Here is a 57,671-nt window from a genome sequence, read left to right as displayed (position 1 = left end):
AGATGGCCGTCGCGGGCATCGACGCAGCCGCCTGGCTCGAGCAGATCACCGCCAAACATGACGCCGCTGTCGGGCACATAGACGACGACATCGCCCATCGTGTGGCCGCGCCCCAGATGCATCACCCGGACCTCGCGGCCGGATAGCCGCAGCGACAGGGACGAGGCAAATGTCAGGCTCGGGTCCACCGGCAGGCCTGAAGCGTAAGCGGCGCGAAGCGGGCCCTGCGGTTCCTGCTGCCGAGCCACCTGCTCGCAATCGAGATCCTGACGACCACGCTCCTCGATCAGGCGCCGGGTCAGGTCGGACGATATGATTTCGCCCGGAACAAAGGCCGATGCGCCAAGCCGGCGGCGCGCGTGGTAATGGGTCAGCACCACATGCTTGACCGGCTTGTCGGAAAGACGATCCAGCGCTTCAAGCACGGGCGCGGCCTCATCCTTGTTGGCCGGGGCATCGACAAGGACAAGACAGTCTTCCGCGCGGATGACGCCGAGGGTCGGACGGCCGGGCCGGGCCAGGGCAAAGCAGCCTCTGCCCACCTCTGCGATGGCGACGGTGTCCGCCTCGGTGCCGCTGCTGGTCTTGCTCATGGGTATTCACCTTCTGCTTGGCGGATCCATCGCCTGCAGCGCCCTCTGGCACGGCCCCTGCCCGCAGCAGCGACCGGATCCTCTCCTCACTTCCGCACGATCCATGCGGATCGCCCCGATTCGCAAACAAATGCAGAGAAATCATGGCGCAGAGACAGTTTTATCAACAAGTTGCTGAGTTATCCGGCTTTGCGCGAGGCCTGTAGCCGGGTCAAACTGATGCCCGACCTGCGGCAAAGACCGATTGCTGCACGCGCGAAGGCGTTCAATATTATGCCCGCGCGGCCTTGAAATCACGGAGCCCGGATGTCCCCGCCGAAGTTGCCACACTCTGCCGACGAAAACCCTGCCCTGCCGGTGGACAGCGAGCCGTTGCGGCTGGAAACATTCCTGCCCTATCGCCTCAGCATCCTGTCCGAAGTGGTCAGCCGGGCCTTGTCGCGGATCTATTCCGACCGGTTCGGGATTGCAATCCCGGAATGGCGGGTGGTGGCAACCATCGGCCAGTATGGCAAGGTCACAGCACGGGATGTCGGGGCGCACAGCCACATGCACAAGACCAAGGTGAGCCGAGCGGTGGCAGCGCTCGAGGCACTTGGCTATGTCGCTCGCACCCCCAACCCCGACGACATGCGCGAGAGCTTTCTCGAACTGACGCCGAGGGGCGAGGCAATGTACCGGGAACTGGTGCCGCAGGCGCGGGCTTTCTCCGACGCCCTGCTGGCAACACTGCCTGCGGGATCCCTGGCCGATCTCGACGAGCTTCTGTCGCGGCTGCAGGAGGCAGCAAGGCATCTGGGCGACAACGAGACAGCCCATGGAGCTGGAGTGTCGACACCCGATTAACCGCGTTCCCGGCCTTCGATTGCAATTGAGACCGAGCAGTTGAATAGTGGGATCGGGATGGCGCACGACCGCCCCGGCGGCTTTCGTGCGGACAAAGGGATCAAGCCATGACGGCAGTCGGAAACGCGGCCCTGAGCGGGCTGCGTCTGCTTGTGCTCTGGGGAACCGTCTGCCTTGCAGCCGGTGCTGCCGAGGCGCGCACGGCTGCCTGCGACGGGCTGGAGCGCCAGCTCGCCCGCGCACAGGGCGCGTCCCAGACCTCCGGCGGGTCCAAGTGGGACGAGGCTGCCCGGCAGCAGGCGACCGCAATCAGCGCAGCCGAGCGGGATGCCTCCTATTTCCGCTGCTCGGCCCAGCCCGGTAGCCCAAAATGCGCCGGTCTTCTCGACAAGATCGGCCGCATGAAAACCAATCTGGCCAAGATCGAACGTCAGCGTACCAAGAGCAATCCGGCCGCTGCGCGCAGTTCAAAGGATGTTGTCCGGCTGCAGGCTGCACTGGTGCGAAATCGCTGCAACGAGGCGCCGGCCCGGGTGGAAAAGGCGCGCGGCGGCGATGCCCTGGAAGCCCAGAAGCCGAGCGGGTTGCTCAACCGGATCTTCGGCGGCAGTGAGCCCGATGACCGTCCGGTCCGGATCACGACGCCGCAGCCGACGCAGCAGCTTGCCGCGACCTCCCGGGCGAGCGAGACCATTGGCGAGCGGCGCTCGCGGGCCCAGGTGACCGCCATCGACACCAATGTCGCCAGGCTCCGGGTCCCGACCGGCGGCACCTTCCGTACCCTGTGCGTCCGGACCTGCGACGGGTATTTTTTCCCGATCAGTTTCTCGACCAGCAGCGACAAGTTTCCCCAGGACGCACAGATCTGCGCCTCGATGTGTCCAGCCGCACAGACGGACCTGTTCATCTATCCCAATCCCGGCGGTGAACCGGAGAACATGATGTCGCTGGCCGGCATCGCCTACAAGGACCTGCCCAACGCCTTCCGCCACCGCAAGGAATACGTGGAGGGTTGCAGTTGCCAGGCGAGGCCAGCGGGCACGGGCGCGGCCGGACTGCAGGTTCCCGGGGCGACGAACATGTCGCTGATTCCCATGGCCGGAACCGTTCTGCCCGCGCGCGCGCGCTATGGGACAGGCGCCGAGGACGATCCGCGCACCGGAAGCCTGCGTGCGTCGATCAGTCCCGTTCCGGCTGATGCTATCCCGGAGGATGCCGACCCTGATACCCGGCAAAATCTGCTGGAAGGATTTGATGCAACGGCCCTTGTCAGCGTCGATGCTCCGGCGGGCAGCACCACCTTGAGCACCCTGGATACGCTGCCGGCACCTGAACTCGAAGTGCGCGGCGCAGCGCCTGCAGAAACAGCTTCGGCAGAGGAGCCGGCACAGGAAGCGTCAGCGCCCGCGCCGGCAGCCCCGCGCGGTCCTGTCAGGCAAGTCGGGCCAAAATTCTATCCCGACCGATAAGCGGCAGCAGCGCGTTCATGTCCGGGCCATGGTCATGGCCGGTCAGCGCCTGGCGCAGCGGCATGAACAGGCCCTTGCCCTTGCGGCCCGTTGCCCCTTTCAGCGCCTCGGTCCAGGCCTTCCAGGTCATCGGCGTCACCTCGCCCTCCGGCAGCAGTGCACGGGCGCTGGTGATGTAATCCCGGTCTTCCCCGGCGATCACCGGCGTGATTTCGCCGGCCACAACGCGCCACCAGAGCGCGGCATCGGCAACCTTGACACAGTTGTCGCGCACGGCGAGCCAGAAGGCTTCGCCGCCGCCGATGCCAAGGGCGGTCAGCCGGCCGGTCACATCCGCGAAGGCCAGGGCATGGACGAGATGGGCGTTGAGCGTTTCGAGTTCGGCCGGATCAAACTTGGCCGAGGATTTGGAAATGCCGGCAAGATCCAGCTTGTCCGCCAGCGCATCAAGGGAGGCGACAGCCTCAACGGCCTGTGACGTGCCCGTGAGGACGGCAAGCGACGCCAGCGCCATGGGCTCGAGCCCGGCCTCGCGCAGGGAGGATACCGACAAGGCCCCCTTCCGCTTTGACAGGCCCTCGCCATCGGCGGTGGTCAGGAGATTGTGGTGAGCCAGCACCGGCGGCTCGGCGCCCAGCGCCCGGAACAGGGCGATCTGCACGGCGGAGTTGGCCACATGATCCTCGCCGCGGATGACGTGGGTGATGGCCAGATCCGCATCGTCGACCACGGAGGTGAAGGTGTAGAGGCAAGTGCCATCCTCACGCACCAGCACCGGATCGGACAGGGAGGCGAGGTCGATGGCCTGCGGTCCCCGGCAGAGGTCATCCCAGGTGACGTCGGTGCGCCGGGGCGCCAGAGGATCACCTTCATGGTTGGGCAGCAGGAACCGCCAGTGCGGCCTGCGGCCTTCCGCTTCCAGCCGGGCGCGGTCCTCCGGAGTGAGCTTAAGCGCCGCGCGGTCATAGACAGGCGGGCGGCCGAGCGCACGGGCCCGGGTGCGGCGGCGTTCCAGCTCGTCGGCGGTCTCGTAGCAGGGATACAGCACGCCTGCCGCCTTCAAGGTCTCTGCCGCAGAAGCATAAAGCGCCCCGCGGTCCGACTGGCGATAGACGGCATCCGGCCTGAGGCCAAGCCAGTCGAGATCGGCGGCGATCGCCTGCGCATATTCCTCGCGCGAGCGCTCCAGATCCGTGTCGTCGAAACGCAGGATGAACCGCCCCCCGTTCCGGCACGCGAAGAGCCAGTTGAGAAGGGCGGTGCGGGTGTTGCCGATGTGAATGAGGCCCGTCGGCGAGGGCGCAAAGCGGACTGTGACGGTCATGGCCATGAGGTATCCCGGCTGCGGGATCGGGACAAGGGATAAGATGGGCCTCAGCGCCGCTTCAGGATCCGCGATGCGGCGGTCAGCGCTCCGATCATGGCAAGGCAGTAGAGGCCCATGCCGAGGATTTGCAGGTCGAAGGGTACGCTCAGGTCAATGAGCCAGCCGGTGAGGCCGGGGCCAAGGGCGGAGGCAAAGACCATCACGGCAAAGACCACCGAGCGGATCGCGCCCAGATGTGCTGTCCCGTACAGCTCCGGCCACAGCGCACCGGTGAAGGTGGCGACGAAGCCATTGGAGAGGCCAAGCAGCGCCATGAAGGCGAAAACACCGGCAGGCTGGTGCACCAGCGCCAGCACCAGACATCCGGCAGTGAGCGGCACCAGCATGAAGGGCATCAGGGCGCGGGCGGAAAACCGGTCGATCAGGCCGCCGAGCACCAGCGAGGACAGCACGGCGGTGGCAGACATGACCATGAAGGCCAGCGCGAACAGTTCCTTCGGCCAGCCGCGCAGCTCGGTGAGATAGACCTGGTGGAACAGGATGGCCGTTGCGATGAACGGCGGGGCAAGGACACCGGCGCTGACCACGTAGAACAGCGGGTCGCGCAGCACTTCCGCCCGGCTCCAGTTGCGCGGCGCGGTTCCCGCGCGCGCCAGATCCTGCGCCTGCGGCACGCGCTCCTTCCTCAGGAGCAGCAGCACCAATGGCAGCACGGCAAGCACCATCACCGCAGCGGCGAGCCCCCAGGTCTGGCGCCAGCCGATCAGCGCCGAAAGCGTGACGAAGGTGATCGGCAGCAGCGCCTCCGAGACGGGATAGCCGAGCCCGACCACGGCCACCGCCCTGCCCCGCTGCGCGTCGAACCAGCGCCCTGTCGCCGTCATGGCCGTGTTCGACATCATGCCCTGCCCGAACAGGCGCAGGCCATAGAGCGCAAAGGCCAAAACGGCCACATGCGGCGTCAGCGCCATGAGAAGACAGAAGCCGCCGAGGGCCAGCATCACACCGGCCGCCACCTGGGGCACGGTAAAACGGTCCAGCGTCCGGCCAAGGGTGGGCAGGGTGAGGGCCGATCCGAGGGTGGCGAGCATGTAGAGCGAGCCGAGCTCGCCATGGCTCAGCCCGAAGGTCTGCCGCAGGTCACCGGCGGACAGGGAGATGAAAAAGGTCTGGCCGAAGCCGGAAAAGGCGGTGAGCACAAAGGCTGCACCGAGCCAGCGGGCATTGCGGCCCAAAAAGGAGAGGAAGGACATCACTCACTCCGGGAGGGAGCCCGAGCCTGCACTCCCCTCACAAGAGGCGTCAAGGGCAACTGGCCCGGTTAGCGGTCGCGGAAGCGGTTGGTGATGGGGTAGCGGCGGTCGCGGCCGAAGTTGCGGCGGGTGATCTTGACTCCGGGAGGGGCCTGGCGGCGCTTGTACTCGGCGATGTAAAGCAGGTGCTCGACGCGCTGGATGGTGGCGCGGTCGTAGCCCTTGGCCTCGATCTCGGCCACGGACAGCTCGTTCTCGACAAGGCCCTCAAGGATGGCATCGAGCACGTCATAGGGCGGCAGGCTGTCCTGGTCGGTCTGATTCTCGCGCAGCTCCGCCGAGGGCGCCTTGGTGATGACACCCGCTGGCACGACCTCGCCGGTCGGCCCCTTCAAGCCATCAGGGCAGTTCAGGTTGCGCCAGGCGGCCAGACGGTAGACCTCGGTCTTGTAGAGATCCTTGATCGGGTTGTAGCCGCCGTTCATGTCGCCGTAGAGCGTGGCGTAGCCGACCGACATTTCCGACTTGTTGCCGGTGGTCAGGACCATGGCGCCGAACTTGTTCGAGACCGCCATGAGGATGACGCCACGGCTGCGCGACTGCAGGTTCTCTTCCGTGATGTCCGGGGCGCGGCCGGCAAAGAGCGGGGCGAGAACCTCGGTGAAGCCGGTCATCGGGGCCTCGATCGGCACGATGTCGTAGCGCAGGCCGAGCGCGTCGGCGCTGGCTTTCGCATCGCGCAGGCTGTCGCTCGAGGTGTAGCGATAGGGCATCATGATGCCATGCACCCGGTCAGCGCCCAGCGCATCGACGGCCATGGCGGCGCAGACGGCCGAATCGATGCCGCCGGACAAGCCGAGCACGACGCCGGGGAACCGGTTCTTGTCGACATAGTCGCACAGGCCCTGGACACAGGCGAGCCAGTTGGCTTCCTCGCGGGCCGGCAGCGGATGGACGGGACCGGAAACGCAGCGCAAGCTGCCCTCCCCGTCGCGCTCCCAGTCGGTGACGGAGATCAGGCTTGCGAACTGCGGCAGCTGGAAGGCGAGGCTGCGGTCGGCGTTGAGGGCAAAGGAAGCGCCGTCGAAGACCAACTCGTCCTGGCCGCCGACCTGGTTGCAATAGACCAGCGGCAGGCCGCTCTCGACCACGCGGGCAACCATGACCTGCAGCCGCTCTTCCGCCTTGCCGGCCCAGTAGGGCGAGGCATTGGGGATCAGCAGGATCTCGGCGCCGGTTTCGGTCAGGCACTCGATGACCTCGTCGGTCCAGGCGTCCTCGCAGATCGGCAGGCCGAGGCGCAGGCCGCGGAACTCGACCGGGCCAGGCAGCGGCCCCGGGGTGAAGACGCGCTTCTCGTCAAAGACGCCGTAATTGGGCAGGTCGACCTTGTGCCGGACAGCGGCGATACGCCCGCCATCGAGCAGGGCGACGGAATTGTGCACGCCCTCCCCGTCGGACCAGGGCAGGCCGACGAGAACGGCCGGTCCGCCGTCGGCGGTGTCCTTCGCCAGATCCTCGGCCGCCTCGCGGCAGGCGCGGACGAAGGCGGGCTTCAGCACCAGATCCTCGGTCGGGTAGCCGGCGAGGAACAGCTCTGACAGAAGCAGGAGATGCGCCCCGCCGGCGGCCGCCTCAGCACGCGCGGCGCGGACGAGGGCAGCGTTGCCCTTGATGTCGCCCACGACGGGGTTGAGCTGGGCAGTGGCAAGGCGGAGGCGGGAGGCGGAGGCAAGGGAGGCGTCGGTCATGGGCAAAGCAGTAGCGCACCGCGCAGAAGCTGGCAATCGGCGCTGTCAGCTTCAAAGAAAGGCGAGGCCCGGCTGCTGATCGACCTCGCTCTGGCGTTGCGCTGCAGCCGGTTTCACGGTGTGCTTCTGGGCCTTGGTCGGGGCCTTGATCGGGGTGGGATCCGATGGCTCGGAGTGACGTGACAGGTCGATCACCTCACGACCACGGATGTCGAGCGGGCGGGTGCCTGGAAGCCGCAGGGAACCTCGCGACCGGCCATGCTGGTCCTGATACACAAGCGCGGTCTCTATCCGGTTGTACAGGACGGCAGGGGCAACGGGCTTGGCGACAAAACCGTGAATGCCGATCCGGATTGCCTCGAGGATCACCGGTTTGCGGGCATGCGCTGTGACGATCACAACCGGCGTGGTCGCCAGGGACTTGTCCTTGTCGGCGCGGATCAGATTCAGGAAATCAACCCCGGAGACCGGGGTCATGAGCCAATCGCAGAGCACAAGGTCCGGCCGCCGGTCGATGACGATCTCCAGACCATCCGCCCCGTCAGCCGCGTCATAGATCCGCCGGGCCCCGAATCCGGCCAGGATCGAGCGCAGGATCTGACGCATGTGCATGTTGTCGTCGACGATCAGGAACGACAGGTTGCTGATGTCCAGCCGAGTTCGCATCTCACCCTCCCACGGGCTTGCTGCGCTGTCCTTAGGCGATCTTCCGTTAAGGCAAGATTACGTTTTCCCCTGTTGGAAATACCAATCGCAGAAAAGACCGGTTTCACGGGGTATCTAGGTGTTTTCCACAATATAACGCTGCGTCTCCAGTGCGCTGCCGCACCGCAAACAAATAGGGCGAGCCTGGTGGCTCGCCCTCGTTATTCAACCATGCCGGCGATGTGTCAGCCGTTGACGACCATCTTGTCGGTGCGGCCTTCGCGTTCCTTCTTCAGGTTCTCGGCGACGAGGAAGGCCAGTTCGATGGCCTGGTCGGCATTGAGGCGCGGGTCGCAGTGGGTGTGGTAGCGGTCACCGAGCTGCTCGGCGGTGAGCGCGTGGGCGCCGCCGGTGCATTCGGTGACATTGCGGCCAGTCATCTCGACATGGATGCCGCCGGCATGGGTGCCTTCCGCGCGGTGCACGGCGAAGAAGGCTTCCACTTCCTTGAGGATCCGGTCGAACGGACGGGTCTTGTAGCCGCCAGCGGTGATGGTGTTGCCATGCATCGGGTCGCAGGACCACACGACGGTGCGGCCTTCGCGCTCGACGGCGCGAATGAGCTGCGGCAGATGCTCGAACACCTTGTCGGCGCCGAAGCGGCAGATCAGCGTCAGACGGCCGGCCTCATTGTCCGGGTTCAGCGTGTCGATCAGCTTCAGCAGACCGTCAGCGGTCAGCGAGGGGCCGCACTTCAGGCCGATCGGGTTCTTGATGCCGCGGAAGAATTCCACATGGGCATGGTCCGGCTGACGTGTGCGGTCGCCGATCCACAGCATGTGGCCGGAGGTGGCGTACCAGTCGCCAGACGTGGAATCGATGCGGGTGAAGGCCTGCTCGTAGCCGAGCAGCAGCGCCTCGTGGCTGGTGAAGAAATCCGTCGAGCGCAGCTGCGGCACACTGTCCGGCGAGACGCCGCAGGCGCGCATGAAGGACAGGGATTCGGAAATCCGATCCGCCAGTTCCTGATAGCGGTGCGACTGCGGGCTGTCCTTGACGAAGCCCAGCATCCAGCGATGCACCTGGTCGAGGTTGGCAAAGCCACCCTGGGCGAAGGCGCGCAGAAGGTTCAGCGTCGCAGCCGACTGGCGGTAGGCCATCGACAGGCGGTTCGGATCCGGGATGCGGCTTTCCGGCGTGAAGGCGATATCGTTGATGATGTCACCGCGGTAGCTCGGCAGCTCGACATCGCCCTGCTTCTCGATGTTGGACGAGCGGGGCTTGGCGAACTGGCCGGCGATGCGGCCGACCTTCACCACCGGCTGGGCGGCGGCATAGGTCAGGACAACCGACATCTGCAGGAAGACGCGGAAGAAGTCACGAATGTGATCCGGGTGATGTTCTGCAAAGCTCTCGGCGCAATCTCCACCCTGGAGGAGGAAAGCACGGCCCGCCGCAACATCCGCAAGCTGGCGCTTCAGTGCGCGCGCCTCGCCTGCAAAAACAAGCGGCGGATAGGTCGACAGGCGCTTCTCGACATCAGCGAGCGCCTGAGCATCGGGATAATCCGGCACCTGCTGGATCGGTTTTGATCTCCAGCTGTCCGGGGTCCACTTCTCCGCCATCACACATTCTCCAACTACCGTCCGGGCTTGTGCCTATTCCGTCTTTCGTCCGGCCCAGATACCTTCCCTTGATAACATTGTTTCGCCCACCCTACATGAAGTGGAGGAAACGTGCGGCTTATACACCGGTCCGGGTAGCAAGACCACAGGTAAGGCCGCTTCCTGGCCTCGCAAGAAGCCGGGCTGAAGAGTTAACCGCCAGCGCCCCTGCCGCGCAAGCCACGAGTTGTCCGATGCCAGCCTCTCCGCCGTCCAGCCCGCACAACACGCTGGAACATGACCACAGCCGGGACGCCATCGCACGGCGGCTGACCGAAGGCCCCAAGGTCAGCTATCTGCGCGACTGGATTTATGGCGGCATCGACGGCGCCGTTACCACCTTTGCCATTGTCGCAGGCGCGATTGGCGCGGGGTTGCCGGCCTCCGTCGTCCTCATCCTGGGCTTTGCCAACCTTTTAGCCGACGGCTTTTCGATGGCAGCTGCCAACTATGCCGGCAGCAAGGCTGAGGGCGAAGACTATCAGCGCCTGCGGCAGGTCGAGGAGCGCCACATCCAGCTTGCGCCCGAAGGCGAGCAGGAAGAAATCCGCCAGATCTTCGCCGCCAAGGGCTATGCGGGGGCGGAGCTTGAACAGTTGGTCAGCCTGATCACGTCACGGCGCGAGGTTTGGATCGAGACCATGCTGGCCGGCGAATACGGCATCAGCGATGGGCACCGACAGCCGATGGCCGCAGCGTTGGCCACTTTCACCGCCTTCGTGCTGTGTGGACTGGTTCCGCTGCTGCCGTTTCTGGTTGGTTCGTTTGGCTATCCGATTGCAAACCCGGGGCTTGTGACAACCGGGCTGACGGCGCTCACGTTTTTTGGCATCGGCTCACTCAAGTCACGCTGGTCGACGCGCGGCTGGCTCAGTTCAGGCAACGAGACCCTCGCCATCGGCATCTCCGCCGCGGGGATCGCCTGGGCCGTCGGGGCCCTGCTGCACGGGGTGTTCGGCATCGGCTAGGAACCGCCCGACGAAACACGGAGCCACAGAAAGGGCTCAGAGCTCCTGTCCACTCAACGGGTCCGGATGCAAGGCCGGTTGCTGTTTCTGCTGGGCTCGCCGCAGACCGCGAGGAGCCAGGATCAAACTGCCTCATTTTCGAGACAAGATGCACTTAATAATTGCGTTTAGGCCAATCTCTGTATTCTGAAGTTGAGCGCCTTAACGGTAAATTTGCCAATCTTCCGTATGGGAAATTAACGGCAGGGGATTATCCTCTGCCTACGTATCCGGCGTGCGGCAAAACCGTTGAACGTTTCTGCCCACGACCCCACGAGGGAGTTCAACGGTGCCCCGACGGGACACGAAAGAGAAAGCCGCTGTCAAGGCGCGGCACCGCTGGACCCTGACGCGGCAGGTTTACTTGCTTGCGGCTGTTCTCATTGCCCTTGCGACCCTGTCTCTTGTCTTTGTCGGGCATATTGCTTCACGTGCGGCAGACGAACAGGCACAGCGCAACGAATTGCGGTTGCTGGAAAATGCCCTCACCGATCGCAGCCAGCTGATTGCCCGTGACCAGTTCACGCTGGCGCGCTGGGACCGGTCGGTCGAAAATATTTCTCTTCGCTTCAACTCCGGCTTTGTCCGCTACGAGTTTTTCGACTCGCTCTGGTATGATTTTGGCCACGAACAGGCCTTCCTGGTTGACCCGGCCGGCATCCTGCTCGCTGAATCCCGGCTTGGCGACGCGAGCTTCCGGCGAAAGCCCCTGGCAGCGACCTCGCCCTTGATGCAGATCGCAAAGGCAACCGCGCAGAAACACGCGGCAAACGGCGCAGCGCTTGACGCGCCCGGCACGTTGACGGCGACGCGGGTGGACGAGAGCGCCGTTTACCAGTTTGCCGAACTTGACGGCGTCGTCACACTGCTTGTGGCCATGCCGATCGTGCCGGATGATCACGATGTCCAGTTGCCGGCCGGTCCCCCGGTCGTGGTGGTTTCGGGCAAGGCACTCGACGAGGCCTTTGTCGCAGATCTGAATGCCCAGTTGTCCTTTGTCGACATCCGGTTCGTGCGCGAGACATCGATAGACCTTGGGCTGACGCGCCTGCCCGTGACGACACTGGACGGCACGCAGCTTGGCAGTTTCCAATGGGTGAGCGAGACCCCGGGGCAGCACGTGTGGCAGATGATCGTGCCGGCTATCGTCTTGCTCGGCGGCCTTATTGCGGTGTCGGCGCTGCTGATCGCCTGGAAGATCAGCGGGCTGACACAGGCGCTGGAGGAACGGGAACGGGAAGCCAGCCACCTTGCCCAGCACGACATCCTGACCGGGCTGGCCAACCGGCTGCAGATCACCGCCGCCCTTGATCTGGCCGTCGAAGGATTGCCGGCGAGGCCCTTTGCCCTGATCAGCTGTGATCTCGACCGGTTCAAGGCCATCAATGACAGTTTCGGCCATGGAGCGGGCGACGAAGTGTTGCGTGAGGTCGCGCGGCGACTGGAGGATGCGGTCGGCTCGCATGGGCTGGTTGGCCGGCTCGGCGGCGACGAGTTCATCATCCTCGTCACGGCATTCTGCGATCGCAAGAAGCTGACGCGCCTGGCACAGCAGATCCTGTTAACCGTTCCGGCCCCCGTCCCCCTCAGCGAGACAACGACCGCCCATTTCGGGCTGTCACTCGGGATTGCCATCGCGCAGATCAGCGTTGCCGACAGCGAAGTGCTGCTGGCAGCTGCGGATACCGCGCTTTATGCGGCAAAGGCGCGGAAGGTTGGCTCATTTGTCTTTGCCGGTGATGCGGACACGGAGGCGCTGAAGGCGGCAGCCGATCGCGGACGCGCCCCGGTGGCGGCATCGAGCTCAGAGTTTGGCACCGAAGGGCGCGGTCGCCCGCGTCCAGACCAATCCTCCAATGTTGCCTGACGGGCGGCGGCGCCGCCTCGTCCTGGCGCTTGCCGCACTCGCAGCCGTCGCAGCCTGCCCACAGCCCCTCAATGCCAGACCGGCACGCCGGATCCTCGTCCTGGGGGCCGGCATTGCCGGACTTGCCGCCGCCCGCCGGATTGCCGATGCAGGGCACCACGTCACCGTTGTGGAGGCCCGCACGCGCATCGGCGGACGGATCGACACCACGCGCAGCGCCGGATTTGTCATCGAGCGCGGGGCGGGCTGGATCCATGGCCTGACCGATAACCCGCTTGCGGCCCTTGCCAAACGAGCCGGGCTGACATTGCGCCGCACGTCCTACGCAAGGCCCCTGGCGCTCGATGCCAGCGGCGGAACGATTGCGCCTGAGCGGCTTGCGGCGGCCGAAGACCAGATGACAGCCTTGCTGGAGCGGATCGATGCCCGCACAGACAGCCCTGCCGGGGTGTCCCTGGCAAAGGCGATAATGCAAGCGCAACACGGGAAAGCGGTGCCAGCTGTTGTTTCATCTCTTCTGAGGCTTGAGATCACCGGAGATCTCGGCGCAGATCTTGAGGACCTCGACGCAGGCAGTTTTGATGAGGATGCAGCTTTTGGCGGCGGCGATCACTGGATCACCGAAGGATATGACCGGATCCCGGCGCTTCTGGCCAAAGGGCTCGACATCCGGCTCGGGGAACCGGTTGTAGAAGTCGCGGAACGTGGAGACGGACTGGATGTGATCACCGCCGCAGGCCTCTACAGCGCAGACCAGGTGGTCGTTGCACTACCCCTCGGGGTCCTGAAGGCAGGCGACGTCATGTTGCCGGGGGCAAGCCTCGGGCCACGGCGGCAGGCGATGGAGCGGATCGGGCTGGGCACCTTGTTCAAGCTGGCGGTGCCCTTGGCCGGTGGCCTGCCGGATGTGGATGTCATCCTGCCGGCTGATCCTGCGCTTGCGCCCTGGACAGGGCTCTATCCCCTGCGCCAGGCGCCGGCGCCCGCCATGATGCTGATCGCCGGTGGGCGTGGCGCAAGGGCGCTCGAACAGATGCCCGTCGATGCGGCACTGGCGGCGGCCTCCGCCCTGCTCTCCCGGCTGCGCCTGCCCGCCATCGACCGCAGCAAGGCATGGCACGTGGCCTCGAATTGGAGCACTGATCCTTTCACGCAAGGGTCGTACTCGCATCCCCTGCCCGGCGGCAGCGCGAAGGACTATGCCGCCCTCGCGCAGCCCTATGGCAAACGACTGTTTTTCGCCGGGGAACATTGCCTGTTCGCCCACCACGCAACTGTTCACGGCGCGATGATGAGCGGTGCGGCGGCGGCCCGGGCGCTTCTGGCTGCCTGAGCCGTCAATCCCTTGTCCAAGATCAGCCGCGCAGGCGTTCGGTCGGCTCGCGCATGGTCACAAGCTCCTCGGCGGCGGTCGGATGAACGGCGATTGTCCGGTCAAAGTCGGCCTTGGTCGCGCCCATTTCCAGCGTAATGCCGAGAACCTGGGCCAGCTCGCCGGCATCAGGCCCGAGAATATGCACGCCGAGCACCTTGTCGCTGTCGGCATCGACGATCAGCTTCATGTGCATCTTCTCGTCGCGGCCGCTCAGCGTGTGTTTCATCGGGCGGAAGCTGGTCTTGTAGATGTCCAGGTTCGGCGTGCGCTTCAGCGCCCCGGCCTGCGACAGGCCAACGGTGCCAAGCTCCGGCTGCGAGAACACCGCCGTCGCGATCAGGCTGTGGTCGACGGTCCAGGGCTTGTTGCCAAACACCGTGTCAGCGAAGGCATGGCCCTCGCGGATGGCAACCGGGGTCAGGTTGGCCCGGTCGGTGACATCGCCGACGGCATAGATCGAGGGAACACTGGTGCAGGAGGCAGCGTCGACGCGGATCGCGCCGCCGTCCGTCACCTCGACACCTGCCTTCTCCAGGCCGAGACCAGCAATGTTAGGGCGGCGGCCGATGGCGAACAGGATCTGGTCGGCAGCCAGCGTCTCGCCCTTACGGGTGGTACCAATGACCGAACCATCTGCCGCCTTCTCGATGGCAACAAAGGTGTCATGGGTGAGGATGCGGATGCCCTTCTTTTCCATCTCCTCATGCAAGGCCTTGCGCATGTCGTCATCAAAGCCACGCAGGATTTCCTCGCCGCGATAGATCAGCGTGGTTTCTGCGCCGAGACCATTGAAGATGCCGGCAAACTCGACCGCAATATATCCACCGCCAGCCACAACGACGCGTTTCGGCATTTCGGCCAGGTGAAAAGCTTCATTCGAAGTGATGACATGCTCGCCGCCGGGCAGATCCGGGTCGACATTCGGTGTGGCACCGGTGGCAATAAGGATGTAGCGGGCGGAAATGATCCGGTCGCTGGCGGTAAGGCGCACCGTGTGCGGCCCCTCCAGCACGGCGCGGCTGTCGAACAGTTCGACACCGGTGCGCTCCAGATTGCGCCGGTAGATGCCCTCGAGCCGGGCGATTTCCTTGTCCTTGCCGGCGATCAGGCGGGACCAGTCGAAACTGCGCTCGCCAACGTGCCAGCCAAAGCCCTCGGCGTCCTCGAACTCTTCGGAGAAGCGGGAGGCATAGACGAACAGCTTCTTGGGCACGCAGCCGCGAATGACACAGGTGCCGCCGTAGCGGTATTCCTCGGCGATGGCGACGCGCGCACCATGGGTGGCCGCGATGCGTGCTGCCCGCACGCCGCCCGATCCACCGCCGATGACAAAGAGATCATAATCGAAATCGCTCATGTCCGTGTCCTGCCGTTGTTTCACCTGATGTCGTCCGGATACCGTCCGCCTTCAACCCCTCCAAACACAAACGGCCCCGAAGTTCGGGGCCGTTCGGAGGAAAGGGGTTGTCTTACTGCTTGACCACGCCGCGCTTTTCCAGCTCGGTGCGAACAGCGCGAACCATCTCGATGGAGATCTCGTCCTGCCACTGCTGCGCCGCACCGATGGACAGCGCCGTCAACTGCGGCCCAAGCTCGGTCAGCTTCTTGCCGATCGGGCTTTCGTAGAAGTCACCGATCTGGGTCAGCTCTTCTTCGCTCAAGCGGCGGGCCCAGACCTCGTAGACAACCTTGTTCAGATCCGGACGACGATCCGCCAGATTAAGCGCCACTTCGCTGGTGACTTCCTCGATCACCGGCGTCACGGACGGATCGGACTGGATGAAGATGGTCTTGGTCTGCTCGGCCAGGATCGGCAGGATCTCGTCGAAGCTCTGCAGTGCGCCAGCGGCCAGAACGGCACGGCGGGCGGCGGCAAGATGAGCATCGCTCAGTTCCTGGGCGCTGGCCATCGGCATGGTCAGACCGCCGGCGACAATCGCAGCCGCCAGCATCGGCAGGGCCTTGAGGGTGGGGATCAGTTTCATCGTCAAACTCCAGTGCTCAAAAGTAACCGGGTCGCAGGGGGCACCTGCCCGGGGCTCGCTCAGAGCCCTCAGGCGGCCGTCACCGTGCGGACACCATCAGGACCGGCAACATAGGCTTTGCCTGCCAGTCCAATGAAGAAGCCATGCTCCACGACACCCGGTATGGCAACCAGATCAGTTGCCAGTTTGTCCGGATCGGGGATCGCGCCAAGGGCAGCGTCGAGGATGTAGTGACCGCCATCTGTGACAAAAGGATGGTCAGAGCCTCCCCGCATCGCCAAGGTGACCGGCAGGTTGTGGCGGGAGAGAACCGCTTCAATTGCCTTGCGTGTCGCACCGAGGCCGAAGGGAACGACTTCGATCGGCAGCGGAAACTTGCCCAGAACGGGAACCAGCTTGGTGTGGTCGGCAATGACAACCAGCGTACCGGACGCCGCCGCCACGATCTTTTCCCGCAGATGCGCGCCGCCGCCGCCCTTGATCAGGCGCAGTTGCGGATCGATCTCGTCGGCACCGTCGATGGTGAGATCCAGCACCGGGATCTCGTCCAGGGTGGAGAGCGGAATTGCCAGCTCGCGCGCAAGGGTGGCGGTGCGTTCTGACGTCGGCACGCCGGTCACTTCGAGGCCGTCGGCAACAGCGCGGCTAAGGGCCCGAACGAAATGTTCCGCAGTCGATCCGGTGCCGATGCCGATCTTCATTCCGGAGCGGACCTCCTGCAGGGCAGCTTCCGCCGCCAGACGCTTCCAGTCGTCGCTCATGGTCACCTCTTGTTCGCAGGTCCCGGTCGTGTACCGCCGTGTCGGCGCTGCTTAGCACGCACGACCGAACAGGGCAAAGACGATCTGGCGCCGGCCTGATTTGCCTAAAGGATATGCAATCAGGGGCTGTCTCTTAACTCTCCCTAAAGGACAAGGACCCAGAATGTAAATTACAGTATTCCTCGATCCGGATCCTTAACCATGGCCTCCCTTCTCAAGCGAATTCGGAAGTCACGCGACGTTGCCGTTGCAGCACAGAATGCCACAGAAGAGTCAGGCCGCGTAATGCAGACGCCGGACAGCGCCGAAAACGCCGATCAGCAACGGATCGAAGCCGAACATACTTTTGATGCAATCGAGTCTGACCTGAATGCCGCTGCGACAGCGATCGGCAAGCAGGCGGAAGACCTCAAGCATCAGATTTCAGAACAGTTTTCAGTTCTGGAAGGGATCCGCCGCGATGGGGCGGACCTGCGCGACCAGGCGACGATTGCCACCCAGAATGCGGGCGAGCTTGCCGCCTCCATCGGTGAACTGGCTGCCGCGTCCGGCCGGATCAGCAGCCAGGTTCAACGCTCGACCCAACTGTCGGAAAACGCCCGCACCGTGGCAGATGAGGCAAATTCTGGTGTTCTCGACCTCAAGTCAGCCATCGGAGACATCGCCAATGTCGTCCGCCTGATCTCCGATGTCGCCAAGCAGACAAACCTGCTGGCCCTCAACGCCACCATCGAGGCAGCGCGGGCCGGGGAAGCCGGCAAGGGCTTTGCGGTCGTCGCCAGCGAGGTCAAGGCCCTGTCGGTGGAGACGCAGAAGGCGACGGACGTCATCGTGTCGAATATCGACAGGTTGCAGGCCTCAGCCGAAGCCAGCATTACCTCGGTCAGCCGCATCATCGACATGATCGGCGAATTGCGACCGACCTTTGCCGATGTGGAACAAGCAGTGAGCGAACAGCTCGGCGCCACACACCAGATCAATGAACGCGCCGAAGAGACTGCCCGCTTCGTGCAGCAGGTGGCCAGCCGGATCGGCGACATCGAAGCTGCGACGGCACAGGCCGAGGACAGTGGCAGCCAGGCCATGGATGCCGCGGCAAAGATGGCGCAGGCCGCCGCCGGGCTCGGGCCGCGCTTCACCATGATGGTGCGCCAGAGCTCCATTGGTGACCGGCGTGTCGAGGACCGCCTGCCGGCCCGCATCAGCGGCCGGTTGCTCATTCGCGGCGAAGTCCATCGCATCGAGACCCGCGATATCTCGCATGCCGGCGCACTGCTCAAACCGGAAGGCCTTGAAAAGGTTCCCTTCCCGGCTGAAGCACGCCTCGTGCTGGACGGGCTCGGGGAAATGGAACTGCAGATCGTCAACCGCTCGGACAATGGCCTGCATTGCAGGTTCCTCAAGATGGACGCGGCCACCAGCGACGCGCTCGACAAGCGCATCGTACGGCTGCAGGGCGAGTATTCTGCCGCCGTGCAGCGGGCAAAAGAGGGCGCTCAGCGGATCAGCACTGCCATCCAGAACCTGCTCGACACCCGCAAGCTGACACTGAACGACCTGTTCGACACGACCTACAAGCTGATTGCCGGCACCAACCCGCAGCAGTTCGAAACACGCGCGCTGGCGCGGCTGGAAGAAATACTGCCCGGCATCCTGGAGCCGTTGCTGAGCAGCGAGCCATCCATGGCCTTTTGCGCGGCCGTTGACCGCAACGGCTATCTGCCGGTGCACAACAAAGTCTATTCCAAGCCGCAAAAGCCAGGTGATCCTGTTTGGAACGCCGCCAACTGCCGCAACCGCCGCATCTTCGACGACCGGGCCGGCTTGAGCGCGGCACGCAACTCCCGCCCTGTGCTGATCCAGACTTATGCCCGCGACATGGGCAACGGGAATGTCGTCTGGATGCAGGAGGTGGATGTGCCGATCACCGTGGCCGGCCGGCACTGGGGCGGCCTGCGCACGGCTTACCGGCTCTGACGCCTCCATCACAGATGAGCCGATTGTCGGGGTTGCGCCCCGGCAGCGGCTCACCTATTGCTCACAAGGCGCGATCCAGGAGGAGAGAGCCGTGACAGTGCTTGTCTTTGACCTTGACGGCACCCTTGTTGATACTGCCGGCGACCTTGTCGGCGCGTTGAATGCAACGCTGCAACTGCACGGCCATCAGCCTGTCCCGGAGGCCATTGCACGCCCGCATGCCGGCTTCGGCGCCCTGCCCCTGCTGCGGCTTGGGCTGGAACACAATGGCATCGCCCCGGACGACGCCCTGCTGACGCCGATGCGGACGCTGTTCCTGGATCACTATGCCAACAACATCGCCGAGGTCAGCCGCCCCTATCCGGGCGCTGTCGACGCGCTTGAAACGCTCCGTTCCGGCGGCTGGCGTCTGGCAATCTGCACCAACAAGGCTGAAGCCCTTGCCCGGTTGCTGCTCGATGAACTGCGCCTGACGCCCCTGTTCGGCTCGATCATCGGCGGCGACACCTATGCCCAGCCGAAACCGGATGCGCGCCCGGTGCTCGGGGCGATCAGGCGTGCTGGCGGCGAGCCTGTTGGCTCCGTGATGATCGGCGACACGGCGACGGATATCGCCGCTGCCCGTTCAGCCTCCCTCCCCGTCATTGCGGTCGACTTCGGCTATGCCAATGTACCCGTCCGGGATCTGGGACCTGACCGGGTCATCTCGCATTTTTCCGAGCTGCCCGATACCGTCGCAGCGCTCTGCCGGGGCACGGAGCAGGCGACGGCCTGACCGCATGCAAACACGCGCCCTGCAAGACTGGGCAGACCAGTGCAAACCCCGGTGTGTGCATAGCCACCAAAAATATTGCCCTTGGCTGTTGCATGGCCCGGCGGTTTCCTCTAATTAGCCGCCACCGGCCCAAGCGGCGCGGGCGATTAGCTCAGCGGGAGAGCGTTCCGTTCACACCGGAAAGGTCGCAGGTTCAATCCCTGCATCGCCCACCATTCCCTTCAAAGACTTAGCGACGTTCTGCGGACTTGCGGCCGGTTCAAGTTGACCTGGTGCTGTGCTTTTCGTATGCGCTTCCCGACGATCGGGCAACAAGCCCCATCAATGAGCAACTGCGTTCGGGTCGCCTCGCAGAAAATATGCTTAATTGAAGCGGTCCGTAGTGATGCGTAGACCATGTCATCCAATCGCCAGGACTGCTATTTTTTACAATGATATACCCTGATGAAATGACAGCAACATTCGCATTTTTCCTAATGAACTTGTCACGAGATTAACTCACACCTCCTGCTTTTCAAGCAACTAAAGGATTTTTATTTACAATTCTGACGTGTCACACATCTGCTTAACCCCATATTCACACCGAAGACAGAGGATACCCTTACGGTATTAACCACGAGGGCATCATGAGCGCATATTCCTACGACGTCACGGCAAGGCTGCGCTTCGCGCGCATTGATAAAGACACGCAGGAAACCTTGCGCCAGTTGTGGCCAATTGTCGAAAAGGCGCTCCCGGTTGTGCTTGACGGCTTCTACGCACATGTCAAGGCAGACCCAACCATGGCCCGGCTGATCGGGACGCGGGACAGCCAGTTGAAGACAGCGCAGGCCACCCATTGGGCGCGCCTGTTCTCGGGGAACTTCGACCAGCAATACGTCGAGAGCATTGGCCGGATCGGCCGCGCGCATGTGCGCATTGGCCTGGAGCCCAAATGGTACATTGCCGGCTACCAGTATGTGCTCAACGAACTGGTCGGCCTGGTCCTCAAGCGCAACCGCTTTTCCACCGCCCGGGCCAACCGCCAGCTTGTCGCCCTCAACAAGGCCGTGATGATGGACCTCGACTTTGCGATCTCGACCTATCAGGAGGTCTTGATGGAGCAGCGGGAGGAGCAGTCGCGGCAGATCGGCTCGGCCATCGAAGCATTCCGGACCAAGGTTGATGCCTCGATGAAAACCGTTGATGCGCAGGCCGAGCAGGTAACACGACAAGCCGCAGGCCTGTCGAGCCAGTCGACCTCAGCAATGAATGAGGCCAATTCGGCAAGCGAAGTTTCCCAGAACACGACCGGCAACATCCAGACCATCGCAGCTGCCACGGAGGAACTGGCAAGCTCGATCGCAGAAATCTCCCGCCAGATTTCCGGCGCATCTGACGTCGCCAGGCGGGCGAATGGCGAGGCAAACCGGACGTCGGCCGAAGTTGGCAAACTGTCTGAGTCTGCCCAGCGCATTGGCGACGTGATCAGCCTCATTCAGGCTGTTGCAGAACAGACCAATCTGCTTGCGCTCAATGCCACCATTGAGGCGGCGCGCGCCGGTGAAGCAGGCCGCGGCTTTGCCGTTGTCGCTGCCGAGGTGAAGGAACTGGCGAACCAGACCTCAAAGGCAACGGAAGAAATCTCATCTCAGATCAACGCAATCCAGAACGCGACCCAGAATGCGGTCAAGTCGATCAACACGATCTCAGACACAGTCAAGCAGGTCGACAACATGACAGCATCGCTTGCAGCGGCCGTCGAGGAACAGGGCGCAGCCACGCGAGAAATATCTTCCAACATCCAGAGCGCAGCCAACGGTGCCGAACGGCTGTCAGGCAACGTGGAGCGGGTGAGCGGAACAATCAATGACACCGAGATGGCGGCCCGCAGGTTCCAGCAATCTGCCGAAGACCTGAAGAGGTGTTCGTCCCAAATTTCTGAAGACGTGCGAACGTTCTTCAACGACCTGCAGGCTGTATCCAGCGCCTCGACCGTCGCCGGCGCTGCAGAGGGTCGTGGACGCACCGCCTGACACGGCAATGAACCAGTGCCGGACAGGCATTTCTTGCTAAGATCAGTTTGACTGATTCCTTGCACCAGCCTGTCCGGAGCCCGCATGAACGTGAAGTCGGCCGCAGCCGGTACCCTCGACACCTTGCGCAAGGCCCTGGCGCTGCAGCAGGCCGGCGAGATCGAGAAGGCCCAGCGCCTGTACAAGACGGTCCTGAAGAAGAACCCGGCCTCGGCCGATGCCAACAACCTTCTCGGTGTGACCTATCGCCAGCTCGGTTTTCCGAAGCGCGCGGTCGAATTCATCCGCAAGGCCATCGCCCTCGCCCCTGACCGGGGGCCGTATTATGCAAATCTCGCGCGCGCCCTGTCAGACCTGCCCGAGACCACGCCGGACGAAATCCTGGTCGTCGCGGACAAGGCGCTGAGCTTCTCTCCCAATCTCCCCGAAGCGCGCAACCTGCGCGCCATTTCGCTGACCAAGCTCGGGCGGGAAGAGGAAGCCGAAGCCCAGTTGCTGCAACTGATCCAGGACCAGCCAACTTACGCCGATGCCTATCGCAACTACGGTGTCATCCTGCGCGACCGGAAAGATCACAGCAAGGCGCTTGAGTTCTTCAAGATGGCCGTCCAGCTGGATCCAGGCAACTCGGAAGCCTGGGTCCAGCGCGCAAGGGCGCGGTTCGAGCTGGAGCAATTCGCGGAAACCGAACCGGAATTGCTGGCTGCACACAAGCTGTTCCCCGAGAACAGCGACATCAGCCACGAACTGGCGCGGCTGTATTTCAAGACCGGCGATGCATACCTCGGCCTGCCCTATGCAGAGGCAGCGGTGGCGGCGCAGCCCAACAACCCGGGGCGGCTTGTCACGCTCGGCGTCATCTATCAGGCCATGCGACGCTCGAAGGAGGCCATCGACGCACTGGCCAAGGCACGCGCCAACTGGTCCGAGGACATTCCGACCGCCGAGTGGAACATGTCGCTGGCCTATCTCGGCCTTGGCAATCTGGAACTGGGCTGGAAACTGGCGAAAGCCCGGTTCCGCACCGGCCTGACATCAACCCTGTGCCGCAATTTCGAACAGCCGGAGTGGGATGGCTCGGATCTCACCGGCAAGACCATCATGCTGTGGAATGACCAGGGCGTTGGCGACGCTATAAGAAGCGGCACGATGGTGCCGGAGATCATCGCGCGGGCCGGACATGTCATCATCGAACTGAGCCAGAAGCTGCTGGGCCCTTTCGAGATCAGCTTCCCGGAGGCGACCGTGCGGCTGGCGACCTTCGAGGCCATCACCCTCAACGCGACGCAGCATGACTATGACTGCCAGATATGCCTGTCGGACCTGACACATTTCCTGCGCCCGACCTTCGAGGACTTCAAGAAGGCGCAGCATCCCGTCTACCGGATCAATCTCGAACGGGCGCGAGAGTTCCATGAGCGCATTCCCGGTGCGCGGGAAAAGCCGGTTGTCGGGGTCTCCTGGCGCTCACGCAACCTCGCCCCGGCCCGGGCCAAGAGCTATCTTTCGGCCCCCGAGTTTGCGCCGATCGTCGAGACTCCCGGCATCGTCTTCATCAATCTTCAGTATATTTCCATCGAGCGGGAGCTGGACTTCCTGATCAAGGGACGCGGCGCGAATTTCCTGCCCTTCGAGGATGTCGACAAGTTCAACAATCTCGTGGATGCAGCGGCGCTGGCAGGCTGCTGCGACCTGATCATCTCCGCCAACACCAGCGTTGCAGACCTCGCCGGCAGCCACGCCGTGCCATGCTGGTCATTCGGCCAAGATCAACCGCACTTCCTGTTCGGACGCGAGACGACGCCCTGGTACCAGGATTTCAGCTACACCGTGGTGCCGCAGGGTGAACCGGTCGTGACCGTGGTACCCAGCCTGGTGCAGCGGCTGGAGACCTGGCGGGATACGCAGTGGGATCCGGCAGCGCGTTACGCAAGACTGGGCTTTTGACCATGGCCCCTACGCGCCCGACCATGCCGGCGAGCCGCGTCTTTGCGGTGATACCGGCGCGCGGAGGATCAAAGGGCCTTCCAGGCAAGAATGTCGCCCTGCTCGCCGGCAAGCCGCTCTACCGGCACAGCATCGATGCGGCGCTGGCGGCCGGGATCACGGACATCCATGTCACCACCGACATGGATGAAATCCTTCAGAGCCCGATGCCCGACGGGGTCACGCTGCATCACCGGCCCGATCAGCTTGCCCGCGACGACACACCAATGGCCGCCGTGCTGCTGGACCTGCTGCCGGCGGCCGGGCTGACCGAAGGGACCCTGGTGCTGCTGCAGCCGACATCACCCTTGCGCCGGCCGGAAACGATACGGCACGGTCTTGAGCTGTTTGCCCGGTCCGGCGCCTCGATGGTGATGAGCGTGTCACCGGCCGAGCGCAGCGTGCTCAAGTGGGGCCTGCTCGATGGCCAGCGCTTTGTGCCGCTGGTCAAACCGGACTACTGCTTTGCCAACCGGCAGAGCCTGCCCGAGGTCGTGCGGCCGAACGGAGCGCTTTATGTCTTTGATGCCGGGCGCTTCCTGGCGGCAGGCGATTATGGCGTGGAGGCCATCCATGTGCTTCCCATTGCCGAAGACGAGGCGCAAGATATCGATACGGCTGCCGATCTTGCCCGCTGCAGCGCCATCCTGAGCAACAACGGAAACACCGACGCATGACCGGCATGAAGATTGCCCACCGGGAGATCGGCCCTCAGCATCCCCCGCTCGTCATCGCCGAAATCGGCATCAATCACGGCGGCAGCCTGGATGTGGCGAAGGCGATGGTTCAGGCAGCTGCGCGGAGCGGCTGCGAGATGGTGAAGCACCAGACTCACTTTGTCGAAGACGAGATGACGGAAGAGGCCAAGAGCATCTTCCCGCCCAATGCCGATGTGTCGATATTTGAGGTGATGCGCCGCTGCGCCCTGCCGCCAGAAGCGGAGAAGGACCTGAAGGCCTATACCGAAAGCCTCGGGGTCATCTACATCTCGACGCCATTCTCCCGTGCCGCCGCCGACTTTCTTGCCTCCATCGATGTGCCGGCCTTCAAGATCGGCAGCGGCGAATGCGATCACCTGCCGCTGATCCGGCACATTGCCCGCTTCGGCAAGCCGATCATCATGAGCACGGGCATGCAGACGCTGGAGAGCATCCGGCCCTCGGTCGACATTCTGGACAAGGCGGCCGTAGACTATGCCCTGCTGGAATGCACCAACCTCTATCCCTCGCCGCCCGAGATCGTATCGCTGAAAGGCGTGAAGGATCTGATGGCCGCCTTCCCGCGCGCCGTCGTCGGTTTTTCCGATCACAGTATCGGCCCGGAAATGGCGCTGGCTTCCGTTGCGCTCGGGGCCTCGATCCTGGAACGCCATTTCACCGACACGCGCTATCGCAAGGGCCCCGACATCTCCTGCTCGATGGACCCGGCGGAGCTGCGTTTTCTTATCGACCGGTCGCGCGAGATCCATATCGCGCTGTATAACGAGAAGCAGCGCACGGCGCCGGAGGAGGATGTCTACCGCTTCGCCCGGGGCTCGGTGGTTGCCGACCGCGACCTTGCCAAAGGCCATGTGATCACCGAAGCTGACATCTGGGCACGGCGTCCTGGCAATGGCGAGATTCCGGTGAGCAGGTTCGACGAGGTTGTCGGGCGGACGCTCAAGATTGCCCGCAAGCGCAACGAACAACTGCGCTGGTGCGATCTCGACACCTGATGCAAGGGAGATCCGCATGGGCCGCAAGCTGATGTTCCTGACCGGAACCCGCGCCGACTTCGGCAAGCTGGAGCCACTGGCCATTGCCGCGCGCGATGCGGGGCACGATGTCACCTTCTTCGTGACCGGCATGCATATGCTGCGCCGCTACGGCGCGACACGGTTCGAGGTACAACGGCTGGACGGGGTTCTGACGGCGGAATTCATCAACCAACGTATCGGCGATCCGCAGGACATCATCCTGTCCAAAACCATCCTCGGCCTGTCAGACTGGGTGCACGAGCACCGGCCAGATCTTGCCATCGTGCATGGCGACCGGATCGAGGCACTGGCCGGGGCGCTCGTCTCGGCCACCAACTACATCCGCTGCGCCCATATCGAGGGCGGCGAGGTGTCGGGCACCATCGACGAGGTCTACCGGCACTGCAACACCAAGCTGTGCACCTATCACTTTGTCAGTTCGGATTCAGCGCGGGCACGGGTGCTGTCGCTTGGCGAAGATCCACGCGCGGTGTTCAACATCGGCTCGCCGGAGCTGGACTTTCACCGTGGCCCCTCCGGGGTCAGCCTGGACGAGGTCCGGCAGCGCTACGACATTCCCTTCCCGGACTATGGCATTGCCGTGTTCCACCCGGTGACATCGGAGCGTGACAGCATCGGCGCGCAGGCGGCCAATCTGTTTGCTGCCCTGTCCGACAGTGGTCGGTCCTTTGTCGTGATCTCACCGAACAATGATCCGGGATCGGAAGACATTTTTGCCGAGATCGAACGGCTTGATCCGACGCGCTTCCGACACTTGCCCAACATGCGCTTTGCCTATTTTTCGGAACTGATGAAAAACGCTGCGGCAATTGTCGGCAACTCAAGCGCCGGTGTCCGCGAAGCGCCCTTCCTCGGCATCCCGAGCCTGAACATCGGCACGCGCCAGCTAAACCGCTCGGCAGCCCCGACCATCACCGAAGCCTCGGCCTTCGACCGGCCGCGCATCGAGGAGTTCCTGTCAACGCGCTGGGGCCAGCGCTTTGCCTCCGACCGCAGTTTCGGGCAGGGGCATTCAGCGGCGCGGTTTGTGGAGATCCTGGCGCAGGACACATTCTGGACCGTGCCACTGCAGAAGCAGTTTTACGGTGACAGCTGAGCGCATAACCATCCCGGCAGGCGCTGCGCCAGGCGCGCGTCCGGGTTGAACGAAGGCTGAAAACCATGACCGATCCAGTTGAAACGATCTGCGGGCTCTCACGGGACAAGGTCTGGGACTATGAGAACGGCTACTACTGGTTCTCCGACCAGACCCGCCTCAACAAGCTGCTGGCGCATTACGAGCTGTACCGCCGCATCGTCGATCTGCCCGGCGATGTGTTCGAGTTCGGCGTGTTCAAGGGATTGTCGCTGATCCGTTTTGCCCAGTTCCGCGCGCTGCTGGAGACCGAACAGTCCCGCCGCATCGTCGGCTTCGACGCATTCGGCAAATTTCCTTCAGAAGGCCTTGCCAATCCGGCGGATCGCAGTTTCGTGACGCGGTTCGAGGAGGGCGCGGGAAATGGCCTGTCGCGTGACGAACTGGGGCGGATACTTGGCGCCAAGGGCTTTGGAAACGTCGAACTTGTTGCAGGCAACATCTTCGACACCCTGCCCCGCTATCTGCAAAGCCGGCCGGAGCTGCGTCTGTCGCTGCTGCACCTCGACATGGATGTGGCCGAACCGACCCGCTTCGTACTGGAGCACCTGTTCGACCGTGTCGTGCGCGGCGGGCTGATCATCATCGATGACTACACAGCCGTCGCAGGAGCAACGGAGGTCATCGATGAGTTTCTGCGGGACAAGCCCTTGCGTCTGCAGAAGCTGCCGAACTACCGGGTGCCCGCTTTTATCGTCCGGCCCTGATCGGGGCCGGACGGCTTATTTGCCGGTCGCGATGCTTCCAAAGCCCGCCGTCAGCCGACGAAGGCGCGCTCGACGACGAATTCGGCCGGCTTGTTGTTGGCGCCTTCCGTGAGGCCGAACTGCTCCAGCAGGGCCTTGGTGTCCTTGAGCATCTCCATCGAGCCGCAAATCATGCCGCGGTCGATGGCCGGATCGATCGGCGGAACCCCGAGATCGGTGAACAGCTTGCCGCTGGCCATCAGGTCGGTGATGCGGCCCTGGCGCGGGAAGTCCTCACGGGTCACAGAAGTATAGTGCACCAGCTTTTCCTGGGCGAGCTCGCCGATCAGCGGATCATTCTTCGTGGCTTCGACCAGTTCCTCGCCGTAGCGCAGTTCGGCGACTTCACGGCAGGTATGGGTCAGGATCACCTGGTCGAACTTCTCATAGGTCTCCGGATCGCGGATGAGGCTGGCGAAGGGGGCAATGCCCGTGCCGGTGGAGAACATGTAGACGCGCTTGCCGGGGGTGAGCGCATCATTGACCAGCGTGCCGGTCGGCTTCTTCTTCATCAAGATGGCGTTGCCGGGCTGGATCTTCTGCAGATGCGAGGTCAGCGGACCATCCGGCACCTTGATCGAGAAGAACTCCAGTTCCTCGTCCCAGGACGGGCTGGCGATGGAATAGGCGCGGTAGAGCGGCTTGCCGTCGATCAGGAGGCCGATCATCACGAATTCGCCGGACCGGAAGCGGAAACTCGCCGGGCGCTTGGTGCGGAACTTGAACAGCCGGTCCGTGTAATGCGTGACCTCGGTCACCTCCTGCACGAAGGCGCTGCCGGCAACGGCAGCTTCAAGGTCGGCGGGGGTCGCAAGAGCGTTCATGTCGGTCCAGTCTCTTGTGCCGGAGGCACTGCCGGCGGGTCGTTTGGCATGGCTGCCGGGCGTTCCCGCGGGTGGCGGGATCTGACGGCCGGCGATTGTTGTGTATCACCTACCACTTATGCCGCCTTGATATGAAGCAACTTGCAACCTGCAAAGCGCCGGTTGCTTAAAAAAATTTGCCCGACGACAGCGGTTCGGGCGGCAGCAAGGGCCAGGATTAACCGGCCGTGTGGATCCTGCTGCCACTCCGCGCGATCCCCATTGACAGAAACCGGCCGCTCACGCCTCATATCTCAAAACAACAACAAGAATATTCCAGAGCAAGGACCTAAGGACACCATGTCCAGCACACGACCGCAGGCGTTGCGGACGGAAGCCGATGGCCAGACCATCGCGCTTGTCGTCCTCGACCGATTTTCCATGATCGCCTTTTCATCCGTGGTCGAGCCGCTGCGCCTCGCCAACCGTCTGATCGGGCGCGACTTCTACCGCTGGACCACCTATTCGCTCGATGGCCTGCCCGTGACAGCATCGAACGGCTGCCAGATTGCCGTGCAGCACAGCACCCGCGACCTCGAAGACGCCGACATTACGCTGCTGTGTACCGGCATCGACGTGGAGCGGCTGCCGCTCGACAAGGAACTCGGTGTCAAGCTGCGCAAGCTGAACTCGCGTGGGCGTACATTTGGCGCCATCTGCACCGGGGCCTATCTGCTGGCACGTTATCAACTGCTGGAAGGGCGGCGCTGCACGCTGCACTGGGAAAACCTGCGCTCCTTCCGCGAGGAGTTTCCGGGCGTTGAGGTGTCCTCCGACATCTTCTCGATCGACCGCAACTGCATCACCTGTGCCGGCGGCATGGCCTCGCTCGACATGATGCTGCGCCTCATTGCCATCCAGCATGGAGCCTACATGGCGCATGAGGTGGCGGAAGTCGCGCTTTACCAGAACATGCGTTCCGGCGAGAGCGCCCAGCGCCATGACATCGAGGCGCGCACCGGCATTTCCAACGCCAAGATCCTCGAAGCGATCCGCATCATGGATATGCACATCGAGGATCCCCTGTCGTGCCAGCAACTGGCGATGACGGTAAACCTGTCGCCGCGCCAGCTGGAACGCCTGTTCCGCCGCCACTTCAACTGCACGCCAGGCCAATATTATCTGAAGCTCCGCCTTGAAACGGCCCGCGACCTGCTGCGCCGGACATCACGCCCGGTGCTCGATGTGGCGATTGCCTGCGGCTTTGCTTCGACCTCCCATTTCACCAAATGCTATCGAGAACGCTTCGCCGCAACGCCAACCGAGGAGCGCAACTCGTATCAGGGCGGCAACCGCGAGCCACGCTCGGCCAAACCGAAAGCGGCCAAGGCAGCCGTCCCGGCCTGACGCAACACGCATTTCTTGCGACGAGATGAAGCCCCGGCAGCAATGCCGGGGTTTTTCGTTGTGACCTTGCGTGAAATCGGCAGTCGTCTAAAATTTTAGGTAAAAATTTCAGCGCCCATTGGCGGGAAGCGCGTAGTTTCATCGGGTGTTTCGCGATGGAGACTGCGAATGTCCGTGATCCTGCGCATGCTTTTCGCCCTCGCCCTGTGCCTCGGTCTCTCCGATCCATCTGCCGCCGGCGATGGTAAGGCGATCGTCCTGACGGTCGAAGGCAACATCGAGGGGGAGCGCCAGACCTTCACCATCGCGGATCTGGAGGCCATGGGGACTGAACAGGTGACCACCACCACCCCGTGGCATGACGGCGCCGTGACCTTTGAAGGGGTCGCGGTGGCTCGCCTGCTCGAACATGTGAAAGCGAAAGGCGAAACCGCAGAGGTGACGGCGCTGAACGCTTATTTCGTCGACATTCCGACCGAGGACCTGATCCGCAATGGAGCTGTTCTCGCGCTCAAGCGCGACGGCAACTACATGGCCGTGACCGACAAAGGCCCCCTGTTCCTGATCTATCCGTTCGATGCCAATCCTGCGCTTCGCACGGAACTTCACTATTCCCGGTCGGTCTGGCAGGTCAGCAGCATCGCAATACGCTGACACTTCCCGTCTGGGGAAAGGCAGAACATCATGATTACCCTGGTTCGCCGCCTTGCCATTGTTTCCGTGCTCGGTCTTGCAGCCGCAGCAGTGGCCTATTCACATCTGATCGTCTCGCATCAGTCGACGGTCGAACAGGCGAACCGCTATGATCTTGCCTGGACCGGGTTCAACGGCCGGCTTGAAGTCACCTCCTTGCGTGAGCGCGTTGCCCGCTTTGCTGCAACGGGCGATGCCGCCGCAGGGGATGAGGCCAAACTGTATTTCCAGATCGTTGTCGGCCGGCTGAACACCTGGGGCTCTGGTGAATTTGGCAAGTTCATCGCCTCCTCGCCCCTGCGGGAGGCACGGTTTGAAGGGCTGGTTCGCGACCTTACGCTGCTGGAGCCACTCGTCAACCAGATCCACGAAGACGGAGCCCGCCTCCAGCTCATGCGCGATCTGGTCGCCATCAGCACGGCCATGGACCGCATCGGCGGCGAAGCCTACAGTGCCAGCCTGAATGAGGCCGATGCCGTCAGAAACGCATTGCGGCAGAAGCTTGAGGTCGAGACCTGGATCACCGGGACACTGCTGACCCTGGGCACGCTGCTTGTCGTGTTCCTGCTGGTCCAGAACCGCTGGCTGAGCCGCGCGAATGCAACGGTGGCTGAATCAGCTGCCAATCACGCCTTTCTCGCCCGGCATGATGCCTTGACCTCCCTGCCGAACCGACTGGCGTTTCACGATGCCTTTGCGCTTGAGATCGAACGCCGGGCTGCAGGCAGGGTCGCCGTTCTTGCCATCGATCTGGATGGATTCAAGGCAATCAATGACACGCTTGGTCACTCGGCAGGCGATGCGTTGCTGGTCGCTGTCGGCAACCGGCTGACCCGCATGGTCGGCCTGTGGCAGGACGCATCAGCAGCCCGGTTCGGCGGAGACGAATTTGTTGTGGTGCTGCGCGTCGAGGACGGTGTGTCCGAAGCGGTGGAAAAGGCGGAGAACCTGAGGCGAGCGCTGGCCGAGCCTTACCGTCTGCCGGATGGCACAGTGGTGATTCAGGCCACGATCGGCGTTGCGGTTGCAACGCCGGCGATGCCCGATCCGCTGCAGCTTCCTGATGACGCCGACCTTGCCCTGAGCCACGCGAAATCACGCAACAAGGGCACCGTTCAGGTGTTTGACGTTACGATGCGTGCCGATCTGACGCGCCGGCGCCGGATCGAGGCGGATATTATCACCGCAATCGCCCTTGGCGAGATTGCCCCCCAGTATCAGCCGCAAGTGGACATGGAAACTGGCCAGATCATCGGCGTCGAGGCTTTGGCACGCTGGACCCATCCGATCCTGGGTCGTATCGGACCAGATGAATTTGTGCCGATCGCGGAAAGTTCCGGCAAGGTCGTCGAGCTGGGCCGCGCCATTCTCGAAAAGGCCTGCGCGGAGGCGACGCTGCTGCCCGCCGACGTCAAGGTCTCGGTCAACCTGTCAGTCGCCCAGCTGGTGCGGGACGATCTGGTGGACACAGTCAGCGAGATCCTCGGACGCACAGGACTGGCGCCATCCCGGCTCAAGCTGGAGGTGACGGAAACCATCGTCATGTCCGACACCGAGCGCTGTATCGCCACATTGCACAAGCTGAAACAATTGGGCGTCGCGATTGCGCTTGATGATTTTGGCACCGGCTATTCCGCTCTCTCCTATTTGCGTCTGTTCGACTGGGACGAACTGAAGGTCGACCGGAGCTTCGTGCGCTCGATCGGTTCAGATCCCCATTCCCTGTCGATTATTCAGGCAGTCGTCGGGCTCGCCTCGCAGCTCGGGATCAAGGTCACGGTCGAAGGCGTCGAAACCGAGGAACAACGCAACCTGTTGCGCCATGTCGGTTGCCGCATCGGTCAGGGCTACCTGTTCGGAGCCGCAATGCCGCTGACCGCCCTCTCGGCACGCCTTCTGAGAACGGCTCTGCCAGCCCCGGCCAGCCGGCGCGCGCATCTGCGACTGGTTGAAACCGGGTCACCATCCACCTGAGCTTTCATCAACTGATCTCGCAACGCCGCAGGAAATCATCGCAACCCTTTGGCGCTGCACAAAGGGTTGCACGCGAAACCGGTTTCCCCATCCGCTGCGGCAGGCTACCTATGGGGCTCGACAAGAGCCCCTGATTCCAACGGAACCTGCCATGGCCAGCGACATCGAGATTGCCCGAGCTGCGACCCTGAACCCCATGCCGGAGGTCGCAGCCCGGCTCGGCATCCCGGACGAGGCGCTGGAGCCCTACGGCAAGACCAAGGCCAAGATCTCGGCGTCCTTCATTGCGACCCTGAAGGACCGCCCGCGCGGCAAGCTCGTTCTTGTTACCGCGATCAACCCGACACCCGCCGGCGAAGGCAAGACGACGACGACCGTCGGCCTCGGCGACGGGCTGTCCCGCATCGGCAAGAAGGCGGCGATCTGCCTGCGTGAGCCCTCGCTCGGGCCTTGCTTCGGCATGAAGGGCGGCGCGGCGGGTGGCGGCCATGCGCAGGTGGTGCCGATGGAGGACATCAACCTGCATTTCACCGGTGATTTCCACGCCATCACCGCCGCGCACAATCTTCTCTGCGCCCTGCTCGACAATCACCTCTACTGGGGCAATGCGCTGCAGATCGACACCCGCCGCATTGCCCTGCGCCGGGCGCTGGACATGAACGACAGGGCACTGCGCAATCTGGTCGTGGGCCTCGGTGGCCCGGCCAACGGCGTGCCGCGCGAGGCGGGCTTCGACATCACCGTCGCCTCGGAAGTGATGGCCATCCTCTGCCTTGCCCGCGATCTCAACGATCTGACCGAGCGGCTCGGGCGCATCGTCGTCGGAACGCGGCGCGACCGCTCGCCGGTCACAGCCAAGGATCTTGGCGCCGACGGGGCGATGACCGTGCTGCTCAAGGAAGCGTTCCAGCCCAACCTGGTGCAGACGCTGGAGCATACCCCTGCCCTCGTGCATGGCGGGCCCTTCGCCAACATCGCCCATGGCTGCAACTCGCTGATTGCCACCGACACGGCGCTGCGGCTGGCCGACTATGTGGTGACGGAAGCGGGCTTCGGCGCGGATCTGGGCGCGGAGAAATTCTTCGACATCAAGTGCCGCAAGGGTGGTCTCGCTCCCTCAGCAGCCGTGCTGGTCGCCACCGTCAGGGCGCTGAAGATGAACGGCGGCATCGCCAAGGCAGACCTTGGCGCGGAGAACGTGGCTGCGGTGACCGCCGGCTGCGTCAACCTCGGCCGGCACATCGAGAACCTCAAGTCCTTCGGCGTGCCGGTGGTGGTGGCGCTCAACCATTTCACCAGCGACACGGCTGCCGAGATCGCCGCCGTGCAGGCGTTCTGCGCTGGCCTTGGCGTCGAGGCGATCCTCTCCACCCACTGGGCCGAAGGCTCGAAGGGCACGGAGGCGCTGGCGCGCAAGGTGGTGGAACTGGTGGAATGCGGCAGTGCCAGCTTCGCCCCGCTCTACGGGGACGCCCTGCCGCTCGCCGACAAGATCGAGACCATCGCCCGGCGCATCTACCGGGCCGGCAGCGTGGTGTTCGACAAGGCCGCGCGCGAGCAGCTGGAGCGCTGGCAGGAGGCGGGCTACGGCCATCTGCCGGTCTGCATGGCCAAGACCCAGTATTCGTTCTCCGCCGATCCGACCCTGCTGGGAGCGCCTGAAGGCCACGAGCTGCCGGTGCGCGAGGTGCGCCTGTCGGCCGGTGCCGGGTTCGTCGTGGCCATCTGCGGCGACATCATGACCATGCCCGGCCTGCCCAAGCAGCCCGCCGCCCTGAGCATCGGCCTCAATGCCGAGGGGCAGATCGAGGGGTTGTTCTGAGCGGGCAACCTCGCCGGGGCGGCGCGTGACGAATATCCCGTAACGTGATATGGATATCCTGCCGGAGGATATCCCATGCCGCTCTATGTCAAGGACGACGAGGTTCTCGAACTTGCCCGTGAACTGCAGGCCCTCATCGGGGCCAGCAGCAAGACGGAAGCCGTGCGCATGGCCCTGCGCAACGAGATCGACAGGCAACGGCACGTGCTGCCGGTTGCCGAGCGGCTGGCCCGATCCCGCCAGCTCGCCGCAGAGATCGGCACGCCGGATCCGGACTTTGATTTCAAGGCTTTCCGCGCTGACCTCTGGGATGAGGCATGATGTTCCTCGATGCCTCGGCCATCATTGCCCTGCTGCTGCCGGAAACCGACGCGGGCGACCTGACCGCTCGCCTTGACGCGCAAGGGACCGGGTTTCATGTCTCGCCGCTGGTCCGCTTCGAGGCCATCGCCGGTCTGGCGCGGGCGCGCTGCCGTGACGGCTCGCCGGAGGCACGGCGGCGCGCGCTGGCACAGGCCCGCGCGGCGGTCGACGCGTTGATCGAGGATCTCGCCTGCACCGAAATCCCGATCACCACCAAGGTCGGCGAGGCAGCACTCGAGGCTGCCGGCACCTATGGCAAGATGGTCGGTCATCCGGCGCAGCTGAATTTCGGCGACTGCTTTGCCTATGCCTGCGCGAGGTCACAGGGGCTCGCGCTTCTCTACAAGGGCGCGGACTTCGCCCGCACCGATCTCGGCTGAGCCCAGGCGACCGCCAGCCTGTCGCAGTCAGGGCGTGGCGTGTCGGATTGGAGACAGCGGCCAGGGGGCGGCGCACGCAGTGTGATGGGACAGCTTTTCCAGCAATGACGGATGGCCCATGTCGGACGACGATATCGATCTCAGTGCCCTTTCCGACGACGATCTCGTCGCCCAGATGCATGATGACCTCTACGACGGTCTCAAGGAAGAGATCGAGGAGGGTGTCCGCATCCTGCTGGATCGTGGCTGGACCCCTTATGAGGTGCTGACCAAGGCGCTTGTCGAGGGCATGCGCATCGTCGGCATCGACTTCCGCGATGGGATCCTGTTCGTGCCGGAAGTGCTCTTGTCGGCCAATGCGATGAAGGCCGGGATGTTCATCCTGCGGCCCCTGCTCGCCGAAACCAACGCGCCGAAGGTCGGCAAGATGGTCATTGGCACCGTGAAGGGCGACATCCACGACATCGGCAAGAACCTCGTCTCGATGATGATGGAAGGCGCCGGCTTCGAGGTGATCGACATCGGCATCAACAATCCGGTCGAGAACTATCTGGCCGCGATCGAGGAGCACAAGCCGGACATCATCGGCCTGTCGGCGCTGTTGACCACCACCATGCCCTACATGAAGGTCGTCATCGACACGCTGGTCGAGAAGGGCATCCGCGATGACTATATCGTGCTCGTCGGCGGCGCGCCGCTGAACGAGGAATTCGGCGAGGCGGTTGGCGCCGATGGCTATTGCCGCGACGCCGCCGTGGCGGTGGAAACCGCCAAGGACCTGATCGCCCGCCGGCACAACCGGCTGGCAAAGGCCTGAGATCATGGCCGCGCGGCCCGGAGCACAGATCCCGGCCGCGCCCGCTGTCCCTGACGACGGCGGAACGGATCGCAAGCCTTCGGTGCTGGTGCTGGCCTGCGGCGCGCTGGCGCGGGAAATCCTCGCCCTGACTGCCCAGCATGGGCTCTCCCATCTCGACCTGCATTGCCTGCCTGCGCAATTGCACAACACGCCGGACCGGATCGCGCCGGAGGTGGCTGCAGCCCTCGCCGAACGGGGCGCGGCCTATGACGAGGTGCTGGTGGCCTATGCCGATTGCGGCACCGGCGGACATCTCGACACGGTGCTGGCGGCCCATCCGAAGGCAAAGCGCATCGATGGCGCGCACTGCTACGCCTTTTTCGCCGGACTGGCCGCCTTCGACAGGCTGGAGGACGACCAGCTTGGCAGCTTTTATCTCACCGATTTCCTGGCCCGCCACTTCCGCACCATGGTGATCGAGCCGCTCGGCCTCGACCGGCATCCCGAGCTGCGCGACATGTATTTCGGCAACTACACCCGGCTTGTCTATCTGGCGCAGACCGAGGACGCGGACCTGACGACGGCCGCCGAACAGGCCGCAGCGACGCTCGGGCTGCCCTTCGTGCGCATCGCCACAGGCTATGGCCTGCTGGGTGACTTCCTGCAGGCCGCGCATCCCGGCGACGCGTCTGCCTGAGCGCCTGATTCCGCAGAATCCCTTACGTTCCACTGGCGTCGCTTTCGCACCGTGCCGTGTCGTCTTCTGCCGCCCTGCTGCCTGTTCTTCAGCCAAGATTGGTCATCACTTGAGCAGTCGGAAGGACATCCATGGCACAGCTCGTTGTTGTTTACTGGCGTGACATTCCGGCCCAGGTGCTGGTGAAGTCCGGCCGCAAGAGTGCCCGCCGGGAACTGCCGCCCGTGTTCATGGAAGCCGTCGATGCCGCCGCCATGCGCGTTGGTGCCAAGGACAGCGAAGCCTATCTGGCCGAATGGCGCCGCGCCGATCCGGTCGAGGTTGGCGATGACCTGGAGGCGGAAGCCGACCGCGCCGTGGCGACGCTTGTTGCCGATTTTCCCCGCGAGCGCGTTCTGGCGCTGGCGGCCAATGGCGGCCTTGCGCCGCAAGCCTGAGGACCCTTCCCAAATGCCGGACCCGCGCCTTAATGCTGCCGGACGCCTTGCCGCCTCGACCGAGGTGTCGCCGCGCCAGGTCTGCGAAAAATCCGACCTGCTGACGGGCGTGCCGCTCGGAACACGGGTCTATGTCACGGATCTCGGCAACTGCTCCGAGGACCAGATCGTCGAGGCCGCCCGGCGCGTCAAGGACGCCGGACTGGTGCCCGTTCCACACATGGCGGCCCGGCGCTATGACAGCCTTTCCGCCTTCGAACGCCGCATCACGCGCCTGACGCAGGAGGCCGGCGTGACCGATGTTCTGGCGATTGCCGGCGAGGCAGAGACGCCAGGACCACTGACCTCGTCTGTCGCGCTGATCGAGACGGGACTGTTCGACAAGCTCGGCATCCGCAGCATTGCGGTCGCCGGTCATCCGGAAGGCGCACCCGACATTCCGGCCCCGGTGATCCGGGACTTCCTGATGAAGAAGCACGCACTTGCAGCGAGCAGCGATGCAGCGTTCCTGATCGTCACACAGTTCGGGTTCGATCCGCACCGGGTCGCGCTCTGGCTGGACGAACTGACGGCCTGGGGCAACACGTTCCCCGTCCATCTGGGCGTGGCGGGGCCGGCCAAGATGACGACGCTCTTGAAGTTCGCCGCCTTCGCCGGCGTCGAAAACTCGCTGAATTTCCTCAAGAAACGCGGCGGCGCCGTGGTGTCGATGCTGACCGGCTACGACCCCGCTTCGATGGTGGAGCCGCTGGAGGCGCGGGTGCGCTCGCATCCGGCCACCCCGCTCGCCCAGATCCATGTCTATCCCTTCGGCGGCCTTGCCAAGACGACCGAATGGCTGTCCCAGCGCGGGTCCTGGGGGCCTGCCGCCGCCTCCCCTTTTGACGCACAGGAGCTTGCCCGATGACCCGCACGATTGTCGCATCCGCCACGAAGGAAATCGTCATCGGCTTTGACCAGCCGTTCTGCGTCATCGGCGAGCGCATCAACCCGACAGGGCGCAAGAAGCTGGCGGCCGAGATGATCGAAGGCAACTTCGACACGGTGATCAAGGACGCGCTGGCCCAGGTGGCCGCCGGCGCGACGATGCTCGACATCAATGCCGGCGTGACAGCGGTCAATCCGAACGAGACGGAGCCGCCGCTCCTCGTCAAAACTCTCGAGATCGTTCAGGGGCTTGTCGACATTCCCTTGTCCATCGATTCATCCGTGTCTGCCGCCATCGAGGCTGGTCTGAAGGTGGCCAAGGGCCGGCCGCTGGTCAATTCGGTGACCGGCGAGGACGAAAAGCTCGAGGCGATCCTGCCGCTCATCAAGAAATACAACGTGCCGGTGGTGGCGATCTCCAACGACGAGACCGGCATTTCCGAGGATCCGGACGTGCGGTTCGCGGTTGCCAAGAAGATCGTGGAACGGGCGGCCGACTATGGCATTCCGGCCTGCGACATCGTGGTCGACCCTCTGGTGATGCCGATCGGGGCGATGGGAACGGCGGGGCGCCAGGTGTTCCATCTCCTGCGCCGGCTGCGCGAGGAGCTGAAGGTGAACACCACCTGCGGCCTCTCCAACATCTCCTTCGGCCTGCCGCATCGTCACGGCATCAACTCGGCCTTCATCCCGATGGTGATCGCCAGCGGCATGACCAGCGCCATCATGAACCCCTGCCGGCCGCAGGAGATGGAAATGGTGCGCGCCGGGAATGTGCTTGCCGGCAATGACCCCAACTGTCAGGAATGGATCATGAATTATCGCGACTATAAGCCCGGCGGGGCCGAAGGCGCGCCCGCCGGACCAGAAGCCCCCGCTGCAGGCGCATCGCGCCGGCGCGGTGGACGCGAGGCTCGCCTGCGGCAGGGGTGAGCCCCGGGCATACCGCCCCTCTCCCCGCTGTCGGTCGGAGTGATCATGTCCCGTTCCAAGCAGTTTACCAATGATCTGGCCAGCCTGTGGTTTCAGGCCCCTCTCGTCATCGCCATGCGCACGCAGGCGATGATGCTGGCCGCCGCCACCGGCTCCACCCGCGAAAACGCCGAGATGGGCCGCATGATCGGCGAGAAGGCCGCCGCCATGGTTGAAGGCACGCTGGCCGCGCAGCAGGCCATGGCCCTGCAGGCGACCCGCGCGATGACCCAGGTGGCGCTTGGCCGCAAGCCGGCGGCCCTGAAGCCCGAACCCATCGCCCATGCGGCGGTGAAGCCCTTTGCCAAGCGCGTGCGCGCCAACACCCGGCGGCTGACCAAGACCTGACACCGCCCGAACGCACCTTGAGGACACCTTGAACGACAGCCTGCCGACGCCAGCCACCGGTTCTGCCTCCTCGCCTGCCGCGCCGCAGGCCACCGCCCGCGTGGTGTTCCAGCCAAGCGGGCGGCGTGGCACGTTCGACATCGGCACGCCGCTGCTCGATGCAGCGCGCGCGCTGGGGGTCTACGTGGAATCGGTCTGCGGCGGGCGCGGCATTTGCGGCAAGTGCCAGTGCTCGGTGTCGGAGGGCCAGTTCGCCAAGGAGGGCCTGACCAGCGCCGCCGGGCATCTGGCGCCGGCGACCGACAAGGAAAACCGCTACGCCGAGCTGCGCGGGCTGGCCAGCGACCGGCGCCTGTCCTGCCAGGCGAAGATCCTCGGCGATCTTGTCATCGACGTGCCGACGGAAGCCCAGACCAACCGGCAGATCGTGCGCAAGCGCGCCGAGATCCGCCATATCGATCCCGATCCGGCTGTCCGCCTCGTCACCGTGCGGGTTGAGGAGCCGGACATGGAAACCCCGCGCGGCGATGCCGACCGCCTGCGCGAGGCGCTGGAAGCGGCCTCCGGCCTTACCGGCGTGCGCTTCGATCCGCCGCTGCTGGCGAGCGTCCAGACCATCCTGCGCAAGGGACAGTGGCAGGTGACGGCCGCGCTTTATGACGACGCGGGCGAGCCGCCGCTCGTCATCGGCCTGTGGCCCGGCGAGAAGACCACCGCCTACGGCCTTGCCGTCGACATCGGCTCGACCACCATCGCCGCGCATCTGTGTGACCTTACGACAGGCCGCACCGTGTCCTCCGCCGGCACGTCCAATCCGCAGATCCGCTTCGGCGAGGATCTGATGTCGCGCGTCTCCTATGTGCAGATGAACCCGGCGCGCCTGCCGGACCTCACCCGCACCGTGCGCGAGGCGATCAACGCGCTGGTCGGCAAGCTTGTCGCAGACGTCGGCGCGAGCCGCAGCGATGTGCTCAACGCCACCTTCGTCGGCAATCCGGTGATGCATCACCTGTTTCTGGGCATCGACCCGACGGAGCTCGGCGGCGCGCCCTTTGCACTGGCCGTCTCCGACGCGCTGACGCTGCCCGCCCGTGATCTGGCGCTGGAGCTGGCGCCGGGCGCGCGCGTCTACATGCTGCCCTGCATCGCCGGCCATGTCGGCGCCGACGCGGCCGCCGCAACGCTGGCCGAGGCGCCCGGCAAGGGCGAGGCGCTGACGCTGCTCGTCGACATCGGCACCAATGCGGAAATCGTGCTGGGCAACCGCGACCGGCTGCTCGCCGCCTCCTCCCCCACCGGCCCTGCCTTCGAGGGCGCGGAGATCACCTGCGGCCAGCGCGCCGCCCCCGGCGCCATCGAGCGCATCCGCATCGACCGGGTGACGCTGGAGCCGCGCTTCAAGGTCATCGGGCTGGACGAATGGTCGGACGAGCCGGGCTTTGCCGAGAAGGTGGACCAGGTCGGCGTCACCGGCATCTGCGGGTCGGGCATCATCGAGGCGGTGGCGGAGATGTATCTCTCAGGCCTCATCAACGAGGACGGCGTCATCGACGGAGCAATGGCCGAGCGCACAGCGCGGATCGTGCCGAACGGGCGCACCTACAGCTATGTGATCGCCGGTGCCGGCATTGCGATCACCATCACCCAGACCGACATCCGCTCGATCCAGCTCGCCAAGGCCGCGCTCTATGCCGGCGTGAAGCTGCTCTCCGACAAGCTCGGCAATCCGCCCATCGACCGCATCCGTCTTGCCGGTGCCTTCGGCAGCTACATCGACCCAATGTATGCCATGGTCATCGGCCTCATTCCGGACTGCGATCTCGACGCGGTCAGCGGGGTGGGCAATGCCGCCGGCACCGGCGCGCGCATGGCCCTCCTCAGCCGCAAGCACCGGCGCGAGGTGGAAGAGATCGTGCGCGGCATCGAGAAGATCGAGACCGCGCTGGAGCCCGATTTCCAGGCGCATTTCGTCAATGCCATGGCCCTGCCCAACAAGGCCGACCCGTTCGAGAGACTCCGCGCCGCTGTGGCCCTGCCGGAACCTAAAGGCGGCAACGATGGCACCGACGGCAGCCGCCGGAGACGGCGGCGGGGGTGAAGGACTAACCCTTGCGCCGGCCTCTGCGGCCTTCACCGCCCCGTCCCTCGCCGGCGTTTTCGTTCGGCGGGGAGACGAGCGGGCCGATGTCGCGGATGATGTCTTCCAGCGTCGGGCGCGGGCCGGGGGTGTGGCTGTCGAGCGCCTTGCGCATGGCGGCAAGATGAAGCGGCGAGGTGCCGCAGCAGCCGCCGACGATGCGCGCGCCGGCATTCAGCGCCATGTGGGCATAGGTTTCCATCAGCTCCGGCGTGCCGGAATAGACCACCTTGTCGCCCTGGATGACCGGAATGCCGCAATTGCCCTTAGCGAGGATGATCGCCTGCGGATTTGCTTCCGACAGCTGCAGGATGGTGGCAAGCAGATCCGACGCGCCGACGCCGCAATTGGCACCCACCACCGTCGGCGTGCAGGCGAAGGTCGAGGTCACCTCGGTCAGCGCCTTCGGGGTGAGGCCCATCATGGTGCGGCCGGCGGTGTCAAAACTGGCCGAGATCACCAGCGGCAGGCCCGAGCCCTGGGCCGCCTCCGCCGCTGCCTGCATTTCCTCCGGCGCGGACATGGTCTCGGCCCAGAGAATGTCGACGCCGCCCGCCTTCAGCCCCTCGATCTGCTCGGCAAAGGCCGCAACCGCGCCCTCATAGGTGAGCGCGCCGAGCGGCACCAGAAGTTCGCCCGTGGGGCCGATGGAGCCGGCAATCAGCACCTCGCGCTCCACCTCCTCGGCCACCGCCCGGGCCAGGCGCGCAGCGGCGGCGTTCAGCTCCACCACCCGGTCTTCGACCTTGTGCAGCTTCATGCGATGGCGGTTGGCGCCGAAGGTGTTGGTGAGCAGGATATCCGCACCCGCCTCGACAAAGGCCCGGTGCAGCGCCTTGATCTTTTCCGGCTCGTCGACGTTCCACAGCTCCGGCGCATCGCCGGAGGTTAGGCCCATCTGGAACAGGTTGGTCCCCGTCGCGCCATCGGCCAGCAGCACGCCCTTTTCGGCGAGGAGGGTTTCAAGCTTGCTCATGATCGTCTTTCCGGGGCTGTCTTGGTGTTTCGGCGCGCTCTCGACCGGCCGCCGCTTGCCCAGCCGGCCGGCGCATCACGGGCACCTTGTCCCAACATCCCCCACCCCCACCCGCCCCTCAAGCCCGTTTGCACCGGCAAGTGTCGGGAAAACGGCTTTTGGGGTGGGCGTGCTTCAGCATCGCCCCTCGTCGCTCCTGCGCAGGCAGGAGCCTAGTAATCGAGGCGATTGCTTGTCTGGTGACCGCCTGAGAAACCTAATTCAGCCCAGTGGGTACTGGGCTCCTGCCTGCGCAGGAGCGACGAGGGGTGCGCACAACTGCGCCGAGAGCACCCCTCTCCCCCTTGAGGGGGAGATGCCCCCACTAGGGGGCAGAGGGGGGGAGCAGCGATGCGATGATCTTCGGCGCCGGGTCTGCCGCGGCGCTGATACCCCCCTCTGTCTGCTGGCGCAGACATCTCCCCCTCAAGGGGGGAGAGAAAGTGGTCGATCCGGCAGGCACGGAACCGGGTGTGTCTCCAGACCATCGTCCACTCCTGTCATCCCCGCGAAGGCGGGGATCCAGTACCCCCTGTCTTCCCCCTCACCGGGGTTACTGGATCCCGGTCTTGCCGCAATGCGGCAAACCGGGATGACAGCCGAGAATTTGACACCGCCTTCCCGCCTCATGCCCCTCTCCCCCTTGAGGGGGAGAGGGGCGCCCGGCAGGGGGCAGAGGGGGGTGAACAGCGGTGCGATGATCTTCGGCGCCGGGTCTGCCGCGGCGCTGATCCCCCCCTCTGTCTGCTGCGCAGACATCTCCCCCTCAAGGGGGGAGAGGGGCGCGTGGGGCATGTCTAGGTGGCAGGGGGCCGGCGCTGTGCGGAGGCTGGATGACCTTGTCGCAGCGGTTCCGCTCCCTCGTCGCTCCTGCGCAGGCAGGAGCCCAGTAACCACCGGGGTCAGACGGCTGGCAGGGCTGCCCCCAATGCGTCGTCATCCTCGGCCTTGTGCCGAGGATCCAAACACATCAATGGCTTGAAGATGCCCGGGACATGCCCGGCCATGACGAAAGTCAGCGGGTCTTGGCGTCCCCTCGGCCCGGAAAGCATCGAGAATGATGGGTGTCTTAGGCAGTCGCCAGACAATCCCGCGCCTCGGTTACTGGGCTCCTGCCTGCGCAGGAGCGACGAGGGGGTTTGTGGGCTCTCAACTGGGCCGAGAGCACCCCTCTCCCCCCTTGAGGGGGAGATGCCCCCGGCAGGGGGCAGAGGGGGGTGAACAGCGGTGCGATGATCTTCGGCGCCCGGTCTGCTGCAGCGCTGATCCCCCCCCCCCCCCTCTGTCTGCTGCGCAGACATCTCCCCCTCAAGGGGGGAGAGGGGCGCGTGGGGCATGTCTAGGTGACAGGAAGCTGGCCTTATGCGGAAGCTCCTTGTCGCAACGGCTCTCCCCTCGTCACTTCTGCGCAGGAGCGACGAGAGGTTTGTGGGCGATCAGCTGCGCGGCTTGAGGTTCTCCGGGTCATACAGCGGCTTGTAGCCCACGGCGGCGACCTCGACGGGGAAGCTTTCGTTGAAATATTCAACGGTCAGCTTGCGGCCCACTTGCGCATAGTCTGCGGGCAGATAGGCGAGTGCGATGTTCTTGGCCAAGGTCGGGCCATAGGCGACGGAGGTGGTGTAGGAGCGGCGGCCGAGGCTGTCGACGAGGACCGCGCCGGTCAACGGGTCCACCACCGGCATGGAGCCGACGGGATAGCGGGCGACGCCTGCGGCATCGACATTGTCGGTCATCACCAGCGTGCAGAGCATGGCCGGCTGCCTGTCGCGCGCCTTGTACTCCAGGTGCTTGGCCTTGCCGCGGAAATCGGCCTCCTTCACCTTCGGACGGGCAAGATCCGCCTCGATCAGGTTGTACTGGGTGAGGAGATCGGCGTTCTGCAGCCGCAGGCTCTTTTCCATGCGGCGGGAGTTGGCGTAGGTCTCGACGCCGAAGGCCATGATGCCGGCGGCCTGCAGCGCGTCCCAGACGGCGAGGCCGTCCTCGTATTTCATGTGCAGTTCCCAGCCCTGCTCGCCGACATAAGAAATGCGGAAGGCGGAGACGGTCTTGCCGGCGATCTCGATCGGCTTGATGGCGGCGAAGGCGAAGTTTTCCGGGTCGAGCCCGGCCGGGTCGGCCACCACCTGCTTCAGCTTCGCACGGGCGTTGGGGCCCCAGACGCCGATGGTGACATAGGCTTCCGAGACATCCGTGACGGTGACGTTGAAGCCCTTGTCCTCGGCGGTGCGCTTCACGTAGTGGAAATCGCGCGGACCGGCATCGGCGCCGTCGATGATGCGGCAGCGGTCGGCCATGCGGATCACGGTGAGGTCGGCGCGGACCATGCCCTCGTCATCGAGGAAGTGGGTGTAGATGCCCTTGCCGATGTTGGCATCGCCGCCGATCTTGGCCGCGCAAAGCCATTCCATCAGCTCCACATGATCCGGCCCTTCCACGTCGAAGATGTAGAAGTGGCTGAGATTGACCATGCCGCAATCCTCGCTCATGGCGAGATGCTCGGCGTTGGAGACGCGCCAGAAGTGGCGGTTGTCCCATTCGTTGGCGCGCACCGGCACCCGGTCGCCATACTTCTCCAGAAGATGCTCGTTGGCCTTGTAGCCATGGGCACGCTCCCAGCCGCCCAGCTCCATGAAATGGCCGCCCAGCGCCACTTCGCGCTCATAGAAGGGTGAGCGCTTGGCACCACGGCCCGAGGCATAGGGTTCGCGGGTGTGGACGGCGGGATAGTAGATCTTCTGTGCTGCCTCGTGAGCGCGGCCCTCGATGAATTTCTCCGTGAGCTGATGCTTGTAGAAGCGCGAATAATCGATGGAATTGTGGTCGATGGCGGTGCGGCCGTCGGTGATCCAGTCGGCGATCAGCTTGCCATAGCCCGGGCCGTCCTTGACCCAGATGGCGACGCAGTACCACAGCCCCCTCACCTTCTGGCTCTCGCCGCAGGACGGGCCGCCAGCGGCGGAGACCTGCAACAGGCCGTTGAAGGAGTGGCTCTCGTTGTAGCCAAGCTCGGCCAGCACCGGCGTCAGCTCCATGGCGCGCTCCAGCGGGGCCATGACCTGCTCCAGCTCAAGGTCGCGCTGCGACGGCGACAGGCGGGCCTGGTGCTTTTCCAGAAGGTCACGCGGGTGGCACATGCGCGGATTGTCGGTCTCGTAATAGCCCCACTCGATCTGGCCGCCCTCGGTGGTCTTCGGGTCGCCGGTGTCGCGCATGTAGGCGGAGTTGCCCTGGTCGCGCAGCAGCGGGTAGCCGATTTCCTTGCCCGTGCCCTCAAACTCGTTGAACGGGCCGAAGAAGGTCAGGGGATGGTCGACCGGCATGACCGGCAGGTCCTCGCCCACCATCTCGGCAATCAGCCGGCCCCAGAGCCCGGCGCAGACGATGACATGGTCAGCCATGATCGTCCCGCGGTGGGTGACGACGCCCTTGATCCGGCCGCCCTCGACGATCAGCGACTGGGCCGGCGTGTTGGCGAAGATCTTGAGCTTGCCGCTTGCCTCGCCCTGGTCGACGAGCTTGCCGGCGACGGTCTGCGAGCGCGGCACGACGAGGCCGGCGTCGGGATCGAACAGGCCGCCCATCACCTGATCCTCCTCGATGAGGGGGAACAGCGTCTTGATCTCGGACGGGGAGACGTAATGGGCTCGCGTGCCGAAGGCGCGGGCGGAGGAGAGCTTGCGCTTGACCTCTTCCATCCAGCTGTCGTGGCCCTTGCGCACGACCTCGAGGCCGCCGATGCGGGCGTAGTGGCCCATCTTCTCGAAGAAATCGATGGAGTATTGCGTTGTCCAGACCGACAGGTAGTCGTGGCTGGTGGTGTAGCAGAAGTCGGAGGCGTGGGCGGTGGAGCCGATGTCGGTGGGGATGCCGGACTTGTCGATGCCGACGATGTCGTCCCAGCCGCGCTCGATCAGGTGATGGGCCACCGAGGCGCCGACGATGCCGCCGAGGCCGATGATGACGATCTTTGCCTTCTCGGGAAATGCAGACATTTCGTATCCCTTTTCACTCACGACCACGCGCCGGTGCAGTGTCCGGCAGCGAAAGCCCGCGTCCGGCAGGAGGAGCGGCGCGGGTGTCAAATCCATGAGCGGCAGTATCGGGCGCGGCCCGGCGAGCAATTGGCCTAATTGCGTCATGGCAGCATCACGCCGGCGACACGCCATGTCGTTTTCCAGCAATCGCTGCGGCACCTGATCCTGCTGGGGGGATGCCGCAAATAGAGTAGCCTGAGACGGTTCCTTGACGGGCTTTTGCTGCTGCCTGGCCGACAGTGGAAGCGACGTTGAAAGCAACGCAGGATCTTTTCCGGGAGCTACCCCATGTCTGATGTCGCAGTTTCTGCCGGCCGCCGGGGGCGCAGCGCGCGCCGTGAAGCCCGTGCAAGCGGTGCGGGCGGGCTTGGCCTGCCCTATATCACCCGCGGCATTCCGATCTTCGACGTGCTGTCGGATGAAGGCGCGGCGCAGATCGAGGCGCAGGCCGATGTGATCCTGCAGGAAATCGGCATCGAGTTCCGCGACGATCCGGAAACGATCGCGATCTGGAAAGAAGCCGGGGCCGATATCCAGGGCGAGCGGGTGCGCTTTCCCAAAGGCATGCTGCAGCAGATCGTCAAGACGGCACCGTCGCAGTTTGTCCAGCATGCACGCAACCGGGCCCGCAACGTGGTCATCGGCGGCAACAACCTGGTCTTTGCCCCAGTCTATGGCCCCCCGTTCGTCACCGACCTCGACAAGGGCCGCCGCTATGGCACCATCGAGGACTTCCGCAACTTCGTGAAGCTGTCTTACCTGTCGCCCTACATGCACCATTCGGGCGGCACGGTGTGCGAACCGGTCGACCTGCCGGTGAACAAGCGCCATTTCGACATGGTCTATTCGCACATGAAATGGTCGGACAAGCCGTTCATGGGCTCGGTCACCCATCCGGAACGGGCGGAAGATTCGGTGAAGATGGCGCAGATCCTGTTCGGCGAGGAATTCGTCGACCAGAACTGCGTCATGATCCAGCTGATCAACGCCAACTCGCCGCTGGTTTTCGATGCCACCATGCTCGGTGCGCTGAAGGTCTATGCCAAGGCAAACCAGGCCTGCATCGTCTCGCCCTTCATCCTTGCCGGCGCCATGAGCCCGGTGACGGTTGCCGGCACGCTGGCACAGGTGCTGGCCGAGGCGCTGGCCGGCTGCGCGCTGACGCAGCTCATCCGCCCGGGTGCGCCTGTGGTGTTCGGCGCCTTCGTGTCGTCGATCTCGATGCAGTCCGGCGCCCCCACCTTCGGCAGCCCGGAAGGCACGCTGCTGCTCAACGGTGCCTCAAAGCTTGCACGACGGCTGAACCTACCGTTCCGCTCCGGCGGATCCTTCACCTCGTCAAAGGTGCCGGATGCGCAATCGGCGCAGGAATCGGCCCAGACGATTGCCGCGACCGTGGTGTCGGGCGTCAACTTCTGCCTCCACGCCGCCGGCTGGCTGGAGGGCGGGCTGTGCTCGTCCTATGAGAAATTCGTCATGGACGCCGATCAGCTCGGCATGATGCATGTGCTGGCCAAGGGCATTGATCTGTCGGAAGAAGGCATGGCGATGGACGCCCTGCGCGAAGTCGGTCCCGGCGGCCACTTCCTCGGCGCGAACCACACCCAGCGCAACTTCGAGAGCGCGTTCTACCGCTCGCAGGTGGCTGACAACAATTCCTATGAGCAGTGGCTTGCCGATGGCGAACTGGATGCAGCCCGGCGCGCCAATGCGATCTGGAAGAAGATGCTGGCCGATTACGAGGCCCCGGCACTCGACCCGGCACTCGACGAGGCGCTGATCGCGTTCATGGCGCAGCGCAAGGCCTCGTTCCCGGACAGCAACATCTGAAGGCACCCGTGACGGCCGCCCCCGCCGGGCGTCACGCGTGAACCTCTCCGTCTGGTCGCTTTGCGAGCCGGGAACTCTGGCAAGGCATTCGGGCAAGACCGTCGGGCAGACGGTCTTGCCCGACGCATTTTTACACCAGCGCTGGAATATCTCCCGGCGCAACCGGTCGCAAATGTCACAGCGTGTGTTCAACCGCACCCTTAACCGGGAGTAAACGCACACGCTTTCCGCTTTCGCCTTGCGTGCATCATCTTGCCCTTGTATCCCCGCAAACTGAGCTGTCGTGTCTGATGCACGGCCGGGATCGCAGACCCCTGTCATGCGAGGACTGGTTGTTGTCATCAGGTCGGCAAATAGCGTAGATGTTTTCGGATCGTGAGCTGCGGGTCCACTCGGGGAGATCCACCTCTTGTCTGACAGATCGAGACGAGGACCTATGCCGGCCCAGTTCGTAACCAATGAGAGATTTGCGTCTTCGCACCAGTCGACAGTGATATTGCCAGCCCCGCTCCAATGAAGCAGGCGCAGAACTGAACGACCCAGCAAGACGGTAGGACGCACAGGCTTTTCGAATGGCTTCTATTAAGAGCAACATTGAAATCATTGGTTATGCAAGCCGCCTTCCCGGCGCTGCAAATACGAACGAATTCTGGAATCTTCTTCAAGAAGGTCGCTGCTCCGTCACCAGCGTGTCGAATGACCGCTGGCCTTTGGCGCGATTCGGTCATCCGGACCGGAGCGCTGCCGGCAAGGCCTACACCTGGGCTGCAGGTCAGCTGGATGACGTCTGGGGCTTTGATCCGTCGTTCTTCGGCATTTCGCCGCGCGAAGCTCTGCAGATGGATCCGCAGCAGCGCATCCTGTTGCAGCTGGTCTGGGAAGCGCTGGAACAGGCAGGGCTGCCGCCGAGCGCTCTGGCTGGCACCTCCACGGGCGTCTATGTCGGCGCGTCCTCGCTCGACTATCACCACCGCTTCGTGATCGATCCGCCCAACGCCGACATGCAGTTCATGACAGGCAACACGCTGTCGATCGTCTCGAACCGCATTTCCTACATCTATGACCTGCGTGGCCCGTCCTTCACGGTGGACACGGCCTGCTCGTCCTCGCTCGTCGCCCTGCACGAAGCGGTCTCGGCGCTGGAAAGCGGACAGATCGACACTGCCATCGTCTGCGGCGTCAGCATGCTGCTGAGCCCGTTCTCCTTCGTCGGCTTCTCCCGCGCCTCGATGCTGTCGCCCACCGGCCTCTGCCAGGCGTTCGACGCCAATGGTGACGGCTATGTCCGTTCGGAAGGTGGCGTCGTCCTGGTGCTGCAGTCCTCGCGGGTGGCGCGGGCCAATGGCACCCGGGTGCATGCGCGCATCCTCGCCTCGGGCATCAATGCCGATGGCCGCACGGTCGGTCTCTCTCTGCCCTCGCCCTATGCCCAGGCTGCGCTGCTCGCCGAGATGTACGGCGCTGGCGGGGTTGACCCCAATGCGCTGGCCTTCGTCGAGGCCCATGGCACGGGCACGCGCGTCGGTGATCCGGCGGAAGCGGAAGCGCTTGGCACCGTGATCGGGCAGAAGCGCGACGAGGTGCTGCATATCGGCTCGGTGAAGACCAACGTCGGCCATCTGGAGCCGGTTTCGGGCCTCGTCGGTCTGCTGAAGTCGCTGCTGGCGCTTGAGCACAATGAGTTGCCGCGATCGCTGCACTTCAACACGCCGAACCCGGACATCGCCTTCGACGAGCTGAACCTCAGGGTTGCCAGCGAACCGGTTGCCCTCATGGCCTCGGACAAGCCGCGGCTTGCCGGCATCAACTCTTTCGGCTTCGGTGGGACCAACGCCCACGTCGTGATCGCAGACGGCGACCGGGATCAGGGGATTGCCACCGCCGAGGCGCTGCGCCTGGACACGCCGCTGGTGCTGAGCGCCCGCGGCAAGGCCGCGCTTGGCCAACTGGCCCGCCGCTACCACGAGGCGCTGGAGGGCGCGTCTGACGGCAAGGCCGCGCAGATCGCCGCCTCCGCCGCCTACACCCGTGACCTTCTTGGCGACCGCCTGGTGGTGCTGGGCGCCACGGCCGATGAGCGCCGCCGGGTGCTTGAAACTTTCCTGGCCGACGAAACCTGCCCGAACCTGGTGCAGGGAAGCACGGTCAAGGGCGAGCAGAAGGTTGGCTTCGTCTTCTCCGGCAACGGCTCGCAATGGGCCGGCATGGGCCGCGATGCCTATCAGAAGGACACGGCGTTCCAGCAGGCCTTCGAGCGTGTCGACCGCAAGTTCATGGGCCTTGGCGGCTGGTCGCTGCTGACCACACTGTTCTCCGAGGAACTCGACAACGAGATCGAGCGCACGGAAATCGCACAGCCGCTGCTGTTTGCCGTCCAGGTCGCCCTCGTCGAGGCGCTGGCCAAACGTGGCCTGCGCCCGAGTGCGGTTGCCGGCCACAGCGTGGGCGAAGTCGCGGCCGCCTGGTGCTCCGGCGCGCTGACGCTCGACCAGGCCGTCAAGGTCATCCACGCCCGCTCGACGCGTCAGGAGGTCATTCGCGACCTTGGCACCATGGCCGCCCTCCTGCTGTCGGCGCAGGATGCACAGGCAGCCATCGATGAGGCCGCATTCCCGCGCATCGAGCTGGCCGCGATCAACTCGCCGCGCAGCGTGACCATCTCCGGCCCGGTCGAGAGCCTCGACGCCTTCGGCAAATACGCCCGCAAGAAGCGCTGGGCGATGAAGAAGCTCAACCTCGCCTATCCGTTCCACTGTGCGCTGGTGGAACCGATCCGCGAGCCGCTGCTGGCCGCGCTCGATGGCGTTGTGCCGCGTCAGTCCGACATCCCGTTCTATTCGACCGTTGACCCGGACAAGCGCGATGTGGCGCTGGACCCGGATTACTGGTGGCGCAACGTGCGCCAGCCGGTGCTGTTCTCCTCGGCCATCGAGGCGATGGCGGCGGACGGGATCTCCGTGTTCCTGGAAATCGGCCCGCGTCCGGTGCTTGGCACCTACATGACCGACGTGCTGCGCGAGGGCGGCCAGCGTGCCGATGTGCTCGCCAGCCTCGACATGCCGGCCAAGAATGGCGAAACCGCCCGCAATCCGGTCGAGCACACCGCCGCCGGCGTGCTGGCCTTTGGTGGCGCGGTCGAGCTGGATGCGTTCTTCGGTGAAGCGCCGCTGCAGCCGGTTGCCCTGCCGAACTACCCCTGGCAGAACGTGCCCTTCAAGCCGGAAGCGACTGCCGAAAGCGTCGACTACATGTTCGGCAAGAGCTGGCCGCTGCTCGGCTACCGGCTGCGCCAGGACGTGGGCGAGTGGTTCAACCACGTTGATCCGGCCATGCTGCCGTGGCTCGCCGATCACAAGGTGGAAGAGTCCATCGTATTCCCGGCCGCCGGCTACACCGAAATGGCCCTGCGCGCAGCCCTGCGCTGGTCGGGTGCCGACGAGATCGAGCTGCGTGATTTCGACATCCTGCGGCCGCTGGTGTTTGACGGTGCCGAGACCTTCGAGACCCAGGTCCGCATCTCGTCCGACGACCATGTCGTGGAAGTCATGTCACGGCCGCGTCTGGCGGGTGCCGAATGGGCGCTCAATGCCCGTGGCCACTATGTGTCCGCCGTTCGCAAGGACCGGACGCCGGTTCTGAAGACCGGCAGCGAGACGCTTGTCACGCTCGACCATGCGGCCCTCTACGAGGTCACCCGGGCTTTTGGGCTGCGCTACGGCCCTGCCTTCCAGCGCGCGGAAACCGTTGTCACCCATGATGCGACGACCGCAACGGTGACCCTGAAGCCGCAGATCGATGCGCTGGCGGACGAACGCTTCGCCCTGTGCCCCACCCTGCTGGACGCAGGCTTCCACGGCCTGTTCGCGCTGCTGAACGGCGTGAAGGAAATCCCGGCGCAGACCAGCTTCCTGCCGATCCGCTTCGGCGCGCTGCGCCTGCTTGCACCGGAAGCCATTCCGGCCAGCGTGACGATCAAGGTCACCAAGGCTTCGCCGCGGTCCATCGAGGCAAGCTTCGAGTTCCTGGACGCCAATGGCGACGTCATTGCCCGGCTGACCCAGGCCCGCTTCCGCGCCGTGCGTCTTGGCCGCGAAACCCGCCGCGACGACCTTGCCTACCGCTCGTTCGCAACGTTGCTGCCTGACGCCACGCGCATTGCCCCGATTGCCGATGTCATGCCGGAGGGCTTTGCCGCCTTTGCCCGGGCCGCCGGCATTGCCAGCGAGACTGACTTCGAGCCGGGCGAGACCCTGCTGCTGGTCGAGGCGATGGGACGGACCATCGCCCACGAGACGCTCTGGCGCATCGCCGGTGGCGCGACTTTCGACGTCGACGCGCTGGTTGCCAGCGGCAAGATCGCCGACAGCGCCCTGCCGCTCGTCCATGCCCTCGTCGGCTGGCTGATCGACAGTGGCCTGGCCGATGAAGCCGGCAGCCACACCGTCCTGACCGATCCGGCGGATGGCCCGGCAACAGCCGACCTTTTGAAGACCGTTGCGCTGGAGGCCTCCGGCCACATCGCGGAAGCCTCGCTGCTGTCGCGCCTGCATGAAGGCCTTGAGGCCCTGCTGGCCCGGGGTCTTGCAGACAAGGCATCGGGCTGGTTTGCCTCTGGCCTGTACGAGGCCTATCAGACCTCCTCGCCGGCTGCGCTTGCCCGCAACGAGGGCCTGCGTCACCTGGCCGAAAAGATCATCGCCGGCTGGCCGCAGGACCAGGCGCTGCGCCTGATGGTGCTGGGTGCCGACAGCCCGGAACTTCTGCTGGCCCTCGACCGGGCTGCCGATCCGCGCCGCGCATCCGTGACCGTCACCGACCCGGTATCGACACTGCTCGGCCGCGCCGAGCGGCAGTGGACCGGCTCGAACAATTTGCGCTTCGTTGCCTTCGACGACGCCGATGGCCTTGCCGCCGTCGGTCCGTTCGATATCATCCTGTCCGGTGGTAGCCTGAGCGACCGCAACGCCGACGACATCGCGGCTGTTGCCAAGCATCTCGTGCAGGGCGGGCTGCTGTTCAGCGCCGAGTTCGTGCCCTCCCCGCTCACAGACCTGTTGCGCGGTATCGGCGCAGACTGGTGGCGTGAGACCGCAGTCGCCAGCTTCCCGATCTCGCGGCAGCGCGGCGCTGAGGAATGGCGCAACGTTCTGGAAGGTTTCGGGCTCGAAGCCGTCGAGACCACCGCGCTTGCCAGCGACGTCGCCGAGGCAACCCTCATTGCTGCCCGCAAGCCGCACCTGGTGCAGGCCGCGACCGCGGAGGGCGAGACCGTCGCCGCCTCCGAACTGCTTGTGATCGCGGACGCCGATGGCGAAAGCCGCAAGCTGGCCGAAGCGCTGATCACGACGCTCGCGCCGCGTGGCCTCAAGGTGACCATAGCCGTTGCCGACGCCGCATCTGGTGCCGGCGATGGCCTCATCAACCTCAACCTTGACGCCGGCAATGCCGAGACGGCGCAGCTGTTGAAGCGTGCCAGCGCCGGGATCGTCCATCTGGCCGGAGCCTATGCTCCCGCCGGCGATGCGTTGGCCGTCGTCGACCAGCGCACCTGGCAGCTGACGCGCCTTCTCAACAGCATCGGCTTTGCTGACACACGCCTCTGGATCGTCGCCCCCGGCGGCATGCAGGATGTGGCAGGTGGCACCGCGCACCGTCCTGACCAGGCCGCCGTCTGGGCCTATGGCCGCGTGGCGATGAACGAGTTTGCCAATGCCGGCATCCGCCTCATCGACGTGTCGCCGACGCTGGAGCCCGGCGTTGCCGCCGTGCGCCTTGCCGATGAGATCCTCAAGAGCGGCGCAGAGCGGGAAGTCATCATTGACGGTCGCCGCCGGTCTGGTTTGCGGATCGTGCAGGGTGGCCTGTTCAGCGACAGCGAAGTTGCGCCCGAAGCCAACCCGGCGATGCGCCTCGATATCCTGCGTCAAGGTTCGCTCGACCAGTTGTCCTGGCACGCGGTTGGCCGCAAGGCCCCTGAAGGCAACGCGATCGAAATCGCGGTCGAGGCCAGCGGCCTCAACTTCCGCGATGTGATGTGGGCGCTTGGCCTGTTGCCGGAAGAGGCGCTGGAAGACGGCTTTGCCGGCCCGACGCTTGGCATGGAATGCTGCGGTATCGTGCTGGCGACCGGTCCGGATGCCGGCCGGTTCCGGCCTGGCGACCGGGTCATCACCTTTGCGCCGGCCTGCTTTGCCTCGCATGTGACCGTGTCCGAGGACGCCTGCGCCCCGATGCCCTCGACCGTCTCCCCGGAAGAGGCTGCGACCATTCCGGTCACGTTCCTGACCGCCTATTACGCGCTGGTGCATCTGGCCCGCCTGTCGGAAGGCGAGACGGTGCTGATCCACGGCGGCGCCGGCGGTGTCGGCCTGGCTGCCCTGCAGATCGCCAAGTGGCGCGGTGCGCGGGTGATCACGACCGCTGGCTCTGAAGAGAAGCGCAGCTTCCTGCGACTGCTCGGCGCTGATCTGGTGCTCGATTCGCGCAGCCTTGCCTTCGTCGACGAGGTCATGACCGCGACCGACGGGGAAGGCGTGGATGTCGTCCTCAACTCGCTGTTCGGCGAGGCGATGGAGCGCTCCATCGAGGTGCTGCGTCCGTTCGGTCGCTTCCTGGAACTGGGCAAGCGCGACTACTACGGCAACACCCGCATTGGCCTCAGGCCGTTCCGCCAGAACCTGACTTACTTTGGCATCGATGCCGACCAGCTGCTGACCCGTCAGCCGAAGCTGGCCAAGGAGCTGTTCGTCGAGCTGGTCCGCCTGTTCGAAGCCGGTACGCTGGCCCCGCTCCCCTATCGCGTCTTCGAGGCCGATGGCGTGGTCGAGGCGTTCCGCCTGATGCAGCAGGCCGGGCATATCGGCAAGATCATCCTGCGGCCGCCGCATGTGCCGGCCGATGTGCGCCGCAGCCATGACTTCGCGCTGCGTGCAGATGCGACCTATGTGATCGGTGGTGGCTTCGGTGGCTTCGGCACCGAGCTGCTGCGCCGCATGGCCGATCTGGGCGCACGCAATCTCGTCGTGCTCAGCCGGCGTGGTGGCAGCACCGAGGAAGCCGCCGCAGTCATCACTGAGCTGTCGGCACGCGGCGTCAAGGTGGTGGCTCCGGCCTGCGACCTGACCGATGAGAAGAGCCTTGCTACCGCCCTTGAGACGGCGCGGACCAGCCTGCCGCCGATCCGCGGCGTGTTCCACACCGCCATGGTGCTGAACGACGTGCTGATCTCCAACCTCGACCACGACGGCCTGACCCGCGTGCTGGCGCCCAAGGTGCGCGGCGCGGAGCTGCTGGACCGGTTGACGGCGAACGATCCGCTGGAGCATTTCGTGCTGTATTCCTCGGCAACGACGCTCGTCGGCAACCCGGGTCAGGCGAACTATGTTGCCGCCAACGGCTATCTGGAAGCGCTGGCGCGCAAGCGCCGCGCTGCCGGCAAGCCGGGCCTTGCCGTGGCCTGGGGCGCAATCTCGGATGCCGGCTATCTCGCCCGCAACCAGGACGTCAACGACCTGCTGTCGCGCAAGCTTGGCCGTCACGCCCTCTCCGCACGCGAAGCTCTCGACGGGCTGATCGCGCTGATGGGCGAGCCGCAGACGGATCTCGAGACGGCGGCGGTCGGCTTTGCCCGCATCGACTGGCAGTCGGCCCGGCGCGAACTGGCGCTGCTCGATACGCCGCTGGTCGATCTCATGGGGCTTGGCTCCACCGAAGACGGCGCGGTTGCGGAAGGCGCTGTTGACCTCAACGTGCTCCTGAAGGGCATGGACAAGGTCAAGGCCGTGACCACCGTCTGTGGTTTGCTGGCTGGCGAGATCGGCAAGATCCTGCGCATCGCGCCGGAGGAAATCGACCCGCACAAGCCGCTGTCTGATGTCGGTATGGATTCTTTGATGGCACTTGAGCTGCGCATGAGCGCGGAACGCCAGCTCGGCATCGACATCCCGCTGATGTCACTGGCCAATGGCGCGACTTTGATCGACCTTGCCACCCGCGTGGTCAACCGCGTTCTTGGCGGTGAAGGCGACAATGGCGCATCGGCGGAGGCACAGCAGCTGGCCAGCCAGCACGTCTCCGGCGACCTCGCAGAAGCCGGCGACCTGGCCGGGATTGCCGAACAGGTTGAAGCCAAAAGCCGCGAGATGAGGTCCCTGCTATGACAGAGAAGCGCCCGAGCCTTGGCGGCATTGCAAGCGGAGACCGCGACAAGCTGATGGACAGCGTGCGCGCCGGCCGCCGTGCTGGCCGCGACCGCCGTCCCGCCGCTCCGGCAGCGGGCGCCGAGGCTCCGGCCAAGCGCCGCGCCTTCGACTTCACCGAACTGCCGCAAGTGCGCCAGCTGCAGATGCAGCGTGCGGCAGCGGAGATGATGGGGATCGGCAATCCGTTTTTCCGGCCGCATGACGGCCTCGCCGCCGGGACGACGACGATCGACGGCAAGGTCTATGACAACTTTGCCTCCTACAATTACGTTGGCCTCAATGGTCATCCGGAAGTGATTGCCGCCGCGCAGGCTGCGGTGGACACCTATGGCGTCAGCGTATCGGCCAGCCGCGTTGTGGCCGGCGAACGGCCGATCCACCGGCAGTTGGAAGAAGCGCTCGCCCGGATCCACGGCACCGAGGCGGCGGTTGTGATGGTGAGCGGACACGCCACCAATGTCACCACCATCGGCCACCTGATGAACAAGGGCGACCTGATCCTCACCGATCAGCTCGTGCACAATTCCATCGCCGAGGGCGCGCGGCTGTCCGGTGCGACCCGGATCAACTTCCCGCATGACGACCTCGACGCGCTGGAGCGTCTGCTTGCCGAGAACCGGCACAAATACGAGCATGTGCTGATCGTCGTGGAAGGCCTCTACTCGATGGATGGCGACTTCCCGGATCTCAGACGCGTGGTCAAGCTGAAGCAGGCCTATGACGCCTGGCTGCTGGTGGACGAGGCCCATTCCATTGGCGTCCTTGGAGAAACCGGACGCGGTATTGCCGAGCATTACGGCGTCGACCCGAACGAGGTCGAGATGTGGATGGGCACCCTGTCCAAGACCTTCTCGTCCTGCGGCGGCTATATCGCGGCATCGCGGGTGCTGTGCGACTACCTGAAGGCGACGGCTCCGGGCTTCGTCTTCTCCGTCGGCCTCTCCCCGGCCCTCACGGCTGCGGCAACCAAGAGCGCCGAACTCCTGGAGCGGGAGCCGGAGCGGGTGGCCCGGCTGCAGGCCAATGGCCAGCATTTCCTGAAAGCGGCCAAGGCTGCCGGTCTCGACACCGGCCCGAGCGCCGGCTACTCGGTGGTTCCGGTCATCGTCGGCGACAGCATCGGCGCCGTGACCCTCGCCAATCGCCTCCTGGAGCGCGGGGTCAACGCCCTGCCGATCATCTTCCCCGCGGTGGCGGAAAAGGCAGCCCGGCTGCGCTTCTTCATCACCAGCGAGCACACGTTCGAGCAGATCGACCGCGTGGTCGCGATCACCGCCGAAGAGCTGGATGGCGTGCGCGCTGGCGGCTCGGCCGTGGAGCGGCTGCTGAAGGCCACGCGGTAAAGGCTGATCTCTCCAGGGCGCAGTTTATCGCGCCCCTCTCCCCCCTTGAGGGGGAGATGTCTGCGTCAGCAGACAGAGGGGGGTATCGGCCCCTCGTCCCCGTCACGACACCAGCGAAAGCTGCAGCGCTGAATCCCCCCCTCTGCCCCCTCCGGGGGCATCTCCCCCTCAAGGGGGGAGAGGGAGGCTGCGGCAAGGTGCATATGGGTGATGGGCTTCACGGCGAAAGAATTTGCCGCTGTCCGCGCCGGCGGCTCGGCGGTGGAGCGGCTGATCCAGGCCACGCGGTAAACTTTCAAGACTTGGCTGATCTCTGCAAGGCGCCGTTTATCGCGCCCCTCTCCCCCCTTGAAGGGCACGGATATCGCATACTCAGCCGGACGGTTTTCAAGACCTCTCCGCTCCCCTCCCCCTCGTGGGGAGGGGTACGGGGTGGGGGGTGGGGGGTGGGGGGCACGGGCAGACGGAGAGTCACAAAACGTCCGAGGGAAGCCTAGTCAGGAAGGTAATTGCCCTGGATTTAAGCCCGCTCCCCCCACCCCCAGACCCC

Annotated in this window: 41 protein-coding genes and 1 tRNA gene (1 of these 42 running past the window's edge); 30 read left to right on the top strand and 12 right to left on the bottom strand. The window is 64.7% G+C overall.

Going from position 1 to position 57,671, the window contains the following annotated elements; translation table 11 throughout:
• Positions 1-593, bottom strand: partial view of an MBL fold metallo-hydrolase gene (locus tag C8348_RS04525; protein WP_106752100.1) — the 5' portion only. It extends 403 nt beyond the left edge of the window; 593 of the gene's 996 nt are visible here — the first part of the coding sequence; it begins with the start codon at positions 591-593; its stop codon lies off the left edge, out of view.
• 306 nt (positions 594-899) lie between these two features.
• Here C8348_RS04525 and C8348_RS04520 point away from each other — a divergent pair, with 306 nt between their 5' ends.
• Together C8348_RS04520 and C8348_RS04515 are read left to right on the top strand one after the other, a co-directional pair.
• Entirely contained in the window at positions 900-1,439 is a 540-nt protein-coding gene (locus C8348_RS04520) for a MarR family winged helix-turn-helix transcriptional regulator (RefSeq protein ID WP_106752099.1), read from the top strand.
• A gap of 107 nt (positions 1,440-1,546) precedes the next feature.
• Positions 1,547-2,908 (top strand): DUF2865 domain-containing protein, encoded by a 1,362-nt coding sequence (locus C8348_RS04515; protein WP_106752098.1) that lies wholly within the window; start codon positions 1,547-1,549, stop codon positions 2,906-2,908.
• On the opposite strand, the gene gltX is transcribed toward C8348_RS04515, so the two are convergent.
• The 5 genes from gltX to C8348_RS04490 all read right to left on the bottom strand — a co-directional run bounded on the left by gltX (position 2,871) and on the right by C8348_RS04490 (position 9,509).
• Positions 2,871-4,232, bottom strand: a complete 1,362-nt coding sequence (gene gltX / locus C8348_RS04510) for a glutamate--tRNA ligase (RefSeq protein ID WP_106752414.1) — start codon at positions 4,230-4,232, stop codon at positions 2,871-2,873. The genes C8348_RS04515 and gltX overlap by 38 nt on opposite strands.
• A gap of 50 nt (positions 4,233-4,282) precedes the next feature.
• A complete protein-coding gene (locus C8348_RS04505) occupies positions 4,283-5,488 on the bottom strand; it encodes an MFS transporter (protein WP_106752097.1) in 1,206 nt (401 codons plus the stop codon).
• A 68-nt stretch (positions 5,489-5,556) separates the two neighbouring features.
• The gene (locus C8348_RS04500) at positions 5,557-7,239 is read right to left on the bottom strand and encodes an NAD+ synthase (RefSeq protein ID WP_106752096.1); all 1,683 of its coding nucleotides are present in this window, start codon (positions 7,237-7,239) and stop codon (positions 5,557-5,559) included.
• A 51-nt stretch (positions 7,240-7,290) separates the two neighbouring features.
• Positions 7,291-7,905: a response regulator gene (locus tag C8348_RS04495; protein ID WP_106752095.1), complete on the bottom strand. Its 615-nt coding sequence runs from the start codon at positions 7,903-7,905 to the stop codon at positions 7,291-7,293.
• Positions 7,906-8,129: 224 nt separating this feature from the next.
• A complete protein-coding gene (locus tag C8348_RS04490) occupies positions 8,130-9,509 on the bottom strand; it encodes a class II 3-deoxy-7-phosphoheptulonate synthase (protein WP_106752094.1) in 1,380 nt (459 codons plus the stop codon).
• 233 nt (positions 9,510-9,742) lie between these two features.
• Between C8348_RS04490 and C8348_RS04485 the strand changes: the two genes are divergently transcribed.
• The 3 genes from C8348_RS04485 (at position 9,743) to C8348_RS04475 (ending at position 13,755) form a co-directional block, all read left to right on the top strand.
• The gene (locus C8348_RS04485) at positions 9,743-10,516 is read left to right on the top strand and encodes a VIT1/CCC1 transporter family protein (RefSeq protein WP_106752093.1); all 774 of its coding nucleotides are present in this window, start codon (positions 9,743-9,745) and stop codon (positions 10,514-10,516) included.
• Positions 10,517-10,844: 328 nt separating this feature from the next.
• Complete coding sequence (locus C8348_RS04480) at positions 10,845-12,422, top strand: sensor domain-containing diguanylate cyclase (protein WP_106752092.1); 1,578 nt, start codon at positions 10,845-10,847, stop codon at positions 12,420-12,422.
• Positions 12,412-13,755 carry a flavin monoamine oxidase family protein gene (locus tag C8348_RS04475; protein ID WP_106752091.1) on the top strand — a complete coding sequence of 448 codons (1,344 nt, stop codon included), beginning with the start codon at positions 12,412-12,414 and terminating at the stop codon, positions 13,753-13,755. Before C8348_RS04480 ends, C8348_RS04475 begins: the two co-directional genes overlap by 11 nt.
• Positions 13,756-13,777: 22 nt before the next feature.
• On the opposite strand, the gene gor is transcribed toward C8348_RS04475, so the two are convergent.
• The 3 genes from gor to rpiA all read right to left on the bottom strand — a co-directional run bounded on the left by gor (position 13,778) and on the right by rpiA (position 16,543).
• Complete coding sequence (gor, locus tag C8348_RS04470; RefSeq protein WP_106752090.1) at positions 13,778-15,154, bottom strand: glutathione-disulfide reductase; 1,377 nt, start codon at positions 15,152-15,154, stop codon at positions 13,778-13,780.
• A 112-nt stretch (positions 15,155-15,266) separates the two neighbouring features.
• Entirely contained in the window at positions 15,267-15,782 is a 516-nt protein-coding gene (locus tag C8348_RS04465; RefSeq protein WP_208983549.1) for a DUF2059 domain-containing protein, read from the bottom strand.
• Positions 15,783-15,850: 68 nt separating this feature from the next.
• A complete protein-coding gene (rpiA, locus tag C8348_RS04460) occupies positions 15,851-16,543 on the bottom strand; it encodes a ribose-5-phosphate isomerase RpiA (RefSeq protein WP_106752089.1) in 693 nt (230 codons plus the stop codon).
• Positions 16,544-16,828: 285 nt separating this feature from the next.
• Here rpiA and C8348_RS04455 point away from each other — a divergent pair, with 285 nt between their 5' ends.
• From C8348_RS04455 to C8348_RS04415, 9 genes are all read left to right on the top strand, one after another.
• The gene (locus tag C8348_RS04455; RefSeq protein ID WP_208983548.1) at positions 16,829-18,520 is read left to right on the top strand and encodes a methyl-accepting chemotaxis protein; all 1,692 of its coding nucleotides are present in this window, start codon (positions 16,829-16,831) and stop codon (positions 18,518-18,520) included.
• A 91-nt stretch (positions 18,521-18,611) separates the two neighbouring features.
• On the top strand, positions 18,612-19,295 hold the full coding sequence (locus C8348_RS04450; RefSeq protein WP_106752087.1) for an HAD-IA family hydrolase: 684 nt from the start codon (positions 18,612-18,614) through the stop codon (positions 19,293-19,295).
• A 140-nt stretch (positions 19,296-19,435) separates the two neighbouring features.
• Positions 19,436-19,510: transfer RNA gene (locus C8348_RS04445), tRNA-Val, on the top strand.
• Positions 19,511-19,921: 411 nt separating this feature from the next.
• Positions 19,922-21,310, top strand: a complete 1,389-nt coding sequence (locus C8348_RS04440) for a globin-coupled sensor protein (RefSeq protein WP_106752086.1) — start codon at positions 19,922-19,924, stop codon at positions 21,308-21,310.
• A gap of 84 nt (positions 21,311-21,394) precedes the next feature.
• Complete coding sequence (locus C8348_RS04435) at positions 21,395-23,257, top strand: tetratricopeptide repeat protein (RefSeq protein WP_106752085.1); 1,863 nt, start codon at positions 21,395-21,397, stop codon at positions 23,255-23,257.
• Positions 23,258-23,259: 2 nt separating this feature from the next.
• Positions 23,260-23,973 (top strand): acylneuraminate cytidylyltransferase family protein, encoded by a 714-nt coding sequence (locus C8348_RS04430; RefSeq protein WP_244293937.1) that lies wholly within the window; start codon positions 23,260-23,262, stop codon positions 23,971-23,973.
• Entirely contained in the window at positions 23,970-25,010 is a 1,041-nt protein-coding gene (locus C8348_RS04425) for an N-acetylneuraminate synthase family protein (protein WP_341871587.1), read from the top strand. Before C8348_RS04430 ends, C8348_RS04425 begins: the two co-directional genes overlap by 4 nt.
• 16 nt (positions 25,011-25,026) lie before the next feature.
• Positions 25,027-26,148: a UDP-N-acetylglucosamine 2-epimerase gene (neuC, locus tag C8348_RS04420; RefSeq protein ID WP_106752084.1), complete on the top strand. Its 1,122-nt coding sequence runs from the start codon at positions 25,027-25,029 to the stop codon at positions 26,146-26,148.
• A gap of 65 nt (positions 26,149-26,213) precedes the next feature.
• Positions 26,214-26,894 carry a TylF/MycF/NovP-related O-methyltransferase gene (locus C8348_RS04415; protein WP_106752083.1) on the top strand — a complete coding sequence of 227 codons (681 nt, stop codon included), beginning with the start codon at positions 26,214-26,216 and terminating at the stop codon, positions 26,892-26,894.
• 50 nt (positions 26,895-26,944) lie between these two features.
• On the opposite strand, the gene C8348_RS04410 is transcribed toward C8348_RS04415, so the two are convergent.
• A complete protein-coding gene (locus C8348_RS04410; protein ID WP_106752082.1) occupies positions 26,945-27,757 on the bottom strand; it encodes a ferredoxin--NADP reductase in 813 nt (270 codons plus the stop codon).
• A gap of 339 nt (positions 27,758-28,096) precedes the next feature.
• Here C8348_RS04410 and C8348_RS04405 point away from each other — a divergent pair, with 339 nt between their 5' ends.
• The 13 genes from C8348_RS04405 (at position 28,097) to C8348_RS04345 (ending at position 40,653) form a co-directional block, all read left to right on the top strand.
• Positions 28,097-29,143, top strand: a complete 1,047-nt coding sequence (locus C8348_RS04405; protein WP_106752081.1) for a GlxA family transcriptional regulator — start codon at positions 28,097-28,099, stop codon at positions 29,141-29,143.
• A gap of 168 nt (positions 29,144-29,311) precedes the next feature.
• Positions 29,312-29,797: a putative pterin-binding protein gene (locus C8348_RS04400; RefSeq protein ID WP_106752080.1), complete on the top strand. Its 486-nt coding sequence runs from the start codon at positions 29,312-29,314 to the stop codon at positions 29,795-29,797.
• 30 nt (positions 29,798-29,827) lie between these two features.
• Complete coding sequence (locus C8348_RS04395) at positions 29,828-31,810, top strand: putative bifunctional diguanylate cyclase/phosphodiesterase (protein WP_106752079.1); 1,983 nt, start codon at positions 29,828-29,830, stop codon at positions 31,808-31,810.
• A 151-nt stretch (positions 31,811-31,961) separates the two neighbouring features.
• The gene (locus C8348_RS04390; protein ID WP_106752078.1) at positions 31,962-33,632 is read left to right on the top strand and encodes a formate--tetrahydrofolate ligase; all 1,671 of its coding nucleotides are present in this window, start codon (positions 31,962-31,964) and stop codon (positions 33,630-33,632) included.
• A gap of 75 nt (positions 33,633-33,707) precedes the next feature.
• Entirely contained in the window at positions 33,708-33,953 is a 246-nt protein-coding gene (locus C8348_RS04385; protein WP_106752077.1) for a type II toxin-antitoxin system VapB family antitoxin, read from the top strand.
• The gene (locus C8348_RS04380; protein WP_208983546.1) at positions 33,950-34,375 is read left to right on the top strand and encodes a type II toxin-antitoxin system VapC family toxin; all 426 of its coding nucleotides are present in this window, start codon (positions 33,950-33,952) and stop codon (positions 34,373-34,375) included. The genes C8348_RS04385 and C8348_RS04380 overlap by 4 nt, the downstream gene beginning before the upstream one ends.
• Positions 34,376-34,493: 118 nt before the next feature.
• Positions 34,494-35,192: a corrinoid protein gene (locus tag C8348_RS04375; RefSeq protein WP_106752075.1), complete on the top strand. Its 699-nt coding sequence runs from the start codon at positions 34,494-34,496 to the stop codon at positions 35,190-35,192.
• Between the two features lie 4 nt (positions 35,193-35,196).
• On the top strand, positions 35,197-35,871 hold the full coding sequence (locus C8348_RS04370; protein WP_106752074.1) for a DUF1638 domain-containing protein: 675 nt from the start codon (positions 35,197-35,199) through the stop codon (positions 35,869-35,871).
• 131 nt (positions 35,872-36,002) lie between these two features.
• Entirely contained in the window at positions 36,003-36,308 is a 306-nt protein-coding gene (locus C8348_RS04365) for a virulence factor (protein ID WP_106752073.1), read from the top strand.
• A gap of 13 nt (positions 36,309-36,321) precedes the next feature.
• Positions 36,322-37,215: a methylenetetrahydrofolate reductase gene (locus tag C8348_RS04360; RefSeq protein ID WP_106752072.1), complete on the top strand. Its 894-nt coding sequence runs from the start codon at positions 36,322-36,324 to the stop codon at positions 37,213-37,215.
• Positions 37,212-38,168, top strand: a complete 957-nt coding sequence (locus C8348_RS04355; RefSeq protein ID WP_106752071.1) for a methyltetrahydrofolate cobalamin methyltransferase — start codon at positions 37,212-37,214, stop codon at positions 38,166-38,168. The genes C8348_RS04360 and C8348_RS04355 overlap by 4 nt, the downstream gene beginning before the upstream one ends.
• A gap of 45 nt (positions 38,169-38,213) precedes the next feature.
• Complete coding sequence (locus tag C8348_RS04350; RefSeq protein WP_106752070.1) at positions 38,214-38,555, top strand: hypothetical protein; 342 nt, start codon at positions 38,214-38,216, stop codon at positions 38,553-38,555.
• Between the two features lie 40 nt (positions 38,556-38,595).
• Positions 38,596-40,653 (top strand): ASKHA domain-containing protein, encoded by a 2,058-nt coding sequence (locus C8348_RS04345; protein ID WP_106752410.1) that lies wholly within the window; start codon positions 38,596-38,598, stop codon positions 40,651-40,653.
• 4 nt (positions 40,654-40,657) lie between these two features.
• Here the strand turns inward: C8348_RS04345 and bmt are convergent, their stop codons facing one another.
• A complete protein-coding gene (gene bmt / locus C8348_RS04340; RefSeq protein ID WP_106752069.1) occupies positions 40,658-41,668 on the bottom strand; it encodes a betaine--homocysteine S-methyltransferase in 1,011 nt (336 codons plus the stop codon).
• 1,475 nt (positions 41,669-43,143) lie between these two features.
• Entirely contained in the window at positions 43,144-45,705 is a 2,562-nt protein-coding gene (locus C8348_RS04330; protein ID WP_106752067.1) for a GcvT family protein, read from the bottom strand.
• A 330-nt stretch (positions 45,706-46,035) separates the two neighbouring features.
• Here C8348_RS04330 and C8348_RS04325 point away from each other — a divergent pair, with 330 nt between their 5' ends.
• From C8348_RS04325 to C8348_RS04315, 3 genes are all read left to right on the top strand, one after another.
• On the top strand, positions 46,036-47,577 hold the full coding sequence (locus C8348_RS04325; RefSeq protein ID WP_106752066.1) for a trimethylamine methyltransferase family protein: 1,542 nt from the start codon (positions 46,036-46,038) through the stop codon (positions 47,575-47,577).
• Between the two features lie 572 nt (positions 47,578-48,149).
• Positions 48,150-55,736: a type I polyketide synthase gene (locus C8348_RS04320; RefSeq protein WP_106752065.1), complete on the top strand. Its 7,587-nt coding sequence runs from the start codon at positions 48,150-48,152 to the stop codon at positions 55,734-55,736.
• A 53-nt stretch (positions 55,737-55,789) separates the two neighbouring features.
• Positions 55,790-57,121: an aminotransferase class I/II-fold pyridoxal phosphate-dependent enzyme gene (locus C8348_RS04315; RefSeq protein WP_425270809.1), complete on the top strand. Its 1,332-nt coding sequence runs from the start codon at positions 55,790-55,792 to the stop codon at positions 57,119-57,121.
• Positions 57,122-57,671 lie beyond the last annotated feature (550 nt).

Origin of the sequence: Pannonibacter carbonis (assembly GCF_003012935.1) — a bacterium.
GTDB lineage: Bacteria > Pseudomonadota > Alphaproteobacteria > Rhizobiales > Stappiaceae > Pannonibacter > Pannonibacter carbonis.
This window is presented reverse-complemented; position numbering and strand designations above follow the sequence as displayed.

Bases quoted from the DNA above. Each gene is read 5' to 3' on its own strand.
- C8348_RS04520 (WP_106752099.1), top strand. From the start codon at position 900: ATGTCCCCGCCGAAGTTGCCACACTCTGCCGACGAAAACCCTGCCCTG.
- C8348_RS04515 (WP_106752098.1), top strand. From the start codon at position 1,547: ATGACGGCAGTCGGAAACGCGGCCCTGAGCGGGCTGCGTCTGCTTGTG.
- gltX (WP_106752414.1), bottom strand. From the start codon at position 4,232: ATGACCGTCACAGTCCGCTTTGCGCCCTCGCCGACGGGCCTCATTCAC.
- C8348_RS04505 (WP_106752097.1), bottom strand. From the start codon at position 5,488: ATGTCCTTCCTCTCCTTTTTGGGCCGCAATGCCCGCTGGCTCGGTGCA.
- C8348_RS04500 (WP_106752096.1), bottom strand. From the start codon at position 7,239: ATGACCGACGCCTCCCTTGCCTCCGCCTCCCGCCTCCGCCTTGCCACT.
- C8348_RS04495 (WP_106752095.1), bottom strand. From the start codon at position 7,905: ATGCGAACTCGGCTGGACATCAGCAACCTGTCGTTCCTGATCGTCGAC.
- C8348_RS04490 (WP_106752094.1), bottom strand. From the start codon at position 9,509: ATGGCGGAGAAGTGGACCCCGGACAGCTGGAGATCAAAACCGATCCAG.
- C8348_RS04485 (WP_106752093.1), top strand. From the start codon at position 9,743: ATGCCAGCCTCTCCGCCGTCCAGCCCGCACAACACGCTGGAACATGAC.
- C8348_RS04475 (WP_106752091.1), top strand. From the start codon at position 12,412: ATGTTGCCTGACGGGCGGCGGCGCCGCCTCGTCCTGGCGCTTGCCGCA.
- gor (WP_106752090.1), bottom strand. From the start codon at position 15,154: ATGAGCGATTTCGATTATGATCTCTTTGTCATCGGCGGTGGATCGGGC.
- C8348_RS04465 (WP_208983549.1), bottom strand. From the start codon at position 15,782: ATGAAACTGATCCCCACCCTCAAGGCCCTGCCGATGCTGGCGGCTGCG.
- rpiA (WP_106752089.1), bottom strand. From the start codon at position 16,543: ATGAGCGACGACTGGAAGCGTCTGGCGGCGGAAGCTGCCCTGCAGGAG.
- C8348_RS04455 (WP_208983548.1), top strand. From the start codon at position 16,829: ATGCAGACGCCGGACAGCGCCGAAAACGCCGATCAGCAACGGATCGAA.
- C8348_RS04440 (WP_106752086.1), top strand. From the start codon at position 19,922: ATGAGCGCATATTCCTACGACGTCACGGCAAGGCTGCGCTTCGCGCGC.
- C8348_RS04435 (WP_106752085.1), top strand. From the start codon at position 21,395: ATGAACGTGAAGTCGGCCGCAGCCGGTACCCTCGACACCTTGCGCAAG.
- C8348_RS04430 (WP_244293937.1), top strand. From the start codon at position 23,260: ATGGCCCCTACGCGCCCGACCATGCCGGCGAGCCGCGTCTTTGCGGTG.
- C8348_RS04425 (WP_341871587.1), top strand. From the start codon at position 23,970: ATGACCGGCATGAAGATTGCCCACCGGGAGATCGGCCCTCAGCATCCC.
- neuC (WP_106752084.1), top strand. From the start codon at position 25,027: ATGGGCCGCAAGCTGATGTTCCTGACCGGAACCCGCGCCGACTTCGGC.
- C8348_RS04415 (WP_106752083.1), top strand. From the start codon at position 26,214: ATGACCGATCCAGTTGAAACGATCTGCGGGCTCTCACGGGACAAGGTC.
- C8348_RS04410 (WP_106752082.1), bottom strand. From the start codon at position 27,757: ATGAACGCTCTTGCGACCCCCGCCGACCTTGAAGCTGCCGTTGCCGGC.
- C8348_RS04405 (WP_106752081.1), top strand. From the start codon at position 28,097: ATGTCCAGCACACGACCGCAGGCGTTGCGGACGGAAGCCGATGGCCAG.
- C8348_RS04400 (WP_106752080.1), top strand. From the start codon at position 29,312: ATGTCCGTGATCCTGCGCATGCTTTTCGCCCTCGCCCTGTGCCTCGGT.
- C8348_RS04395 (WP_106752079.1), top strand. From the start codon at position 29,828: ATGATTACCCTGGTTCGCCGCCTTGCCATTGTTTCCGTGCTCGGTCTT.
- C8348_RS04390 (WP_106752078.1), top strand. From the start codon at position 31,962: ATGGCCAGCGACATCGAGATTGCCCGAGCTGCGACCCTGAACCCCATG.
- C8348_RS04385 (WP_106752077.1), top strand. From the start codon at position 33,708: ATGCCGCTCTATGTCAAGGACGACGAGGTTCTCGAACTTGCCCGTGAA.
- C8348_RS04380 (WP_208983546.1), top strand. From the start codon at position 33,950: ATGATGTTCCTCGATGCCTCGGCCATCATTGCCCTGCTGCTGCCGGAA.
- C8348_RS04375 (WP_106752075.1), top strand. From the start codon at position 34,494: ATGTCGGACGACGATATCGATCTCAGTGCCCTTTCCGACGACGATCTC.
- C8348_RS04370 (WP_106752074.1), top strand. From the start codon at position 35,197: ATGGCCGCGCGGCCCGGAGCACAGATCCCGGCCGCGCCCGCTGTCCCT.
- C8348_RS04365 (WP_106752073.1), top strand. From the start codon at position 36,003: ATGGCACAGCTCGTTGTTGTTTACTGGCGTGACATTCCGGCCCAGGTG.
- C8348_RS04360 (WP_106752072.1), top strand. From the start codon at position 36,322: ATGCCGGACCCGCGCCTTAATGCTGCCGGACGCCTTGCCGCCTCGACC.
- C8348_RS04355 (WP_106752071.1), top strand. From the start codon at position 37,212: ATGACCCGCACGATTGTCGCATCCGCCACGAAGGAAATCGTCATCGGC.
- C8348_RS04350 (WP_106752070.1), top strand. From the start codon at position 38,214: ATGTCCCGTTCCAAGCAGTTTACCAATGATCTGGCCAGCCTGTGGTTT.
- bmt (WP_106752069.1), bottom strand. From the start codon at position 41,668: ATGAGCAAGCTTGAAACCCTCCTCGCCGAAAAGGGCGTGCTGCTGGCC.
- C8348_RS04330 (WP_106752067.1), bottom strand. From the start codon at position 45,705: ATGTCTGCATTTCCCGAGAAGGCAAAGATCGTCATCATCGGCCTCGGC.
- C8348_RS04325 (WP_106752066.1), top strand. From the start codon at position 46,036: ATGTCTGATGTCGCAGTTTCTGCCGGCCGCCGGGGGCGCAGCGCGCGC.
- C8348_RS04320 (WP_106752065.1), top strand. From the start codon at position 48,150: ATGGCTTCTATTAAGAGCAACATTGAAATCATTGGTTATGCAAGCCGC.
- C8348_RS04315 (WP_425270809.1), top strand. From the start codon at position 55,790: ATGGACAGCGTGCGCGCCGGCCGCCGTGCTGGCCGCGACCGCCGTCCC.